The sequence below is a fragment of the Massilia glaciei genome (assembly GCF_003011895.2).
In the GTDB taxonomy this organism is placed as follows: domain Bacteria; phylum Pseudomonadota; class Gammaproteobacteria; order Burkholderiales; family Burkholderiaceae_D; genus Telluria_A; species Telluria_A glaciei.
In genome coordinates, this window is sequence record NZ_PXWF02000241.1 from 1 (window position 1) to 45,477 (window position 45,477).

Annotated in this window: 40 protein-coding genes; 31 read left to right on the forward strand and 9 right to left on the reverse strand. The window is 64.6% G+C overall.

Translation table 11 applies throughout. The features are described from left to right. Positions 1 to 205: 205 nt before the first annotated feature. The 4 genes from C7C56_RS15460 (at position 206) to C7C56_RS15475 (ending at position 2,692) form a co-directional block, all read left to right on the forward strand. Positions 206 to 1,114 carry an ABC transporter ATP-binding protein gene (locus tag C7C56_RS15460; RefSeq protein ID WP_106758269.1) on the forward strand — a complete coding sequence of 303 codons (909 nt, stop codon included), beginning with the start codon at positions 206 to 208 and terminating at the stop codon, positions 1,112 to 1,114. Continuing rightward, the gene (locus C7C56_RS15465) at positions 1,111 to 1,887 is read left to right on the forward strand and encodes an ABC transporter permease (RefSeq protein WP_106758270.1); all 777 of its coding nucleotides are present in this window, start codon (positions 1,111 to 1,113) and stop codon (positions 1,885 to 1,887) included. The genes C7C56_RS15460 and C7C56_RS15465 overlap by 4 nt, the downstream gene beginning before the upstream one ends. A 149-nt stretch (positions 1,888 to 2,036) precedes the next feature. Next, positions 2,037 to 2,303: an antitoxin gene (locus C7C56_RS15470; RefSeq protein WP_106758303.1), complete on the forward strand. Its 267-nt coding sequence runs from the start codon at positions 2,037 to 2,039 to the stop codon at positions 2,301 to 2,303. A gap of 8 nt (positions 2,304 to 2,311) precedes the next feature. Then, positions 2,312 to 2,692, forward strand: coding sequence for a type II toxin-antitoxin system VapC family toxin (locus tag C7C56_RS15475; protein WP_106758271.1), 381 nt, complete (start codon positions 2,312 to 2,314; stop codon positions 2,690 to 2,692). A 330-nt stretch (positions 2,693 to 3,022) separates the two neighbouring features. On the opposite strand, the gene C7C56_RS28915 is transcribed toward C7C56_RS15475, so the two are convergent. After that, a complete protein-coding gene (locus tag C7C56_RS28915; RefSeq protein ID WP_181373194.1) occupies positions 3,023 to 3,574 on the reverse strand; it encodes a hypothetical protein in 552 nt (183 codons plus the stop codon). Here C7C56_RS28915 and C7C56_RS15480 point away from each other — a divergent pair. From C7C56_RS15480 to C7C56_RS15495, 4 genes are all read left to right on the forward strand, one after another. Then, complete coding sequence (locus C7C56_RS15480; protein ID WP_181373195.1) at positions 3,557 to 8,887, forward strand: alpha-2-macroglobulin family protein; 5,331 nt, start codon at positions 3,557 to 3,559, stop codon at positions 8,885 to 8,887. The genes C7C56_RS28915 and C7C56_RS15480 overlap by 18 nt on opposite strands. Positions 8,888 to 9,014: 127 nt before the next feature. Further along, the gene (gene pbpC / locus C7C56_RS15485) at positions 9,015 to 11,153 is read left to right on the forward strand and encodes a penicillin-binding protein 1C (protein WP_106758273.1); all 2,139 of its coding nucleotides are present in this window, start codon (positions 9,015 to 9,017) and stop codon (positions 11,151 to 11,153) included. Between the two features lie 150 nt (positions 11,154 to 11,303). After that, on the forward strand, positions 11,304 to 11,555 hold the full coding sequence (locus tag C7C56_RS15490; RefSeq protein WP_106758274.1) for a type II toxin-antitoxin system Phd/YefM family antitoxin: 252 nt from the start codon (positions 11,304 to 11,306) through the stop codon (positions 11,553 to 11,555). Between the two features lie 320 nt (positions 11,556 to 11,875). Beyond that, the gene (locus C7C56_RS15495; protein ID WP_109246575.1) at positions 11,876 to 13,459 is read left to right on the forward strand and encodes a glycoside hydrolase family protein; all 1,584 of its coding nucleotides are present in this window, start codon (positions 11,876 to 11,878) and stop codon (positions 13,457 to 13,459) included. 46 nt (positions 13,460 to 13,505) lie between these two features. On the opposite strand, the gene C7C56_RS15500 is transcribed toward C7C56_RS15495, so the two are convergent. The 3 genes from C7C56_RS15500 to C7C56_RS15510 form a co-directional block, all read right to left on the reverse strand. After that, a complete protein-coding gene (locus tag C7C56_RS15500; protein ID WP_146204502.1) occupies positions 13,506 to 14,273 on the reverse strand; it encodes a hypothetical protein in 768 nt (255 codons plus the stop codon). Between the two features lie 97 nt (positions 14,274 to 14,370). Beyond that, on the reverse strand, positions 14,371 to 15,081 hold the full coding sequence (locus C7C56_RS15505) for a hypothetical protein (protein WP_109246576.1): 711 nt from the start codon (positions 15,079 to 15,081) through the stop codon (positions 14,371 to 14,373). A gap of 465 nt (positions 15,082 to 15,546) precedes the next feature. Continuing rightward, positions 15,547 to 16,257, reverse strand: coding sequence for a hypothetical protein (locus tag C7C56_RS15510; RefSeq protein WP_146204503.1), 711 nt, complete (start codon positions 16,255 to 16,257; stop codon positions 15,547 to 15,549). A gap of 418 nt (positions 16,258 to 16,675) precedes the next feature. Here C7C56_RS15510 and nosZ point away from each other — a divergent pair, with 418 nt between their 5' ends. From nosZ to C7C56_RS15555, 9 genes are all read left to right on the forward strand, one after another. Further along, positions 16,676 to 18,610: a TAT-dependent nitrous-oxide reductase gene (nosZ, locus tag C7C56_RS15515; RefSeq protein WP_106758279.1), complete on the forward strand. Its 1,935-nt coding sequence runs from the start codon at positions 16,676 to 16,678 to the stop codon at positions 18,608 to 18,610. A 68-nt stretch (positions 18,611 to 18,678) separates the two neighbouring features. After that, positions 18,679 to 20,895 carry a 4Fe-4S binding protein gene (locus tag C7C56_RS15520; protein WP_106758280.1) on the forward strand — a complete coding sequence of 739 codons (2,217 nt, stop codon included), beginning with the start codon at positions 18,679 to 18,681 and terminating at the stop codon, positions 20,893 to 20,895. Next, positions 20,892 to 22,160, forward strand: coding sequence for a nitrous oxide reductase family maturation protein NosD (locus tag C7C56_RS15525; RefSeq protein WP_106758281.1), 1,269 nt, complete (start codon positions 20,892 to 20,894; stop codon positions 22,158 to 22,160). The genes C7C56_RS15520 and C7C56_RS15525 overlap by 4 nt, the downstream gene beginning before the upstream one ends. Continuing rightward, complete coding sequence (locus C7C56_RS15530) at positions 22,141 to 23,073, forward strand: ABC transporter ATP-binding protein (RefSeq protein ID WP_106758282.1); 933 nt, start codon at positions 22,141 to 22,143, stop codon at positions 23,071 to 23,073. Before C7C56_RS15525 ends, C7C56_RS15530 begins: the two co-directional genes overlap by 20 nt. Next, complete coding sequence (locus tag C7C56_RS15535; RefSeq protein ID WP_219933167.1) at positions 23,057 to 23,893, forward strand: ABC transporter permease; 837 nt, start codon at positions 23,057 to 23,059, stop codon at positions 23,891 to 23,893. The genes C7C56_RS15530 and C7C56_RS15535 overlap by 17 nt, the downstream gene beginning before the upstream one ends. Continuing rightward, the gene (locus tag C7C56_RS15540) at positions 23,878 to 24,387 is read left to right on the forward strand and encodes a nitrous oxide reductase accessory protein NosL (RefSeq protein ID WP_106758283.1); all 510 of its coding nucleotides are present in this window, start codon (positions 23,878 to 23,880) and stop codon (positions 24,385 to 24,387) included. Before C7C56_RS15535 ends, C7C56_RS15540 begins: the two co-directional genes overlap by 16 nt. A gap of 28 nt (positions 24,388 to 24,415) precedes the next feature. Continuing rightward, positions 24,416 to 24,832 carry a c-type cytochrome gene (locus C7C56_RS15545; protein ID WP_106758284.1) on the forward strand — a complete coding sequence of 139 codons (417 nt, stop codon included), beginning with the start codon at positions 24,416 to 24,418 and terminating at the stop codon, positions 24,830 to 24,832. A gap of 235 nt (positions 24,833 to 25,067) precedes the next feature. Continuing rightward, positions 25,068 to 26,096, forward strand: a complete 1,029-nt coding sequence (locus tag C7C56_RS15550) for an FAD:protein FMN transferase (RefSeq protein ID WP_106758285.1) — start codon at positions 25,068 to 25,070, stop codon at positions 26,094 to 26,096. A gap of 242 nt (positions 26,097 to 26,338) precedes the next feature. Then, positions 26,339 to 26,743: a YbaN family protein gene (locus tag C7C56_RS15555; protein WP_106758286.1), complete on the forward strand. Its 405-nt coding sequence runs from the start codon at positions 26,339 to 26,341 to the stop codon at positions 26,741 to 26,743. Between the two features lie 12 nt (positions 26,744 to 26,755). Here the strand turns inward: C7C56_RS15555 and C7C56_RS15560 are convergent, their stop codons facing one another. After that, positions 26,756 to 27,298: a hypothetical protein gene (locus tag C7C56_RS15560; protein WP_106758305.1), complete on the reverse strand. Its 543-nt coding sequence runs from the start codon at positions 27,296 to 27,298 to the stop codon at positions 26,756 to 26,758. A gap of 519 nt (positions 27,299 to 27,817) precedes the next feature. Here C7C56_RS15560 and C7C56_RS15565 point away from each other — a divergent pair. Continuing rightward, positions 27,818 to 28,135: a flagellar basal body protein gene (locus C7C56_RS15565; RefSeq protein ID WP_106758287.1), complete on the forward strand. Its 318-nt coding sequence runs from the start codon at positions 27,818 to 27,820 to the stop codon at positions 28,133 to 28,135. 124 nt (positions 28,136 to 28,259) lie between these two features. On the opposite strand, the gene C7C56_RS15570 is transcribed toward C7C56_RS15565, so the two are convergent. Together C7C56_RS15570 and C7C56_RS15575 are read right to left on the reverse strand one after the other, a co-directional pair. After that, positions 28,260 to 28,556, reverse strand: coding sequence for a type II toxin-antitoxin system RelE/ParE family toxin (locus C7C56_RS15570; protein WP_106758306.1), 297 nt, complete (start codon positions 28,554 to 28,556; stop codon positions 28,260 to 28,262). A gap of 2 nt (positions 28,557 to 28,558) precedes the next feature. Next, entirely contained in the window at positions 28,559 to 28,822 is a 264-nt protein-coding gene (locus C7C56_RS15575) for a CopG family ribbon-helix-helix protein (protein ID WP_229458800.1), read from the reverse strand. Between the two features lie 472 nt (positions 28,823 to 29,294). On the opposite strand from C7C56_RS15575, the gene C7C56_RS15580 reads away from it, so the two are divergent. From C7C56_RS15580 to C7C56_RS15625, 10 genes are all read left to right on the forward strand, one after another. Continuing rightward, positions 29,295 to 30,413, forward strand: a complete 1,119-nt coding sequence (locus C7C56_RS15580; RefSeq protein ID WP_106758289.1) for an acyl-CoA dehydrogenase family protein — start codon at positions 29,295 to 29,297, stop codon at positions 30,411 to 30,413. 10 nt (positions 30,414 to 30,423) lie between these two features. After that, positions 30,424 to 31,287: a phosphate/phosphite/phosphonate ABC transporter substrate-binding protein gene (locus C7C56_RS15585; protein ID WP_229458801.1), complete on the forward strand. Its 864-nt coding sequence runs from the start codon at positions 30,424 to 30,426 to the stop codon at positions 31,285 to 31,287. Next, positions 31,265 to 32,476: a ferritin-like domain-containing protein gene (locus C7C56_RS15590; protein ID WP_106758290.1), complete on the forward strand. Its 1,212-nt coding sequence runs from the start codon at positions 31,265 to 31,267 to the stop codon at positions 32,474 to 32,476. The genes C7C56_RS15585 and C7C56_RS15590 overlap by 23 nt, the downstream gene beginning before the upstream one ends. A gap of 147 nt (positions 32,477 to 32,623) precedes the next feature. Beyond that, a complete protein-coding gene (locus tag C7C56_RS15595; protein ID WP_106758291.1) occupies positions 32,624 to 33,250 on the forward strand; it encodes a hypothetical protein in 627 nt (208 codons plus the stop codon). A gap of 246 nt (positions 33,251 to 33,496) precedes the next feature. After that, positions 33,497 to 33,847 carry a hypothetical protein gene (locus C7C56_RS15600; RefSeq protein WP_106758292.1) on the forward strand — a complete coding sequence of 117 codons (351 nt, stop codon included), beginning with the start codon at positions 33,497 to 33,499 and terminating at the stop codon, positions 33,845 to 33,847. Between the two features lie 9 nt (positions 33,848 to 33,856). Next, complete coding sequence (locus C7C56_RS15605) at positions 33,857 to 34,933, forward strand: hypothetical protein (RefSeq protein WP_146204504.1); 1,077 nt, start codon at positions 33,857 to 33,859, stop codon at positions 34,931 to 34,933. Between the two features lie 31 nt (positions 34,934 to 34,964). After that, on the forward strand, positions 34,965 to 35,363 hold the full coding sequence (locus C7C56_RS15610) for a VOC family protein (RefSeq protein WP_106758294.1): 399 nt from the start codon (positions 34,965 to 34,967) through the stop codon (positions 35,361 to 35,363). Positions 35,364 to 35,444: 81 nt separating this feature from the next. Next, positions 35,445 to 35,678 carry a hypothetical protein gene (locus C7C56_RS15615; protein WP_146204505.1) on the forward strand — a complete coding sequence of 78 codons (234 nt, stop codon included), beginning with the start codon at positions 35,445 to 35,447 and terminating at the stop codon, positions 35,676 to 35,678. A gap of 87 nt (positions 35,679 to 35,765) precedes the next feature. Next, the gene (locus C7C56_RS15620; RefSeq protein WP_106758296.1) at positions 35,766 to 37,298 is read left to right on the forward strand and encodes a malonate--CoA ligase; all 1,533 of its coding nucleotides are present in this window, start codon (positions 35,766 to 35,768) and stop codon (positions 37,296 to 37,298) included. A 174-nt stretch (positions 37,299 to 37,472) separates the two neighbouring features. Further along, the gene (locus C7C56_RS15625) at positions 37,473 to 39,539 is read left to right on the forward strand and encodes an amidohydrolase family protein (RefSeq protein WP_106758297.1); all 2,067 of its coding nucleotides are present in this window, start codon (positions 37,473 to 37,475) and stop codon (positions 39,537 to 39,539) included. Between the two features lie 33 nt (positions 39,540 to 39,572). On the opposite strand, the gene C7C56_RS15630 is transcribed toward C7C56_RS15625, so the two are convergent. Next, a complete protein-coding gene (locus tag C7C56_RS15630; RefSeq protein ID WP_106758298.1) occupies positions 39,573 to 41,378 on the reverse strand; it encodes a SagB/ThcOx family dehydrogenase in 1,806 nt (601 codons plus the stop codon). Positions 41,379 to 41,578: 200 nt separating this feature from the next. On the opposite strand from C7C56_RS15630, the gene corA reads away from it, so the two are divergent. From corA to C7C56_RS15645, 3 genes are all read left to right on the forward strand, one after another. Next, a complete protein-coding gene (gene corA, locus C7C56_RS15635; protein WP_106758299.1) occupies positions 41,579 to 42,559 on the forward strand; it encodes a magnesium/cobalt transporter CorA in 981 nt (326 codons plus the stop codon). Between the two features lie 93 nt (positions 42,560 to 42,652). Next, entirely contained in the window at positions 42,653 to 44,206 is a 1,554-nt protein-coding gene (locus tag C7C56_RS15640; RefSeq protein ID WP_106758300.1) for an FAD-dependent oxidoreductase, read from the forward strand. Between the two features lie 148 nt (positions 44,207 to 44,354). Further along, entirely contained in the window at positions 44,355 to 44,951 is a 597-nt protein-coding gene (locus tag C7C56_RS15645; protein ID WP_106758301.1) for a glycoside hydrolase family 25 protein, read from the forward strand. A gap of 2 nt (positions 44,952 to 44,953) precedes the next feature. On the opposite strand, the gene C7C56_RS15650 is transcribed toward C7C56_RS15645, so the two are convergent. Next, on the reverse strand, positions 44,954 to 45,477 hold a 524-nt coding region (locus C7C56_RS15650), incomplete at its 5' end, for a DUF1203 domain-containing protein (RefSeq protein WP_307719052.1).

Sequence of the window (45,477 nt, forward strand, 5' to 3'; positions counted from 1 at the left end):
AAATATTGGCGGACGTAACAACATTGAGAGGTCGTTGGCTCGCGAAGGGGGGCGACAGATTTCCCCGGTTCCCGACTGCTGCTTAGACGCTGAGGACGGCATCTTTGCGCGTTCAGATCTGACAAATGTCATGCGACATCGCTGACGAAACCCACTTACGCCGCTTTGGTCGCACAAGCATACTGGTTTCACGGAGGAAACCATAATGCGCGATTCACAAAATATCAAAGAGACACTGGCCAGACTTGAAAACGTCAGCAAGTGTTACGGCAAGCTGAGAGCGCTCGATAGCCTGAGCTTATCGGTGAACGCCGGCGAAATGCTGGCCTTGCTGGGCCCCAATGGTGCAGGTAAAACGACGGCGGTTTCATTGCTGCTCAATCTGATTGAGGCCGACTCTGGAAGGGTCAGCCTGTTTGACCAGAATCCGAAGGAACTATCTGCCCGACAACGCATCGGCGTCATGCTGCAAAGCGCCGAACTGCCGGAAACCTTGCGTGTTTCGGAGTTGATTGCATTGACGCAGAGTTATTACCAAAAGAAACGTGCGGTCGCCGAAATCTGCGAGATGGCCGGCGTCGCCGATTTGCTTCCGCGTTTCTACGGCAAGCTGTCCGGTGGCCAACAACGCCGCGTGCAGTTCGCGTTGGCGATCTGCGCCAAAGTGGACATTCTGTTTCTCGATGAACCAACAGTGGGTCTGGATATCGAAGCGCGCGAAGCGATGTGGCAATGCCTGCGCAAACTGGTAGCGGAAGGCTGCGCGATTGTCCTGACCACGCACTATTTGGAAGAAGCCGAGGCCTTGGCGGACCGCGTCATGGTGATCGCGCATGGTTCGGTCATTGCCGAGGGCAGCGTTGAATCGATTCGTTCACGCGTTTCCCTGCGCCGCATTCGGTGCGTTAGCCAAATCGAAATCGAAAAAATCAAACAATGGCCTGGCATCGAAAGCGCAAGCCACGACGGCCAATACCTGATGATTCAAACGCAGGATGCCGAATTGGTGACACGCCGTTTATTGAATGAGGACGAAACCCTACAGCAGCTTGAAATCAAACGTGCCGGTTTGGCCGAAGCGTTTTTGGAATTGACCAGGGAGCAAGTCAAATGAACACGCCAACGTTGAGTTCGAACCTTTCATACAGCGTGTGGTCGGTATATGCGACCGAAGCACGTCTTGAATTCATTCGCATGTTGCGCATGCCGATGTTCGCCTTGCCGGCATTGTTATTTCCGGCGATGTTCTATTCGCTGTTCGGCTTGCTGATGGCGAGAGGCAAGGGGGGCGTCAGCGCCTATATGCTGGCGACGTATTGCATCTTTGGTGTGATGGGTCCGGGCCTGTTCGGTTTCGGCGTCAGCGTGGCGGTGGAAAAAGACCGCGGCTGGCTGACATGGCGTCGCGCGGTTCCGGCCCTTCCTGGCGCCTACTTCGTATCGAAGATGATCATGGCGATGATCTTCGCCTTCATTATTTTCCTGGAATTGGCCGTATTGGCAGCCACCTTGGGTGGTGTGCATCTTGAAGCCAGCCAATGGTCGCAGCTGATGTTGGTCAGCTTGTTGAGCTCTCTCCCGTTTTGCGCGCTGGGCCTGGTCATCGGGATACTGGTCAATGCCCAAGCGGCGCCAGCTGTCGTGAACTTCATCTATCTGCCGATGGCGTTTCTATCCGGGCTGTGGCTGCCGATCAGCTTGCTGCCGCAGTTTCTCGGTAAGCTTGCGCCGATCTGGCCGTCGTATCATGCCGCGCAAATTGCGTTGAAAGTGATTGGCGCCGATCTGGGAGCTCCGTTGTGGCATCACATCGCCTATTTGGTCATGTTCACCCTTGCCATGGCATGGTTGGCGGTGATGTTTTGGTCACGCATGAAAGTGAAATAAGGTACGGCTGAGGTTTCTTCATTTCAGAACGCGATCAAGGGCTATACGTTTTTGTTCAAGAGCTGGTATCGGTTATACAGAAACGAATAGCCGTCCCGTGTTTGCGTAGTATATACTTTAATATATACTCGCGTGGTATGGAGGACAAGATGCACAAGATCGCAAAAATATTCATGAACGGGAGCAGTCAGGCGGTGCGTCTTCCCGCCGAGTTTCGCTTCGACGCAAAGGAAGTGTTCATCCGGCGCGACCCGGTGACTGGCGATGTGATCCTGTCGCGCAGGCCGAATGACTGGACCGCCTTTCTCGAGGCGGTCAAAGGCGCCGACGTGCCCCCAGATTTCCTGGGCTGTAGTGAGCGGGCGCAAGGCGCCGTTGAGCGCGACCCTTTCGACGCCTGGAAGGAGACCGATTGATGCGGTACATGCTCGACACCAACACGGTCAGCGATCTGCTCAAGGGGGGCGCGACTGTCGCGCGTCTTCAGATGTCGCCTGTGGCGGACGTTTGTATTTCTGCGGTTACCGAGGGGGAGCTGCTGTTCTGGCTGGCGAAACGGCCTGGAGCGACGCGGCTGCATGCTGCTGTCCGTGAATTCTTGCGGCACGTCGAAAGCGTTCCGTGGGACAGCGACGCCGCTGCCTCCTATGGAACCTTGCGGGCGAGCATGACAAGCAGCGGAAAGGTTCTCGGCGCGCTTGACATGATGATAGCCGCTCATGCCTTGGCAATCGGTCTGACGCTCGTGACGCACGACCAGGCATTTTCGATGGTCCCCGGCTTACTCTTGGACGATTGGAACTGAAGGGTCCAAGCCGGAAAACGACGCCCGATGCCACGCGATAATTGTCGCTCACCACGCGTGCGTTTCGCGTGGCGCCGTGACGGGTCCCCTGATCTCCGGCGAACCAATGATCAATTGCCAAACGCCTATGCATGTGGGAGAATTTTGCACGAATTTCAACATTGGATATCCGACCTCATGACCCGGTACACGGTGCCGATCGATGAGATGAACCCATGTTCCGGCGTCTATGTGGAGCGCACGCTCCAAAAACAAGGAAATTACATGCAATTTGCGCGCGGTGTTGTGGCGACAGCCATCGTTTTTTCTGGACTTGTTTTTGCGCAGCCCTCAGCCGATCCGCGCGCCGTGGTGGAGTCTTTCAATCCCAAAGGGTCCATCAAAGATGTGCGCCAAGTCGCCGCCCGCTTCTCCGAACCGATGGTCGCATTTGGCGACCCGCGATTGGAACCGCCGTTCGACATCGGCTGCGCGGCGAAAGGAAATGGACGTTGGGCCGACGCCCGTAACTGGCTCTACGATTTCGAGTCCGATCTGCCAGCCGGGATCAAGTGCAATTTCAGCACCCGTCCCAAGCTCAAAGCCTTGTCCGGCAAAGACGTCAGTCCTGCCGCTTTCGACTTCAGTACCGGCGGTCCTTCGGTCCGCGAGACTTGGCCGCGAGAGGGCAACGAGGACGTAGACGAGGACCAGGTCTTTCTGCTCGGCCTTGATGCGGTGGCCGATATGGCCAGCGTGCGCGAGCATGCCTATTGCAGGACCAATGGACTCGGCGAGCGGGTGCCTCTGCAAATTATCGAGGGCAAAGAGCGCGAACAGATCCTTGCTGAACAAAAGGGCAAAGCCGGTGATTTTTTCCTGGTATTGAACAAACGCGGGCATGAGGGACTGCTGAAGGTCAAGGACAAGCGTCTCGACCAAGCCCCGCTCGCGCTGGTGGCGCGCTGCGGCCGCAAGCTTGCCGCCGGCAGCGAGGTGAATATCGTCTGGGGTGCCGGCATCCGCACCGCCACTGGTGTCGCCACCGACGCCGACCAAACCCTGCCCTTCAAGGTGCGCAAGGATTTTTCGGTCAAGTCCACCTGTGAGCGCGTCAACCCGAAAGCCGGTTGCATCCCCGTGGTGCCGATCTCGCTCAATTTTACGGCACCGGTCGACGCCAAATTGGCCGCCGCGATCGAATTGCGCGGCGCCGACGGCAAGGTGGTCCGCCCGACGCTCGATCCGCTGGAAAAAACCGTTCAATCGCTGACATTTAAAGGGCCGTTCGCATCGCGCAGCGAAGTGACCATCACGCTGCCTCCCGGATTTCAAGACGATGCGAAACGGCCATTGGCGAATGCGTCGTCGTTTCCTTTAAAAATACGCATCGACGACGATCTGCCGCTCATCAAATTCCCATCTCATTTTGGTATCCTGGAAGCCAATGCGCAGCCGGTTCTGCCGGTCAGCGTGCGCAACGTGGAGGCCACACTGAAGGGCCTGCAGGCCAAAGTCGCCGGCGGGGCGCGGTCCAGCGGCGATGGCAAGATTGCGCGCATCGACACCAGCAGCGACACCAGCATCGCCAACTGGCTCAACAAGGTGTTGACCCCGCCGCACCAAACGCGAAGCGACGAGCAGGAACAGGATCGGCCGCGCCGCGAGGGCGAGATCCCACTCCTGTTCGGCAAAAAGGATGGCGACTACACGGCCACACCGGTGACGCTGCCGCGCGCCGAGGGGCCGCGCACGCTCGAGCTGATGGGCATACCGTTGCCATCGCCAGGTTTCTACGTCGTGGAATTCGCCAGCAAACGCCTGGGCCAAGCTTTGCACGGCACCGAGAAACCGTATTACGCCTATTCCAGCGCGTTGGTCACCAATATGGCGGTGCATTTCAAACTCGGACGTGAATCGTCGCTCGCCTGGGTGACGCAGCTCGACAATGCCAAGCCGGTCAAAAACGCCGAGGTCAACGTGCTGACCTGCGACGGCGATCCCCTATGGAGCGGCAAGACGGATGGTGACGGCGTGGTGCGCATCAACGAGGAATTGCCAACCGATTATTACGCAAAGACTTGCCCCGGACTGTTGATCGTGGCCCGCAAAGAAAAGGACATGTCCTTCGCCCTGACCAGATGGAGCAACGGCATCGAACCATGGCAGTTCAATCTCGGTGGCGCAGGTTCGACAGATCCCGTCGTGGCCCATACCGTGTTTGACCGCCCCTTGTTCCGGGCCGGCGAAACGGTTTCGATGAAACACTTCGTGCGCACGCATACCGGTGCCGGTTTTGCCGGTCTCAAGCCGGAGCAGTTGGCCGGCAAGGCGACGCTGACCCACAATGGCAGCGACCAGGAGTACGAAGTGCCGATCACTTGGCGGGGCGGGGCGGGTGTGTCCAGTTGGGCCATTCCCAAGGAGGCGAAGCTGGGTAGCTATTCGGTCACGCTGGCTCTTGCCACGGGCGCGCGGCAATCGGGCAGCTTCCGTGTCGAGCAATTCCGCGTGCCGCTCATGAAGGCCGTGCTCAAGCCGCCCTCCAAGCCGCAGATCAGGGCAGCGCGCGTCGACGTCGATGCGCAATTGAGCTATTTGTCGGGCGGCGCCGCGGCCGGGGCGCCCGTCAAATTCCGCAGCAGGCTGGTGGCCTATCCGCTGCAGTTCCGCGACTACGACGATTTCACTTTCGGCGGCAAGGCGCCGAAAGTGGGGATCGAAGCGGTCGCGCCGTATTCCTACGATCCGGAGGAGGGCGAAAGCGGCGATGACGAATCCGGCGATGTGACCGCGCTCGTCGCAGGCTACCCGGTGCGCACCCGCAGCGCCACCCTGGACGCGAGCGGCGGAACGCGCGTGAGCTTCGACGGCCTGCCAAAGGCGGACGAAGCGCGCGCGCTCGAAGTGGAAATGGAGTACGTCGACCCGAACGGCCAAATCCTCACATCGGCGGCGCGGGTGCTGGTGCTGCCGTCGGCGCTGGTATTGGGCTTGCGCGTCGATGGTGGTTACGCCACCAAGGAAAAGATGTCGTTCAAGGTGCTGGCCTTGGATGCGCTGGGCCAGCCTCAGCCCAATCGCAAGATCAACGTCGATGCCTATCAGCGCAAGACGTATGCCTACCGCAAGCGCTTGCTGGGCGGCTTTTATGCCTACGAACAGACAGCCGAGGTCAAGCTCGTCGGCGAGCTTTGCAGCGGCAAGACCGACACGCGCGGCGTGTTGCAGTGCGCGGGCGAGTCGCCGGAATCGGGCGAGCTGATGTTGGTCGCCAAGGCGAAAGACGATGATGGCAACGTCGCGCAAGCGAGCAGCGAACTGTATGTCGCCGACGGCGATAACTGGTATGCCGCCTCGGCCAACGACCGGATCGACGTGTTGTCCGATAAACGCGACTACAAACCGGGCGAGACGGCGCGCTTCGAAGTGCGCATGCCTTTCCGCGAAGCGACCGCGCTGGTGACGGTCGAGCGTGAAGGCGTGCTCTATTCAAACGTGGTGTCGATCAGCGCCAAGTCGCCATATATCGAGGTTCCGATCGCAAAGAATTTTGGTCCCAACACCTATATCTCGGTCATGGTGGTGCGCGGGCGCATCGACCCTGAATCGACGCGGTATTCGTGGCTGCGGCGCCTGTTCAACCGGATCGGCGTGTTTCTCGGACTGGCAAAAAAACTGCCGGCCGATAGCGATACCCATCCGACCGCGCTGGTCGATCTGACCAAGCCGGCATTCAGGCTCGGCATCGCGCAGATCCGCGTCGGCTGGGACGCCTATGAATTGAAGGTCAAGGTCGAACCCGAAAAGCAGATCTACCGGGTGCGCGACCGCGCTTTTGTCAATATCCATGTGACCGACAGCGCCGGCAGACCGGCCGCCAATGCAGAGGTCGCGCTGGCGGCGGTGGACGAGGGCTTGCTGTCGCTGGTCTCGCCCACTTCCTGGAAACTGCTTGAAGCGATGATGCAGCGCCGTCCCGAGGAGGTGGTGACGTCGACCGCGCAGTCGCAAGTGATCGGCAAGCGCCATTTCGGCAAGAAGTCGGCCGCGCCCGGCGGCGGCGGCGGGGAGGGCGCCAACGCGCGCGAGCTGTTCGACACCCTGCTGCTGTGGAACCCGGCGCTGCGGCTCGACGCACGCGGCAACGCGCGCGTCGAAGTGCCGCTCAATGACTCGCTGACATCGTTCCGCATAGCGGCCATCGCCCACGGGGGCGACATGCAATTCGGCTCGGGCAGCGCCATCATCCGCACGACCCAGGACGTGATGCTGTTTTCGGGCCTGTCGCCGTTCGTGCGCGAAGGCGACCGCTTCGACGCCAGCGTGACGGTGCGCAACGGCGGCGACCGGCCCCTCACACTCGACGTGAGCGCCGGCATGAGCGTCGGCATGGGCGTCGAAGGCGGCGCGGCCGAAAAGCCGGTCGGCACGCAGCGCATCAGCCTCAAAGCCGGCGAGGCGAGCACGCTGTCGTTCCCGGCCACGGTGCCCTTCGATGCGCAAAAATTGAACTGGAACATAGCCGCGACCGAGGTCGTGGCGCCGGGCGCGCTCAAACCAGCCCGCGACGCGCTCAAGTTCGTGCAAAGCGTTGGCGCCGCACACCCGGTGCGCGTCTACCAACAGACGCTGGAGCAACTCGAGCCGGGCAAGGCGTGGAGCTTCCAGGTCCAGAAACCGGCGGGCGCGGTGGCCGGGCGCGGCGGCGTCGATGTGCGTCTGGTAAATTCACTGGGCGGCGAGTTGGGCGGCCTGCGCGAATGGATGACGCGCTATCCCTACACCTGCCTGGAGCAGCGCGCGTCGGTCGCGGTCGCGCTGCAAGACCCGGTCCGGTGGACCGGCGTCATGAACAGCCTGCCGTCGTTCCTCGACGGCGACGGCTTGGCGCGCTATTTCCCCATGGCCTGGCTGGCAGGCGACGATGCGCTCACGGCCTACTTGCTGACCATCGCCAACGAAGCCGGTTACGAGATCCCCGAGGCGCCGCGCAACCTCATGTTGCGCGGCTTGGAAAACTTCGTCGCCGGCCGCATCCATCGTTACGGCTCGCTGCAAACGGCCGATGTCGTCCTGCGCAAGCTGGCCGCGATCGACGCGCTGGCGCGCCACGGCCATGCCAAGCCGACCATGCTCGAGTCGCTCGAGATCGCGCCCAATCTGTGGCCGAGTTCGGGCGTGATCGACTGGATATCGGTGCTCACGCACCTGAAGGAGGTGCCGGACCGGGACCGCAAACTGGCCGAGGCGCAGCAGATCTTGCGCTCTCGCCTGATGTTCTCGGGCACCACGATGAGTTTCTCGACCGAAAAAAGCGACTACCTTTGGTGGCTGATGGTGTCGCCCGACGTCAACGCGGTGCGCGCCCTGCGCCTGATGCGCGACGATCCGGCGTTCCCGGCGGCGGACGCCGGCCGCCTCGCGCGCGGCGCCCTCGGCCGCCAGAGCAAGGGGCGCTGGAGCACCACCGTTGCCAATGCCTGGGGCGTGCTGGCGCTGCGCCATTTCAAGGACCGCTACGAAAACATACCGGTCAATGGCGGCAGCAGCGTCCAACTGGGCGACCAGGTGCGCCAATTGTCGTGGAGCGAGGCCGTTGCGGGGAGCGCCGGCGGCACCGGCGACCCGACCCTTGGCACGCCGATGGGGGCGGGACTGGCGGCCCACTTCGCGTGGCCAGCCGCGGCCGCCCCTTTGTCGCTGCAGCACGAGGGAGGGGGCAAGCCATGGGCCTTCGTCGCCTCGCGCGCCTCCTTGCCGCTTGAAAAACCTTTGTTCGCCGGTTACAGCATTAAACGCACGGTGACCCCGGTCGAGCAGAAAAAGGGCGGGACCTGGCACAGTGGCGACACCTACCGCGTGACCCTCGAGATCGACGCCCAATCGGACCGGACCTGGGTGGTGCTGAACGATCCGGTGCCGGCGGGTGCGAGCATTTTGGGAAGCGGGCTGGGCGGCGACTCGGCGCAGCTGGCGGCGGGTGGCAAGAAGCTCGGCTGGCAGCGGCCCGCGTTCGAGGAGCGCGCCTTCGACGGCTTCCGCGCCTATTACAGCTACGTGCCCAAGGGGAAATTCACGATCGAGTACACCGTGCGCCTGAACGGCGCCGGGCGTTTCGAAATGCCCGCCTCACGGGTCGAAGCCATGTACGCCCCCGAAATATTCGGCGAAATGCCGGTGGCGAAGATGGACGTGACCGCGGCGGGCAAATAGGGTGGATTGGCGCAAGTTGGCAAGGCCAAAGCTTAAGTGGCCCAAGCTTAAGTGGCCCAAGCTTGCATGGCGCAGGCCGGCATGGCGCGCACTATTCTTCCGCAAGAGGGTGTTGCGCGGTGCGCGAATGTTCGGGGCCTCCTGCGCCGTCCTGTGCGTCATCACCGCCGTGTTCGTTCTAACGGCGCGGGTGCCGCGTTACGAGCAGGTGCGCGATGCGCGCCGCAGTTCGGAGTCGGTTCTGCTCGACCGCAACAATGTGGTGATCGAACGCCTGCGCCTGGACCTCAAGCAGCGCATGCTCGAATGGATACCACTCGATGCGATGTCGCCGGTGCTGCTGCGGGCGGTGGTGGTATCCGAAGACCAGCGTTTCTGGCATCACATCGGGGTCGATCCGCTGGGGGTGGCCTCGGCGCTGGTCGACAATATCCATCGCAGCCGGGCGCGCGGCGCCAGCACGATCAGCATGCAACTGGCCAGCCTGATCGACCCGTCGACCAAGTCCGGCGCGCACAGCTGGCGTGGAAAACTGCGGCAGATGCGCAACGCCATGGCCATCGAGCTGCACTGGAGCAAACGCGAGATCCTCGAGGCCTACCTCAACATGGTGCCCTTCCGCGGCGAGCTGGTCGGCATCGACGCCGCGGCGCGCGGCCTGCTGGCCACCGGTCCCGGCGGCCTCAACAGCGCCGATGCGGCGGTGCTTGCGGTGCTCATCCGCGGCCCCGGCGCGAGCCGCCAAAACATCGGCCGGCGCGCCTGCGCGACCTTGCGCAGCATGCAGATGGCCTCGACCTGTGAGCGGGCGCAATTTACCGCGCGCAACCTGCCGCGCAAGGGCTACGCCATGCCCGGCGTGAACGATGCGCCGCATCTGGCGCGGCGCTTGCTGCGCGTGCCCGGCGAACAATTGCGCGTGACCATCGACGCCGATCTACAACGATTTGCCAGCGAAACCTTGCGCACCCACCTGGCCGAACTGGCCGGACGCCGGGTCGAAGACGGCGCCGTCGTCGTGCTCGACAATCAAAGCGGCGAGGTGCTGGCCTATGTCGGCTCGAGCGGCAAGTTTTCGAGCGCGTCGGAGGTCGACGGCGTGGCCGCCGAACGCCAGCCCGGATCGACGCTCAAGCCGTTCCTGTTCGGCCTCGCGATGGACCAGCGCTGGCTGACGGCCAGCTCCGTGCTTGACGACTCGCCGCTGGCGCTGAGCACGCCATCGGGACTGTACACGCCGCAGGACTACGACCGCCATTTCCGTGGCGCGGTGAGCGTGCGCACGGCGCTCGGTTCGTCGCTCAACGTGCCGGCGGTGCGTGCCCTGACCATGGTGGGCGTGGACCGCTTTCTGGGCACCCTGCGCGATCTGGGCCTGAGCAGCATGTCGCGCGACGCCGACCATTATGGCTTCGGCCTGGCGCTGGGCGGCGCCGAGACCAACCTGCTCGAGCTGAGCAACGCCTACCGCGTGCTCGCCAACGGCGGAAAATGGACGCCCGTGCGCTTCACCGACGGCCAGGCCCGGGACGCCGGACGGCAGGTGCTCAGTGCGCAAGCCAGTTTTATCGTGGGCGACATCCTGTCCGATCCGAGCGCGCGCGCGGTCACCTTCGGCCTCTCGAGCGCCTTGTCGACACGCTCCTGGGCCGCCGTCAAGACCGGCACCAGCAAGGGCATGCGTGACAACTGGACGATCGGCTACACGAACCGCTACACCGTCGGCGTCTGGGTCGGCAATTTCTCGGGCGAGCCCATGTGGGACGTCTCGGGCATCACCGGCGCCGCCCCGGTCTGGCGCGACATCGTCGAACATTTGCACGAACAAACCGGCGGTGGCGCGCCCGTGCCGCCGGCGGGCGTGCAGCGCCAGGACGTGGTGTTCAAGCCGGCGTTTGAAGCGGCCCGCAGCGACTGGGTCATCGCGGACGGCGTGCGGCCCGCCGACGCGAGCGTCACGCGGGAGTTGGTTGCCGCGCGCGCGCAGCTGATTGCGCCGCCAAATGGCGCGGTCATCGCTCCCGATCCCGACATCCCCGAGCGGCGCCAGTCATTGCTGCTGCAAGCGAGCAGCGCGGCCCGCACCTGCCTGCGCCTCGACGGCAAACCGGTCGCGCGCTGCGGGCAGAACATGGTGTTGCTCGCGCTGCCGCAGGCCGGGCGGCACGTGTTGACGCTCACCGATCCGGCGGGAAAGACGCTCGACACGCACGTGTTCGACGTCCGCGCTCTGGGCATGAGGTCCGCCACAGTTGTCTCAAAGTAGCGCTTTCGAGGCGGGCAGTCGTTTTTGGCCGCCACGAACGACGAACCTTCCTGGTCCGTGTGCGTCGGCTTTTTGGCGAGCGGCGCTTGGCACAAGACAGCGCATTTGCTAAATTCTTACCAAGTCTGAAATTGGGCGGCGAGGGTACAGATGAAAACATGGCAAATGCAAGAAGCGCAAGCGCGTCTATTTGAGCTTGTGAAACTGGTCGAAAGCGAAGGACCACAAGATATTACTTTGGATGGTCGATCAGTCGCGGTCGTGCTCTCACGGTCGGCGTATGAGAGCCTGTCAGGTAACAAAAAGTCGTTGGTGGAGTTCATGCGCCAGTCGTCGCTGTACGGACTTGAAGACATCGATTTCGAGCGAGATCAAAGTGTCACGCGCGGGGTCGGGTTTTGAGTTTTTTGCTCGACATTAACGTATTGTCGACAAGCGCCAAGCCACACGCTCGGCCCTTCCTTTGCAAGGACGTATAGGGCGCCATGTCCGTTGCCCAGCACTATCGGGAATCGACATGTTCGATACCTGTTGCCCTGATTTGCAGGTGCACCAATAATCATGATGCCGCCGATGCGTTTTCATCATTGCGCCGCCTCACCCAAAAGGACAGAATCCGCCCATCGAACCACACATGTGCAAACGCACGGAATGGAACCCATGGAACTACTGGCCGCGCCGATGCCGCTCCCTGATTTGGCGCCACTGGCCGCGGGAGCGCCATGAGGGGCTTATTGGCCGCGGCCTTGTTGCTCATTGCGTCCCTGGGCGCGCGTGCCGCGCCGGCGCTGGTGGTGCCGCCGTACCCGCAGGACCTCGACCTCTCGCGCGTCGAACGGCTGTACCGCTCCGAGCAATACCGGGTCGATGTCAAGCCGCACGGCGCGCCCGACAGCGCCTGGACCAGGACCTATGTATTCGAGACCCGCAACGACTGGGCGCTGCGCGATTTTTTCAATCCTGATCCGGCGCGCCGCCAGGACGTGCTGATTCCGGCCAACCGGACCGGCATGGTCGGCCCGATCCTGCCGGGCCGCCTCGACACCGGCAAGGCCGACATCCGCACCGCGTCGTTCACGCCGTTTTCGTTCGAGGGAATGGCCGTCGACGTGCGCATCACCCTGCTGGCGCCCGGCGCCAGCGCCAGGGACGTGGTGGTGCGTCCATTGCGCCGCCAGATTGCGGCGACCATCAGCGCGGACCGCCGCACGGTGGTGCTGACGCTGCAACGCGCGCAAAAGCTGTCGGTGGAGATCAATGGCCGCCTCGATCCCTTGTTTTTGTTCGCCGACGCGCCCGACGTGCCCGATACCGGCGCGACCCATTATTTCGGGCCCGGCGTGCATCGCCTGCCGGGCAACGGCACGCTCGAACTGGCCTCCAACGAGCGCGTGTACATCGCCGGCGGCGCCATCGTCGAGGGCCGCTTCAAACTCGCCAGTGGCAGCGGCAACATCACCATCCGCGGGCGCGGCCTGCTGTCGGGCGGCGAATGGCCGTTTGAACGGGTCGACCCGTCCTGGCAGTACACCGTGCCCGCCATCGGCGGCGATGGTTCGCACCATTTCACGCTTGAAGGCATCACGCTGGTCCAGAGCACCACCTGGCAGGTCGCGCTCGAAGACCGCAGCCCGCGCGGCGACGCGACCCACCACAATGTCTACCGCAACTTCAAGACCGTCAGCTGGAACGGCTGCACCGATGGCATCTGGATCACCGGCAACGACAACCTCATCGACGACGTCTTCATTTTCAACAACGACGATTTCTTCGTCACCACGGGCGGGCGCAACACGCGCGTCTCGAACTTGGTCGTGTGGGGCGGGGCGTGGGGACGCTTCATGCTGTTCCACCAGATCTTCCGCAACACCGCCCCCGTCGAGAACCTCGTCGTCGAACATGTCGACATGATCGGGCGCGAAGGCGGGGCCGCGATGTTTTTCCTCGAAGGCCAGAAGAACCCGCGGCAACGGCCGGTCAAGGCCATGCGCGACGTGCTGTTTCGCGACATCGTGTTCGAGGAGCGCCGGCGCCCGGGCAACAGCAACAACACGCCGTATAACGCGGCGCGCCTGTTCGACATCGACACCAGCCTGGTGCCGGGCGGGATCAGCAATCTGCGCTTCGAGGACATCGTGCTCGACCAGTTGCTGCCGGACGAGGGATTCATCCTTGGCACGCCGGCCTCCCCAGTGCAGGGGGTGACGTTCAAGAACGTCAGGGCAGGGGGGCGGCTGCTTCGCTCGCTTGGGCAAAGCAATATCCGCACGAACGCGTCGGTGGGCGGCGTGCGCTTCCTCGACTAGCGTGGCGCGGCGGCGCCCGGCTCAGGTGGCCTGAAACTCGCCCTTTTCAGCAGGCGATGGTGGGAATCGCCTTGATTTTGAATTTCATGGTTTTGGCGGTTTTGCCGCTGCCTCGCTTGAGGACCATCGTGGAATCCTTAGGACTGCTCGTCCCGGCGAAAAAAAGTTTGACTTGCGGCTCGCCGCTGGTCTTTGCCACTTGCTCGATCCGGATCAGCTTGAAGCCGGTCTCCGCCTCCGGCGTGGCGGTCCATCCATCGGCCGCCTTGCCGGAAGCGGTGACCTCGATATTGTCGCGCCCGTCCGCTTCCGCGGTCTGCATCCCGCCCTCGCCGAGCGTGAGCGCGACCGGCGCCCGCGTTGCCTTTTCCGTCGGCGAGGGGTAAACCATGTTCAATTTCATGGTCGCGTTCCAGCCTTTTGCGTTGTCCATTTTCACTTCGCTCGCGCCAAAACTCGATGCGTTGACATGCACCCACCTGAATTTCTTCGCGTCGTGGTCGATATCGACCCATGCCGGAATAATATTGCGCGAGCTGCGCATCTGCTCATGGCTGGGTTCGCCGAATATCGTCAGCGGCGCCATCATGCCTTGCTCGATATGCTTCAACCGCACCACTGCGTCTATCGGCACTAGAAACGAGGTGATCGCGCCGATGGGCGTGGTTTGTTCGGCAGGCCAGTGCTTGGTGGTGTCGCCCACGATCGGATAGTGCCTGACATTTTTTCGGAGCGTTTCGCCGGCCGTGCAAGCGGCTGCTTGAAATGGGGATGCGACGCTGGCCACGAGCAGGATCAGGGCAGACAATCTCATGATTGGTTTTTCCAAAGTTATACGGCGCGAAAGACGATTGAACCGGTTGGGACCCAATGGTAACGTCGGGCGGGCGGAAATGCCATCGACGGCGCGGTCAACGCGCAAATCGAAGACCGCACAACTTCACCCCGTCTGGCGCCGGCCACAGCACGACATCGTCGAGAACCAAATCGGCTCCCGTGATTTTGGCTGTGCCTTGCAGCCGCACGTCGGGAGGGACCTTGTTGCCCTTCTCTATACTGAATTCGACTGCTCCGCTGGACGCAACGTGGCGATACTCGCCCCAGTAGTCCTTGTAGGCCTCGAATGGGCGCTGCGTCACGCTGAACCTGCCGCCGGCGTCAAATACCAGTTCTTGTATCGGCTCATAGGGCATGCGCTCGACCGCACCGGCCTCGCATGGGCGTTCGGCAACCTGCCTCCAGGTGCCCTTGAGTGGATGCTGCCGCGCATCGAATGCGCGCACCTTGCCCCTGATGCGCTCTTTGCCCACGACCGCAGCGACCGTGATCAACGTACCGTCCGGTGTGCCTGCCTGAAATTCGATCAGGCCGGTCTTGCCGATCGATGCGTAGGGCGTCGTTTCAATCTCCCAGCCATCGACGCATTCGTCCGGCACGCTCTCGACAAAACCGGGTCTGTGTGCGCGCAAAACCGTGGCCTGAATCTGGCCGCCGGCTGGAACCTCCTGGGTCCTGTCCCACAGCATGAGGTGCCCGGACCCGGCGCAGGCGGCGGCCTTCTTGGGCTGGCGGACAGGCTGGTGTTGCCGCTCCCTTTTCGCTTCCTCGGCCGCGTTTTTCATGGCGGCGATTCTCGCCAAATCGGGGCGATGGCCTTCTCGAACGCTTGCGTAACAGGCATCATTGGCGCGCCTGGACCCGTTCCAACAATTGTCGTTAGCGCCCCCGGGATTCTCGTTCAGGCAGGCCGAGAGAACAAATGCCGCCCGCTGATGGCAGGGCGCATACTCGTTTGACGTTGGCGATGCGGTGGCCGGCGAGATGCCGCATGTGAGCAAAAACGCCAGGCATGGAAATCGCAATAGTGGTGTCATGTGGATTGCATCCTCGGGTGTCGAAAAAAGGAACTTCGCGGACCATTGCGCCCTCGCCACTTTGCTGATATTCCCAGCCGCGTCCCGCCATCCATCCCTTGCAAGCTGATTGTACATGTTGACCAGCGGCCATTCCACGGGAAAACGCCCCAGGCGCTAGCGCCGATGGCCGCTCCTCCGCCCTGCTGGTGAGGCCGACGCCATGTTCAATTCTCACACCGGGTCGACCGCCACCTTGATCGACTTGTAGAAAATGTCGCTTTTCGCTTCAAAAGCCGAGTCGATCCCGAAGAAGACCCAGATGTCGCCATGCGCGTCGCTGCTCACCGAAAGCGGCTCCGCGCTCTTGAGGATCTTCGACTGGTACACCTGCGGTCCGCAGTTTGGCACCGCGTTGGCGATATTGCCCAGCACTTGCGACGCCGGTCCTGGCGTGGCCTGGTTGCCGCGCTCGAGGTTGACGGTGTAGTAGCCGCCCGTGGTCAAAACGGTTTTTGGCTCCGTCGGCGCCGCGCCGGCCACCACGTAGACGCCTTCGCCCGGTGAGCCGCCCACGCCGACACAGTCTGCGGATTGGTCTGTGATGATCTCGATCTCAAAGCTTAGTTTGTATTGTTTGGACGGCGCGTAACCACCAAATTTCTTCTTGTTGTAAATGAAGAGGTCGTCGCTGCGATTGGTGCCGGCATTGTAGTAGGCGTTGCCCGACAGCGGTGCCGGAAGAGAGCGCAACTCCCAGACGACGTCGGCCGGTTCGGTCGCCGCCTCGTAGTCGGCGTAGCCACCCTGCCAGCCGTCGGCGCTGGTGCTGAACGTGGTGGCGATCTGGGGCGTCTGTTGCGGCGCATCGCTGCCGCTGCCGCAAGCGGCCAGAAGGGAGACCGACGCAAGCACGCCGGAAAAAAGTACATTGCGTAGAGTCATCGAATCACCTCTGGCGTGTGGCGGGACGTTTATATTAGGGCAGAGGTGGCGCGCAAAATAGTCGAGAATTGTCATGCAATTGTAGTTCGGCCGTCGGCGATCGCGTGCATCGCCTGTTGCGTGCCGGCCCGATTTCGATGACCAGCGGACGTCCCGCAACGTCAGAGATTCCGATCCAATCGCATGCGCACTCCTTGATCATCGGCAAAAGAAAACGGATTTTGCCGGCGGACATGATACCGTGCATGCCTCAGCGATCCATAGGCCAAAAGAACTAGCCGCACTACGCACTGCGGCGCGAGCACGCGCCATCATGCCAATAGGAAAATTCCTACCTGCTGTCTACACTCGGCCAGGTCAAAGCCCCGTGGTGCTCCACGGCAAGGCTGATTACCCACGCACACCGAGGAGAGTACAGATGGACAGCAAGAACGAATCGATCGACAGCACCGTTGAAACCGCCACGACGAGCCGCCGTGGCTTTCTGGGCAAGGGCGCAATGGTGAGCCTGGCCGGCGCGGGCGTTGTGCTCGGCCTGGCTGGATGCAAGGAAGACGGCCCCGCGGGCAAGGCCACCGCCGCGCCCGGCAAAGCCGGCGCGGCCGACGGCGGCCATGTGGCCCCCGGCCAGCTCGACACCTATTACGCTTTCATCAGCGCCGGCCACGGTGGCGAGGTGCGGGTCCTCGGCCTGCCGTCAGGGCGCACCCTCAAGCGCATCCCGGTCTTTAACACCGACTGCATGGTCGGCTGGGGCGTCACCAACGAGTCGAAGGCGATCATGGGCACCAAGGCAGATGGCAGCCTGCGGTACACCACCGGCGACACCCACCATGTGCACGGCAGCTACAACGACGGCACCTACGACAGCCGCTGGCTGTTCGTCAACGACAAGATCCACTCGCGTCTGGCGCGCATCCGCATGGACATCATGGAGTGCGACAAGATCACGGCGATTCCGAACGTGATGGGCTTCCACGGCATCTTCCCCGACAAGCGCGACCCGGTCGACGCCGCCATCAACCACACCACGCGCGTGTTCTGCGGCGCCGAATTCCACATCCCGCTGCCCAATGACGGGCGCGACCTCGACGATCCGTCCAAATGGGGTTGCCTGTTCACCTGCGTCGACGCCGCCACCATGGAGGTGCGCTGGCAGTGCCGCATCGACGGCAACATGGAGCTGCTGGCCACCTCCTACGACGGCAAGCTGGCCGCGGCCACCCAGTACAACACCGAGGGCGGCGCCGACCTCGCCGGCATGATGTCGGCCGAGCGCGACGCCTGCGTGTTCTTCGACATCGCGCGCATCGAGGCGCGCATCAAGGCCGGCAGCTTCACCACCATCGGCGGCTCCAAGGTGCCGGTGGTCGACGGGCGCAAGCTGGCCAACGCCGACCCGAAAACCGCGTTGACCTGCTACGTCCCGGTCGGCAAGAATCCGCACGGCGTCAACGCCAGTCCCGACGGCAAGTATTTCGTCTGCGCGGGCAAGCTCTCGCCGACGGCGACCGTGATCGAATTGGCCAAGGTGTTGCAGTGGTTCAACGGCGAGCTCAAGGCGCCGCGCGACAGCGTCGTCGCCGAGCCCGAACTCGGCCTCGGCCCCCTGCACACCGCCTTCGACGGCAAGGGCAACGCCTACACCTCGCTGTTTCTCGACAGCCAGGTCGTCAAGTGGGACGTGGCGCTGGCGATCGCCCAGTTCAATGGCGACAAGAGCGTCAAGCCGATCATCGACCGCGCCGACGTCCACTACCAGCCCGGCCACGGCTACGCGTCGATGGGCGAGACCAAGGATGCGGACGGCAAGTACTTCAACTCGGGCAACAAATTCTCGAAGGACCGCTTCCTGCCGGTCGGCCCGCTCCATCCCGAGGCCGAGCAGATCCTCGACATCAGCGGCGCCAAGATGGTGCTCGTGTCGGACCACACCGCGTACCCGGAACCGCACGACGGCATCATCGTCAAGCGCGAATTCGTCAAGACCAAGCAGGTCTCGCTCATGACCGACTTCCCCAACGCCGTCACGGCCGAGACCGCGGGCATCGAGCGCAAGGGCAACAAGGTGCACGTGCGCCTGATGTCCCAGGCGCCGTCGTTCAGCATGCCGGTCATCAAGGTCAAGGTGGGCGACGAGGTGACCCTGACGCTGACCAACCTCGACAAGGTGGAGGACCTGACCCACGGTTGCGCGATTCCAAACCACAACATCAACTTCATCGTTAATCCGCAGGAAACCAAGTCGGTCACCTTCAAGACCGATCAGGCCGGCGCCTACTGGATCTACTGCACCCACTTCTGCCACGCGCTGCACCTTGAAATGCGCAGCCGGCTGCTGGTCGAGGCGTAGGCGGCGCGGATGGGAGGCGCATCGGGAGCCGCACGGGGCGCAGCGCGGGTAGCCGCATGGGTAGCCGCATGAGGCGCGGCGCGCGCGCCTGGCCGGCCTGGCTGTTGCCGTTGGCATCGCTGCTGGCATTGCTGTCGATGCTGGCGGCCGGGCCGGCGCGCGCCAACGTGTACGACGCCGAGCTGTCGCAGCAACTGCTGCACGGCCCGGACCTGTGCGCGCACGCGCCGTGCCGCGACGTCATGCCGCAGGCCGGCCGTTTCTCGCTGCGCAAGGGGCGGCCGAGCTACGTCGAAGCCTTTGCCGGCGGCCCCGGCGAGGCCGAGCGCCTGGTTGGCTATGTCTTTTTGTCGACCGACGTGGTCGACATTCCCGCGTACTCAGGCAAGCCGATCGTGACCTTGATCGGCATGGATGGCGCCGGCGTCATCACGGGCGTGCGCATACTCAAGCATTCCGAACCGATATTGTTGGCCGGCATCCCGGAGTCGACGCTGCTCAAGTTCATCGCCCAGTACGTCGGCCAGCGCGGCGACGCCAAACTCGAGATCGGCCGCGGCGGCGGTGCTGGCGGCGCGGTCGGGCTCGACGCGATCAGCGGCGCGACCGTCACCGTCATCGCCGAGAACCAGGTCATTTCGCGCAGCGCCTACGAGATCGGCCGCCAGGTCGGCATCTTCAAGCGCGAGCCGCGCCCGCCGCCGCGCTACACGGCCCTCGACGAGCGCCTCAGCTGGGACCAGTTGCTCGCCGAGGGCAGCGTGGCGCGGCTGCAAGTCGCGCCCGGGGAGGTCGGCCTCGACGGCGACGGCCCCTACATCGACATGCACTTCGGCCACCTCAATGTGCCCTCGGTCGGCATCAGCGTGCTCGGCGAGCAGGTCTACAAGCGCCTGATGGCAGAACTCAAGCCCGACGAGCAGGCCATCTTCATCATCGCCAACGGCGCCGTCTCGTTCAAGGGCTCGGGCTTTGTGCGCGGCGGCATCTACGACCGCATCCAGGTGCGCCAGGATCCGCAAAGCTACACCTTCCGCGACACCGACTACCAGAACCTGTACGGGGTGCAGGCCGCGGGCGCGCCGGCGTTCACCGAATCGGCGGTGTTCATCGTCCGCTCCGAAAACTTCAACCCGGCCTGGCCGTGGCAGCTGGCCTTCCTCGCCAACAAGGCCGAGGGGCAGAGCGGGGCAAAGACCTTCGTCCACTTCGACCAGCAATACTGGCTGCCGTCGCGCTACCTGGTGGGCGGGCGCCCGCTCGTCGAGCGGCCCGAGGCCGCGTGGCGCGCGATCTGGCGCGGCAAAATGGTCGAGATCGTCCTGTTCCTGTGCGTGCTCGCCTTCACCGCCGCCATGTATTCGCAGCGCGACACGCTGGTGCGCATCTCGTCGCGCAAGCACAAGCCGTGGATCGAGCGCCCGCGCCACGTGCTGTGGCTCGTCAGCGTGGTGTTCCTGGGCTTCTACCTCAAGGCGCAGCCGAGCATCACGCAGGTGCTGACCTGGTTCCATTCGCTGCTGCACCAGTGGAAATGGGAGCTGTTCCTGTCGGACCCGTTCATCTTCCTGTTTTGGTGGTTCATCATCGCCAGCGTGCTGGTGTGGGGGCGGGGCGTGTTCTGCGGCTGGCTGTGCCCGTTCGGCTCGCTGCAGCAGCTCGCGCTCAGCGTCGGCAAGTTCGTCGGCCTCGGACGCTATCAAAAACTGCTGCCCAAGCGGATCCACGACAAGCTGCGCTGGCTCAAATACGGCGTCTTCGCGGTGCTGCTGGGCGTGTCCTTCTTTTCGATGGAGGCGGCCGAGCAACTGGCCGAGATCGAGCCGTTCAAGACCACCTTTATCGTCGGCGTTTGGAACCGGACCTGGCCGTTCTGGATCTTCGTCGGCGCCATACTGGGCTGGTCGTTCCTGAGCGAGCGTCCCTACTGCAAGTACCTGTGCCCGCTGGGCGCCGGGCTGGCGATCCCGGGCAAGTTCCGCCTGTTCGGGCTCAAGCGCAAGGCCGAGTGCACCACCTGCCACGCCTGCGCCGCCGGTTGCGGCTCGCACGCGATCGACAGCGCGGGCCGGATCGACCAGATGGAATGCATGCTCTGCCTCGACTGCATGATCCTGTACTACGACGACCATGCGTGTCCGCCGCTGGTCGGCGAGCGCAAGCGCCGCGAGAAGCACGGGCTGGCCTTGACCGCGATCGACGCCGGCGGCTACTTCATCAAGCTCGAGTCGGTCAAGGACGCGCTCGCCGAGCGCGCCGGCGACGTGGCGGGCAAGCCGCCATGAGGCATTCTCACGCCGCCGCCGTCGCCGGCCTCCTTTTGGCCTTGTCCAGCGCCGGCGCCGATGGCGCCGAGCTGCGCGTGCGGCCGGGGCAGTCGATCGCGGCCGCCATTTCCGGCGCGGCGCCCGGCGACACCTTGCTCATCGCGCGCGGCAACTACAACGAACATCTGCTGGTCGACAAGCCGCTGACCCTGCGCGGCGTGGGCCGGCCCACCATCAGCGGCCAGAACAGTGGCGACGTGATCCGCGTCACCGCCAGCGACGTCACCATCGAGGGCCTGATCATCCGCGACAGCGGCGCCGACATGGACGCGCAAAACGCGGGCGTGTACGTGGTGCCCGGCGCCGACCGCTTCACGCTGCGCGACTGCGTGCTGGCCTACACTTTGTTCGGCCTGTGGCTCGAAAAATCGCACCACTCGAAGGTGATCGGCAACACCATCACCGGCAAGCGCGACCTGCTGTCGGCCGCGCGCGGCAACGGCATCCAGGTCTACAACACCACCGATGTCGAGGTCATCGACAACAACATCAGCTACGCGCGCGACGGCATCTACGTCGACATCTCGAGTCGCGCCCTGTTCCGTGGCAACAAGATCCACCACGTGCGCTACGGCACGCACTACATGAACACCAACCACAGCACCTGGGAGGGCAACGAGTCGTACCTGAACCGGGGCGGCCTGGCGCTCATGGAGGTGCGCAACCTGGTGGTGCGAAACAACGTGGCCTGGGGCAACGAGGACCACGGCATCATGCTGCGCACGATCCAGGACTCGGTCATCGAGCACAACGTGGTGGCCGGCAACGGGCGCGGCTTCTTCGTCTACGACGCCGAGTACAACGTGCTGCGCAACAACGTGGTCATCAACAACCGGGTCGGCGTGCACCTGTCGGCCGGTTCGTCGAACAACGAGGTCGGCGCCAACGACTTCATCGGCAACGAGGAGGCGGTCAAGTTCGTCGCCTCGCGCGACGTCGCCTGGGGCGTCAAGCAGGGCAACTACTGGAGCAACTACGGCGGCTGGGACCAGGACGGCGACGGCGCCGGCGACGTCCCCTACGAAGCGAGCGACCTGGTCGACCGCCTCAACTGGCAATACCCCTTGGTCAAGCTGCTCATGAGCAGCCCGTCGATCCAGACGCTGCGCTTCGTGGCGCGCCAGTTTCCCGTGCTGCGCGCGCCGAGCGTGGTCGAGGCGCACCCGCGCATGCGTCCGAACAACCCGAATTGGAGCCGCTGGAATGACAAACACCCCCGTTGAACTCGACGCCGTCAGCAAGTCGTTCGGCCAGGTCGAGGCGGTGCGTGAGGTTTCGCTGGCGATCGGCAAGGGCGAGATGTTCGGCCTGATCGGCCACAACGGCGCCGGCAAGAGCACCTTGTTCAAGCTCATGCTCGGCTTGCTGCCGGCCAGTGCGGGCAGGGTGCGGGTCGGCGGCGTCGACGCCGCCAGCGCCCAGTTCCGCCAGGTGCGGCGCCGCATCGGCTACCTGCCCGAGACGTTCGTGAGCTACGACAACCTGAGCGGGCTCGAGGTGCTGCGCCTGTTCGCCGACCTCAAGGGCGTGCCGAGGGCGCACTGCCCCGAACTGCTCGAGCGCGTCGGCCTGGCCGGCGCCGGCGCGCGCCGCCTGCACACGTATTCGAAGGGGATGCGCCAGCGCCTCGGCTTCGCGCAGGTGCTGCTGGGCGACCCGGAGTTGATGTTCCTCGACGAGCCTACCAACGGGCTCGACCCCGAGGGCATCGCCGGCTTCTACGTGATTTTGCGCCAGGCGCGCGAGCGCGGCGCCACCATCGTGATCACCTCGCACATCCTGGCCGAGATCCAGCACCGGGTCGACCGCCTGCTGATCCTCGACGGCGGCCGGGTCGGCGCGCTCGGCACGCTGGCCGAACTGCGCGCGCGGCACGTGCTGCCGTCGACGATCGAGGTGCGGCTGCGGCCCGGCCAGGCGGCGCTGGCTGCGGGATTGCTCGCGCACCTGCCCGGCGTGGTCGTCACGGCCGACGCCGGCGCCGACACTGGGCACGCCAGCATCGCCTGTCCCGCCGCGCAGAAGGCGCCGGTGCTGGCCTTGCTGGCGCCGGCGCTGCTCGAGGTGGCGATCCACGAACCCTCGCTCGAAGACCTTTTTCTCGGCTATGGAGGCAAACATGCGCGGACCCATTGAATGGCGCCAGGTGCGCGTGATGGCCGCCAAGGAGTTCCGCGACCGCATTCGCAACCGCTGGGTGCTGGCAGTGGCGGTGATCTTCGCGCTGTTCGCGCTGGCGATCGCCTATTTCGGCGCCGCCCAGCAGGGCGCGGTGGGCTTTCGCAGCATCGACGTGACCGTGGCCAGCCTGTCGAGCCTGGTGATCTACCTGGTGCCGCTGATCGCGCTGATCCTCGGCTACGACGCCATCGTGGGCGAGCGCGAGCGCGGCTCGCTCGAGCTGATGCTGTCGATGCCGATCAGCCGCTTCGAGGTGTTGCTGGGCAAATACCTGGGCCTGGCGGCGGCCCTGAGCGGCGCCACCGTGCTCGGCTTCGGCGCCGGGCTGCTGCCGCTGGCCAACGAACTGACGGTGCGCGACGGTTTCCACTACGCCGGCTTCGTCGGCAGCGCGATCCTGCTCGGGCTCGCCTTCCTGAGCATCTCGATGCTGGTGTCGGTCGTCGCGTCCGACCGCGTGCGCGCCAGCGGCGTGGCGATCGCGCTGTGGTTTTTCTTCGTGCTCATTTTCGACCTGCTGCTGATGGGCGCGCTGGTGCTCAGCGACGGCAGCCTTGGCAGCGGCGTGTTCGCGGCGCTGTTGATGCTCAATCCGGCCGACGTGTTCAGGCTCATGAACATCTTCAGCTCGGAGCAGGCGCAGAGCATGTACGGCCTGGCGACGGTGATGCCGGAGCGCCTGACCGACCCGGCCGTGCTGCTGGCGATCATGGCCGGCTGGATCGTCATTCCCTTTTTGATCGCCCACTGGAGGTTCACATGCCAACAAAAATAATGCGCCGCATCACAACCCTGGCGGCGGGCGTGCTGCTGGCCGCGTGCGGCGAGGCCGCGCTGACGGTGGTGGCCGGGGAGCCGGGCGCCGACACCGCGTGCGCGCTCGACGGCATGGTGCTGCGGGACTTTCCGGGTCCGAAGGCGCAGATCCATTACACCGAGGGCAAGGCCGACTATTACTGCGACCTCATGGAGTTGTTCACGGTGCTGCAAACGCCCGAGCACAAGCGCAAGATCGCGGCCATCTTCGTGCAGGACGCGGGCAAGACCGATTGGGCCCAACCGGACGGACACTGGATGTTGGCGAAGGACGCGCTGTTCGTCGTGGGCAGCCGCAAGCAGGGTTCGATGGGGCCGACCTTCGGCGCGTTCTCCAACGCGCGGGATGCGGCGGCCTTTGTGCAAAAGGAGGGCGGCAAGGTGGTGCCGTTCGACCAGGTGACGGCAGAAATGCTCGACAAGGGTGGCGCGGCAGGCGACGCGGGCCACTGATTTTTTTTGACTTTTATAGGTGGATATCATGAAGAACAATACTTTGCTGGCGCTGTTGATGGCGGGCGCGCTCGGCGCGTGCGGACAGAAGGCGCCGGCGCCGGAAGCGGCGGCCGCCGACCCGGCCGCGGTGGTGGTCGTGGCGCCTGTGGTGGCGGAGCCGGCGGCCGCGCCGGTGGTGGTTGCGGCCAGCGCCGCCGACCTGGCCATCGGCGAGAAGGTGTACGGCACTAGTTGCGTGTCGTGCCATGGCGCGGCGGTGCTGGGCGCGCCCAAGCTGGGCGATAAGCCGTCGTGGACGCCGCGCATCGCGAAGGGCGCCGATGCGCTCTACAAGAGCGCGGTGGAGGGCATCAAGATGATGCCGCCGCGCGGCGGCAATGCTGCCCTGAAGGACGAGGAGCTGAAGGCGGCGGTCGACTTCATGGTCAGCAAGGCGATCTGACGCGCCGATAACTCAATATCTAGATCTACGTCATCCCCGCGAACGCGGGGACCCATGCTGAGCATGCAGTTATGCGCCCTCCAAAATTTTGGACAAACGGTTCCCAGCCTTAAGTTTGAACTCTGCGTATAGGTAAGCGCAGCATGGGGCAAACGCATGCGTTTGCGTTTTCGCGGGGAGTCATTTCTGCCAATGGCAGGAATGACGGCTGATTTAATTTAATCGGATATTTTCCATGCGACCCCTACGTATCATGCTGGCCGCGCTTTTGATGCTGGTTAGCACATCCTGCACCCAGGCGGACACCACCCACAGCACCACCGGCCGCGTGTTCGGCACGGTCGTCGAGGTGCGCATCCACGGCGGTTCGCCCGAACGCGCCGCCGAACTGAGCCGCGCCGTGCTGGCCGAATTCGACCGCCTGCACCACAAATTCCACTCTTGGCAGCCGAGCATGCTCACCGCCCTCAACGACGCCATCGCGCGCGGCGAGCCGTTCACGGCGGACGCCGAAATGGTCGGCCTGCTGCAGTCGGCGACGGTGCTCGCCGAGCGCTCGGACAACTTGTTCAACCCTGCGATCGGCCACCTGGTCCGCCTATGGGGCTTCCAAAGCAGCACCTTCGAGCGGCGCGACCCGGCGCCCGCTCAGATCGCGCGCTGGGTCGCGGCCAATCCGCGCCTGTCCGACCTGCGCTACCGGGGCACGACCATCAGCAGCACCAACGACGCCGTCATGATCGACCTGGGCGGCTACGCCAAAGGCTACGCGCTCGACCGCGCCGCGCTGATCCTGCGCGCCGGCGGGGTGAAGGCGGCGCTGGTCAACGTCGGCGGCAACGTGCTCGCCATCGGCAAACCCGGCGCGCGACCATGGATGGTCGGCATCCGGGACCCGCGTGGCGACGGCGCGCTGGCCAGCGTGGCGCTGCACGACAACGAGGCGATGGGCACCAGCGGCGACTACCAGCGCTATTTTCTCAAGGACGGCAAGCGCCACCCGCATATTATCGACCCGCGCAGCGGCCAAACGGTCGACCTGGTCGCGTCGGTGACGGTGATCGCCGCCGGCGGCACGGATGCGGGCCTGCGCTCCGACGGCAACTCCAAGCCGCTGTTCATCACCGGGCCGGCCGGTTGGGAGGCGATGGCTTCCAGGATGGGGCTCAAGGAAGTGCTGCTGATCGACGCCGACAAGCGCTTCCTGATGACGCCGGCGATGCGCGCGCGCTTGGCCGGGGCCGGGGCAGGGCGCGCCAAATAGCGTGCCGCGGACAAGTCCTGCGCGCAGAGGCCGGCGCTGTCGCCGCCCAAATAGCGCGTGCGCGTTGACGGACAAGATGGATTGCAGCGGCGCAACGGCGCAGCGCGCTACAATGCGCCTTCGATCACACCGCCATCGGCTTCGCCCATGAGATTGACCGCCCATACGCCTTGTGCGCCGCCTGCCTTGCCCGTCCTGCCGTGCGCGACCCGCGCGCTGGTGACCGATCGGGCCGGCCGCGGATGAAACTCGCGCTCAACGTCGCCGGCGTGCTTTTCGTCCTGCTCGGCCTGATCGGCGCCTTCCTGCCCCTGCTGCCGACGACGCCATTCCTGCTGCTTGCGGCCGCGTGCTTCGCGCGCGGTACGCCGCGCCTGCACAAGTGGCTGCTGACCAATCCGGTGTTCGGCAAGTACCTCGACGACTACGAGCAAGGCAGGGGCATCCCGGCCAGGGCGAAGGTGCTTGCATTGTCGATGATGTGGAGTTCGCTCGTGCTGGTGATGTGGCGCTACGACGTCTTGCTCGCGCGGTTGTTGCTCGCGGCCATGGGCTGCGCGGTCAGCGTCTATCTGCTGCGCCTGCCCACGCGCGTCGCGCGGGAGCGTCAAGACGCGGACGCGCCAGGCGGCGGGGCGCCCGACTGAAGCCCCCGGCACTCAGCCCTGCACCACGACCACTTGGGAGAATCGCAAGTTCTCGAAAACCTTGATGCGCCCCTTCAGCGGCCACCAGTCGTACAGAAAAATCTGCACCGGGCGCCACATGGCCACCCAGCCGATGATGGTCAGGCTTTCGCGGGCGATCTTGGCGGTGTGGCCGGGGACCAGGCTGGTGACGGCCTCGGCCAGCAGCAGGCAGGTGGCGACGAACACGAGGCCGACGCCCAGACTGAGGCGGCCAAGGCGCAGCATCTGCCTCAGTTCGCCCCTCACCAGGTCGATCTTGTAGGCGTAATGGTTGTGCACGGCCTCGGCCACCAGCGCGCCCGCGTCGGCTTGTGGCGGCAACTGCTCGACATGGATGGTCAGATGCAGGCGGCTGTCGTGCGGGAGCGACAGCGCCCAGTTCTCGATGAACGCCTCGCACGCGCGGTCGAGGTCCTTGTTCAGGAAGGGCGTCGGGTCGAGCGAGTTGAACAACTGCCGAATCTCGCGCACGCGCAATTCGAGTGTGTGGGTGGGGTGCTGGCTGATGTGCATGAACTTCCTGTCTCGCTTGTTGGGGTTCAGCACGCTTGGGCACGCTGTTGCAATCAAGCATACACCTACGCTACCGGTGTGGAGGCATCAAGTTCGGGTTTAGCCAGCAGCCGCGCGGCACATTCATCTCTGCGCACTCGCCAGCCGGCGGAGTTCACCGTGGTTGCATGCACTTTGATCAGGCCCCTCGTTGTAGCGAGGGATCGGCTTGACCAAAGGACGTCAGACGAAGCAGTCCGATGAGCCATAGCTATCGCAATTAACTGCTCTCATAAAGTCATCCCTGGAACCGGCATCAATAATAGACACGGTACTGATCAGCGCGGTGCCCGCAACTCCGCGAGCTTTTTAGTGGCGTATGCATGGTCGGGGTCCAGCGCCACCGACCGCTCCCAGCCAGGATTGCCAGATGCCAAACAACACCGCAACGGGGAAAACCCTTTGTCTACCGGTTTGACACCGCCCACATGTCGGCGGAATCCATGTACACTCCTTACATTCCCACATGGAAACATCAATATGCCTATCTCCGCCCTTGGCGCCGGCCTATCCGGCATGTATGCCAACCAGCGAGCGCTGGATGTGGAGGCGAACAATGTCGCCAATCTCAACACGGCCAACTTCAAGGCCCAGAGGGCCAACTTCAGTGAATCGAACCCTGCCGGGGCGGGTGTCACCCTGTCGGTCGAAGGGCGCAATCTAGCGGCGGTCGAGGGCACCGCCCTGGCTGGCTCCCTAACCAATTCCCTTATGTACACGGCCGGGTTCGACATGTCGGCCCAGGTTGTCAAGATGGCTGATCAGCGCATGCGTACGCTAATCAGCATCAGCGCCTGAGTAGCGTCGCCAGGGTGGGGTGCTGGTTGATGTGCATGAACTTCCTGTCTCGCTTGTTGAGGTTCAGCACGCTTGCGCGCACTGTTGCAATCAAGCATACACCTACGTTACCGGTATGGCGGCATCAAGTTCGGGCATAACCGGGCTCGCGCTGGCTCCTCAAGGCGAGCACGAACACCGTATCGAGTTTATCGACGTATTGGTAAAGGGCGACGTAGCCTTGCGATTTGCGTCCGATCACGAGCTCGCGCTTGCCGTTTGCTGGCGGGCGCCCGATCAGCGGGCTGTGCGCCAGTACATCGATAGCCTGAACGATTTCGTTCAGGCGCGCGGACAGCGCGCCCGACGCGTGCAGCATCAGATGCGCAACGATCCGGTCAAAGTCCTGCGTGATTTCCGGCGCCAACTCGACGCGCGCCACCGTCAACCGCGCTTCTTGTTGGCGACAGGACGCGCCACGTCCTTGCCCGAGACGCGATCTGAAAGGTATTGCCGCATGTCGGACCAAGCGATCGTCTCGCCCGAAGCGGCAATTCTCTTGAACCGCGCGTCGGCTTCTGCATCAAAGTCCTCCCGCTGCTCTTCGAGCTCGGCTTTTTCTGCGATAGCCTCGAGTATAAAACTGTGCGTCGTTTTTCCCGTGCGCTCTGCCGCTTTGGCAATGCGCTCCTTCAAGTCCTGCGGCAAGCGTATTGTCGTCGTTGAGATGGTGAGCTCCGCTGATAATGTCCTCTTCTACCACGCCTCCAATGCAGCACAAATGTGCTATCGGCCGGTTGGCGCGACTTCGGCGCAATGCGCTGGCGCGGCCGAAGTGCGGTCTTAACCGCAGCGCGCCGAGCCTGACGGCGACGCCCGACTCTGCTGGACTGCGGCAACTCTTGTGTTTAACTCAAACCGGCCCGCCGTAACGCCGATGCCACCGTGACTGCGGTGGCTCGGGTCCGACGGCCCGCGTGCCGCTGGTGCGAAGCTTAGCCACAAGGGTATGTACCGTTTCCAAGCGCTGCCACGGGCAGGTCGAGCAGAACATAGAGAGGTGCGCCCTGTCGACCGGAAGTTCCGGTTGCCTGCGTTCGTGTCCGGCCGTCCGCGCCGCCACGCCCATCTGTATTCCCCGACCGTCCGGCCGCGCCCTCAAATCACTCAAAGGGATGCCATGCCATATCTGCAAAAACTCGACGCGATCATCGCCGCCACCATCGCCCCCGCGGCGATCGCCACCGACCGCGACGCCGCGTTTCCGCGCGCCGCCATCGACGCGCTCGGCGCAGCCGGCCTGCTCGGACTCGTCAGCAGCACCGAGGTCGGCGGCATGGGGCTCGGCCCGGCCGAGGCGGCCCAGCTGATCGAACGCATCGCCAGGGCCTGCCCGTCGACCGCGATGGTCGTCTGCATGCACCTGTGCGCCACCACCGTGCTCGAAAAAACCGGCAACGAAAAGGTCCGGCGCGAGATCGCGGCCGGGCGCCACCTGAGCACCCTGGCCTGGTCCGACACCGGCACCCGCAGCCACTTCTGGGCGCCGGCCGGCAGCGCGCGCGGGGAGGGTGACGCGGTCGTCCTCGACGGCAGCAAGAGCATGGTCACCTCCGCCGGCGAGGCCGACTCGTACGTCTGGTCGACCAAGCCGATGGCGCACGACGGCGCCAGCACGCTGTGGCTGGTCGACAGCAAATGCGCCGGATTGAGCGAGGTCAAGCCGTTCGACGGCATGGGCCTGCGCGGCAACCGCTCCTCTCCGTTGACCGCCAACTCGGTGCGGGTGGGTGCCTCGGACATGCTCGGCGCCGACGGCGGCGGCTTCGACATCATGATCGGCTCCGTGCTGCCGGTGTTCTCGGTGCTGATCGCCTCGACCTCGATCGGCCTGATGGAGGCCGTGCTCGAGTCGAGCTGCGCGCACGCCGGCGGCAGCAAATTCGAACACCTGGGCAGCACGCTGTCGGAGCTGCCGACGATCCGCGCCTACCTGGCGCGCGCGCGCATCGAGGCGGACTTGGCGCGCACGCTTCGCGACGACACGCTCGCGGCGCTGGCGGCCAACCGCCCGGACGCGATGCTGCGCGTGATGCAGGTCAAGGTGGCGGCGGCCGAAGCGGCGCTGACGGTCACCGACACGGCCATGCGCGTGTGCGGCGGCGCCGCGTTCCGCAAGGACGTCGGGGTCGAGCGTTATTTCCGCGACGCGCGGGCGGCGTCGGTCATGGCGCCGACCTCGGACGTGCTGTACGACTTCATCGGCAAGGTCGTGTGCGGCATGCCGGTGTTCGGTTAAGGGGGGCGCGATGAACACACCACTGATGATGGGCGCGGTCGCCTACGCGCCGAAGGTCGTGACGATCTGGGAGGGCTTCAAGGCCTGGTTCCGCGACAACGGCGTCGAATTCGACTTCATCCTGTATTCCAACTACGAACGCCAGGTCGAGGCGCAGTTCGACGGCACCATCGCGCTGGCCTGGAACTCGCCGCTGGCCTGGGTGCGCGCCGACCGCATGGCGCGCGCCAGGGGCCAGCAGGTACGCGCGCTGGCGATGCGCGACAGTGATTGCGACCTCACCTCGGTGCTCGTCACGCGCGCCGACGCCGCCGGCGGTGCCGGCTCGCTGGCCGCGCTGGCCGGCAAGGTGATCGGCTTCGGCGCGATCGATTCGCCGCAGGCCAACCTGATCCCGCTCGACCACCTGCGCCAGAACGGCATGCTGGCGTGGACAAACTTCGAGGCGCGCCGCTTCGACGTCCTCGGCGGCAAGCACGGCGACCATATCGGCGGCGAGCGCGACGCCGCGTTGGCCCTGATGGCCGGCGAGATCGACGCCGCCTGGATGATCGACAGCAACCACATGGCGTTCTCGCGCGAGGGCGTGCTGCCGGCCGGCGCCACGCGCATCGTCGCGCGCACGGCGCCGTTCGACCATTGCAATTTCACCGTCAGTCCGGGCGCGCCCGAAGAGCAGATCGCGCGCATCGGGCCGTTGCTCATGGCGATGAGCTGGGACGACCCGGAGGTGCGGCCCCTGTTGGAACTCGAAGGCCTGCGGGCCTGGGTGCCTGGGCGCACCAGCGGCTACGACGCGCTGGTGCGCGCCACCGACGACGAACGTTTTTACACCCGGGAAGGAGCCATCCTTGCAAACGACTATCGATATTGAGGACCTGCGGTTCGACGGCGGCGCCCACATCCTGGTCAAGCACGGCCTGCAGGGCGTGGCGCCGGGCGCCGAACTGGCGGTGACGGGCAGCGGCGTCGATTGGCAGGGCGAACTGGCCACTTGGTGCCGCAACCAGGGGCACCAGTGCCGGTTCGACGGGCCGGGCGCGCAAGGCGGGCGCGCGTTGGCGCTGGTGCGGCGCGGCGACGCCCAGGCCGGACGCTGGCGCGGCGCGATGCAAAGCGGGCACGCCGATCCGGCGCGCGAGGGCGCCGTGGCGCCGCTGGCGCAGGCCCGCTGGGGCCTGGCCGCGCGCGGCGCCACCATCGAGGCGGGCGCGCCGGAGATGCACTTCCGGCTCGACCAGAAGAGCGATGTGTGGGTCGAGCGCGCGGCCGACCTGTACGCGCAGGCCGCGGCGCTCCAATGGAACCCGGCCACCGCGATCGACTGGGACGCGCAGTTCACGCTGCCCGACATGGTCGAGGATGCGGTGGTCCAGTTGCTGACCTACATGATCGAGAACGAGGTGGCGGCGCTGGTGGTGCCGGCGCGCTTTCTGGGGCAGTTGCATCCGCACTTTCGCGAGGTGCAGGCGGTGCTTGCGATCCAGGTCGCCGACGAGGCGCGCCACATCGAGGTGTTCACGCGGCGCCTGCGCCTCAAGGGCCGGGAGCCGGCGTTGTCGACCGCGGGCGGACAGAATTCGCTCAAGACGCTGCTCGACGAGCCCGATTTTTCGGTCGCCGAATTCCTGCTGTCGGTGCTGGGCGAGGGCACCTTCGTGAGCCTGCTGCATTTCCTGCACCTGCACGCGCCCGATCCGGTGACGCGCCAGATCGCGCGGCTGGCCGCGCGCGACGAGGCGCGCCACGTGGCGTTCGGCATGATGCACCTGCAGGGGCGCATCGAGCAGGAGCCGGCGTTCCGCACGCGCCTGGCCAATGCGGTGCAGACGCGCAACGACGCCCTGGCGGGCACCCCGGGCCTGAACGAAGAGGTATTCGACGCGCTGATCCTGCTCGCGGCCGGGGCCTTGACGCCGGCGGCGATCGCCAGCGGCTATCTCCGGGTGCAGGAACTGATGGTCGACATGGCCGAGGGACGCCAGGCCCGGCTAGAAAAGCTCGGATTCGACAAGCAGGCGGCGCAGCAGTTGTCGGCGCTGCACACGCGCAATTTCATGTAGCACGCGCATGCCAAAGGGGGGGGCGAATTATTTTTGGACAAGGCCAACATGTAATGCACTTTGCTTAATATTGACATGCTAAAATCCAGCGCACATCGCGTTGGCGTGTAACGCCAAACCTATAAAAATACTTAAAAGGGGCAGAAAATGTTGGTTTGGGGCACCGCAACTGATTCAGATACCATTGGCCATACACCGTCGTTCGCATGCAGCAATTGCAGCACCGATGCACCACAGCAGATCGTCCGCAGCTACAAGTGGGGCCACCTATGGTACCTCGGCGCCATCATCAAAAAGCATTACCAGTCGGTTTGTTCGACCTGCGGCACCGGCACCGATCTGTCCATCAAGAAGGTCGAAGACGACTTCAAGCCATCCTATCCTTTCAACCGCAGCCGCGGCTGGATGGTTTGGGTCGCCGCGTTCGCCGCGATCATGGTCATCGGTTTCGTTTCGGATCAAAAGACCGGCGAGAGCAAAAAGAATTATCTGGCGGCGCCAAAAGCCGGTGATATATTCATCATGGATGTCAAGTCAATCACCGGCTCGAGCGACGGCAATGACTACGCCCTGATGCGCGTGAAAACGGTGACCGACGACGCGCTCGAATTCGAACCGTCGAAGTTTGTGTACCAGCGCTCCAAGGGGGCGAAAAAAGCGCTCGACAACAATGCGTCCGAGCCCGGGTTCTTTCTTGCCGAACCAATTTCGGTGCCGCGCGCAAAGCTCACGCAAATGAACAGCAGCGGCGAAATCATCGAGATCCGGCGCTAGGAGCCTGTCGGACTTAGGATCGTCGGCTGCAAAAAGTGCTGGACGGTCCATATTTCGCCGCTTTCTCGGCCAATAGCTCGCTATTGGCACTGCGAAATTGTCAAAATCTGTCCTCGTCCAGCGTTTTTTTGCCTCGACCGTTTCGCTTCGACTCCCTAAGTCCGACAGGCTCCTAGGAATGATGGCCCAGCGGGATGTGCGCTTTACGCAGCGCGCATCCCGCATTTTTTTTCAGGGAGTTTTTGCATGAGAATGATCCTCGCGCCGCTCGTCGCTATTTTTACGTTGGCCGGTTGCGGCGGCGGCGGCACCGAGAACGTCAAAATGTTTAAGTACAGGGGCTCCGTCCAGTGCAGCGGCGGTGGAATGACATTGGAGGCCATGACGCGCCAACTCACGGACGCCAACATTCAAGTACTCTCCGCCAGTTGCGGCAGCGATGGCAAGTCCGACGCGTTCGCCGCGCTCTGCGGCGCACCCGACGACCAAATCGGCATATTCGAGATCCCTGCGGCGCAAGTGCAGGCGGCATCGGCGATTTCGTTTGCACCGCTAAGCAATTTGCCGAAGGCTTTCGTGCGCGCCTGTCCCGCCTGACGACCCATCATGCAATTGACCGCCGCAAGGGCCATGCTCGCACTCCCTCGCGCTCAGGATTCCTGGACCTACATCATGGAACATGCCGAGACCTTCATCTGGGACGAGCATGGCCTAGAAGTGGAGGAATGGAATGCGATGGCGGGCAAGGGCGCCGGATTCGAGGACGTCACGGCCACCTTCAACAATCCGGACGAAGAGGATGCGACCTTTCTGACATATAAGGGCAAGACCGTCCGGGTGCCGCTCGTGCACGACCGCGAAGATAATTTCATCTCCATCCATACGCTAAGCCAACTGGTGCGAGAAGACTCCGAACTGCGCTACTGCATCGACTCGACCCACAGCAGCGACGTGGCCTTCCTCGCGCTCAGCCCCGCGCAATGGCGCGCGCTTGAATCCGAGTTCGGACGCGAGGCCGTGGACTTCCGGTTCCTCGCGATCGGGCCGGACCTCGAGGCGTTTTTCAAGGCGGCCCATGCCGACGAGAACCTCAGGACCTACGCCGACGACGGCGACGCACCGACCCGGAACGCCGTGCTTGAACAGGGGATGAAAGAGCAGATTCAACTGCTCGCGCATGCGAACTATTCGTGTGCCGAGGTCCATTCCAAGCTGATCGAGGACAAATTCCTCCACCTGTTGATTTGCGTCGATAGCGACAAGCACCGCGATGCGCTTCGAGGCAGCAACAAGTTCAAGCGGCAGGTCGATTTGATGCGGGCGAACTGGCCCAGCCAGATAGCGCTCCGGAGCATTTCGTTTCAGTCGAAGCAGGCAATCGCGCGCGACGAAGCGCGCTTCTGGTCCAGCTTGTGGTGGGTGGAGGGCGCTTGCCCGCAATTGCGCTGGGACGGTGCGCCCGCCGATTACGACTCTCGCGCGAAGGAAGTGGCGGCGCCAAACGAGGCCGGACCATCAAAGCGCGCGAATCCCGGTCCGCGACAGCCCCCCGCGCCCGTGCCCTCGCCGCAGGCAAACGACGCGAAAAAACCGGATGGCGCTTCTTCGCCCAAACACTGGTTGCCGCTGGCCTTCATCGCCATTTTACTGGCGGCGTACTTTTTTGGCATGACCCTACAGTAGGCAAACAGACAGGCAAACAAAGGAAAACATCATGATCGACCTTCACGCCAGCGACATCCGCACCTTCGTGCCGGCCAGGGACTTCGAGGTTTCCAGGGACTTTTATGTCGCGCTCGGTTTTGTCGTCAAATGGTCCGATGCCAACATGGCGCTGCTGGAAGTCGCCAACCAGCGCTTCTATCTCCAGCGTTACTATGTCAAGGATTGGGCCGACAACAGCATGCTGCATATCTCCGTGGCCGACGTCCAAACCTGCTTTCGCGATATCACCGAGCTGCTGGCGACCGGTCGCTTTCCGGGCGCCCGCGTGTCCGAGCCGAAGCAGGAACAATATGGCGCCTTGGTCACCTATATTTGGGATCCCTCGGGCGTGCTGTTGCATTTGGCGCAATGGGACGTCGACGCCGGGGCTGCGCGCGCGACCAAATAGCGCTGTGCATTTGTACTGCAATGTGCGATTCTTCACCATCGGTACAAGCGTTCAGTGCCTTACCCACCAAAGGAGAAGCAGATGGAGAGCCAGATTGAAAGCCAGATTGAAAGCCCGGTGGAAAAAGTGGACGAGGAGCGGCGCAATATGTCTCAAGGCGGATTGCTCGACGCTGCCGTCAGTACACTCCACCAGCTGGTCAATTCGAGCGACTCGATGACGAGGTCCCTGGCCGTTCGGGCGATCTCGGATATTCAGCGGGCACGCCGCATGGTGCCGGGGCGACGCAAGCAGGACAGCACGCGCACGCGATAACGCGCGGCTTGCGCAGGCGGTACAATTTCGGGATGTTGCAACACGTCCAAGCAGTCGAAACACCACCGTTCGCCTAGAAGCAGATCCATGAATAACCATAATTTGTTCGCCGCGCTGCGCGCCGCTTTTCCGGCCAACCTGGACGAGGTGGCGATCGAAACTGACAACGCGCTCGCCTACACCTGGCGCGACCTCGAGCGCGGCACCGCCATGATGGCCAATCTGCTCGCGTCGCTCAAGCTGCCCGCGGGCGCCCGGATCGCCGTCCACGTCGACAAATCGGTCGAAGCCCTCATGCTGTATCTGGCAACGTTGCGTGCCGGCTATGTGTTCCTGCCTTTGAATCCGGCCTACCAAAGCGCCGAGCTCGACTATTTCGTCGGCAACGCGGCGCCCGCCGTGCTGGTTTGCGCCAGCAAGAATCAAGACTGGGTCGGCAACATCGCCGGGCAGGCCGGCACCAGCCACGTTTTCACCCTCAATGACGACCGCACCGGCACGCTGCTCGAGCATGCCGCGCGCTGCAGCGACCGGCACCAGGTGGCCGAGCGCGGGGAGGGCGATCTTGCCGTCATTCTTTACACCAGCGGCACGACCGGGCGTAGCAAGGGCGCCATGCTCTCGCACGGCAATATGCTCAGCAACGCCCGCGTGTTGAAGGACTATTGGGGCTGGCGGCCGGGCGACGTCCTGATGCATGTGCTGCCGACCTTTCATATCCACGGCTTGTTCGTGGCGGTGCACGGCGCGCTGCTCAATGGCAGCAAGATGATCTGGCTTGCCAGGTTCGCGCCGCGACCCGTCCTGCAAAAATTGCCCGAGGCGACCGTGTTCATGGGGGTGCCGACCATGTATGTGCGCCTGCTGGCCGACGCGGCGCTCGATCACGAGGTCGCCCGCAATGTCCGCCTGTTCGTTTCCGGTTCCGCGCCGCTGCTGATCGACAGCTTCAAGGAATGGCAGTCGCGCACCGGCCACACGATTCTGGAGCGTTACGGAATGAGCGAAACCGTCATGCTGACCTCGAACCCGTGCGCGCCGGATCCCCGGCACGGCATGCAAAGCGAGCGGCGCGGCGGCAGCGTCGGGTTTCCATTGCCCGGCGTCAGCCTGCGCCTGCACGACGGGGCTGGCATGGCGGTGCCGGCCGGCGAGATCGGCGGCATCGAGGTCAAGGGGCCGAACGTGTTCGCCGGTTATTGGCAGATGCCGGAGCAAACCAAAAAGGAATTCACCCCTGACGGCTATTTTAAAACCGGCGACGTGGGCCGGATCGATCAAGACGGTTATCTGAGCATCGTCGGGCGCAGCAAGGATGTGATCATCAGCGGTGGCTTCAATGTGTATCCGGCCGAAATCGAAACTTTCATCAACGCGCTCGAAGGCGTGGACGAAAGCGCGGTGGTCGGCGTGCCCGACGCCGACTTCGGCGAAATCGGCGTGGCACTGGTCATTGCGAAACCGGGCGCCGAGCTCGATCCGGACCAGATCCTGCGTGCCTTGAAGGGCATGCTGGCCAACTTCAAGATCCCGAAACGCTGCCATGTCGTGGTCGAACTGCCGCGCAACGCGATGGGCAAGGTGCAAAAAAACCTGCTGCGCACACAATTTCAGTATTAGGCGCACTGTGATCCCTCGATCGAGCCACTGATACGCGTCCCTGCCGGGGCGACTGGCGCCGTGCCGATCCAAGCGCAACAACTTTAATGTTGTTGCAACAAACGGTACAATCATCCCTTGAAACCCCCCGTCCCCCGGCCGCCGCCGGGGCGGCACCCACCTTCGAGACCGCCCATGCACCTGTTGAAACCGACCGCGCTGATCGGCGCCATGCTGCTCAGCTTCGCCGCCCACGCGGCGACCCAGACCACGCGCTACATCATCACGGTCGACAACGGCACCAAGGCCGGCGAGCAGGTCGTCGAACGCGACGACGACGGCCTGACCCGGGTGCGCTACATTTTCAAGGACAACGGACGCGGGCCCGAGCTCAAGGAGGAGTTCCGCCTCGCCGCCGACGGCACCCTGGACCACTACAAGGTCAGCGGCAACTCGACCTTCGGCGCCGTCGTCGACGAGCAATTCTCGCGCCGGGGCGGACAGGCCGATTGGCGTTCGACATCGGAGAAGGGCGGCAGCCAACAGGGCGCCGGGGCGTTCTACGCTCCGCTGTCGGGTTCGTTCGAACCGCTCAGTCTCTCCATCGGCGCGCTCGCCGCCCGTGCCGACGGGAAATTGCCGCTGCTGCCTTCGGGCACGCTCACGCAGCGCAAGCTCGACCAGCTCGAGGTCGGCGCGCAGGGCAAGACCCGGACCTTGCAACTGCTGGCCCAAACCGGCATCGGCCTCACGCCCGTGTTCGTGTGGGCGACGACGGACGCCAGGCCGCGCATGTTCGCCGTCGTCATTCCCGGCTACCTGACCATCATCGAGGACGGCTGGCAAGCCAACGCCGAAGCGCTGGCCGCGCGCCAAAAAGTGGCCGAGAACAAAATGCTGGGCGAGCTCGCGGCGCGCCTGCAGCATCGGCTGCCGGGCCTGACCGTGGTGCGCAACGCGCGCGTGTTCGACAGCGAGCGCGCCAGGCTGGGCGCGCCGTCCGACGTCTACGTGCTGCGCGGGAGCATCATGGCGGTGCTGCCGGCCGGCGCGCCCGGCAGCAAGGCCGACCAGGAGATCGACGCCGCCGGCCGCGTTATGCTGCCGGGCCTGTTCGACATGCACGGCCACGCGGGCCGCTGGGAGGGCGGGCTGAACCTGGCGGCCGGCGTGACCACCGTGCGCGACATGGGCAACGACAACACGCAGCTGCAACAAATGCTCGACGAGAACGCCGCCGGCAAACTGCTCGGCCCGCGCGTGGTGCCGGCCGGTTTTCTCGAGGGCAAGAGCCCGTATTCGGCCAACAATGGCTTCGTGGTCAGCGATATGGCGGGCGCGCGCAGCGCCATCGACTGGTACGCCGGGCACGGCTATCCCCAGCTCAAGATCTACAATTCCTTCCCGCCGGCGCTGGTGCGCGAGACCGTGGCCTATGCGCACAGCCGCGGCATGCGCGTGTCCGGCCACGTGCCGGCCGGGCTGCGCGCGCAGGATGTCGTCGACATGGGCTACGACGAGCTGCAGCACATCAACCAGCTCATGCTCAATTTCCTGGTCACCCCCAAGACCGACACCCGCACGCTCGAACGCTTCGTGCTTCCGGCCGACAAGGTGGCTGGCCTCGATTTCGGTTCGAAGCCGGTCAGGAACTTCATCGCCAGCCTCAAGAAAAAAGGCGTGGTGGTCGACCCGACGCTGGCCACCTTCTCCTTCCTCAAGCAAAAGGATGGCGACATGGCGGCCGAGTACGCATCGGTGGCCGAGCACATGCCGCCCGACGTCAAGCGCAGCTTCCACGTCGGCACGATGAAGATCCCCGACGAAGCGGCGGCGCGGCGCTACGCGGCCTCGTACGACAAAATGGTCGAATTCGTCGGCTTGCTGCACAAGGCCGGCGTGCCGCTCGTCGCGGGCACCGACGCGTTGGCAGGCTTCACCCTGCACAGCGAACTCGAGCTATACGTGAAGGCCGGGCTGACCCCGTCCGAGGCCTTGCAGGTCGCCACCCGCAACGGCGCGCGCTACACCCGCACCAGCCACGAGCGCGGCAGCATCGCGCCGGGCAAGTTGGCCGACCTGGTGCTGGTCGACGGCGATCCGACCGTCAATATCTCCGACGTGCGCAAGGTGGCGCTGGTGCTCACCCGCGGTTATCTGGTCTACCCGCATGAGATCGACGTGGCGCTCGGGATCAAGCCCTTCGTGTCGAATCCGCCGCTGTTGCGGCATTCGGCCGCGGGCGCTTCGCCGTCGCCGTGAGCCTGAAGTTGCGCGGCCCGATGGCGGCACTCGTCAAGGCGCGGGCAGGCCAAGCGCCGCGAAGTGCAGCACCCACTCGCGCGCGCCATCGACCCCGATAAGCCGCGCCGCCTCGTCGTCGTAGAACGCGCCGACGGGGCAGGCGGACAGACCTCTCGCAACCGCGCCCAGCAGCCAGCGTTCGCCGGCCATGCCCGCCTCCAGGAACGCATGGCGGTAGCCGCGCGCGCCGTCGGCCAGCAGGAGTGCGCGGTCGGCCGAGAGCACCAGCACCACGGCCGCCTCGCCGATCACGTCCTGCGCCAGCGCGGCCGAATGCGCCGCGCGCGCGAAGTCGCCCGCGCGCACCAGCGCCAAGGCGCGCCGGCCGGGCAGGTAGCGGTAGACGCCCGGCGCGATCCCGGCCACTCGGTTGAGCACGAGGTTGATCCGGATCGCGTCCGACAGGGCAGGCCCCTGGGCCGTGTCGGCCAACATCGACGCCAGCGTGGCGGGCGTGACCGGCGCGTCGGAAAAGCGGCGCGCGCTGCGGCGGTTGACGATGGTGTCGTGCACCTCGCGCGTGGCGAAAGTGGGGGCGGGCAGTGCGATCACATCGTTGAGGGGCGCCTCGGGCACCAGCGAGAGCGAGGTTGCGCGGTGCACCACGCCGGTCACGCCAAGCGCGCTGGTGGACGGCGGCGGGGCCGCGACAAAGCGCGCGGGCGCCGCTTGTTCATTGCCCGTGGTGCCGGGGCGCGCCGGGGCGTGCAGGCCGACCATCGCGAGCACGCCTTCCTCGACGCCGTCGATGCCGATCGCCTCGGCCGCGCGCGCCTCGTCGAAGCGCGCGAGCAAGCCGGCCCGCACGCCCTGGCCGTGCGCCGCCACGCGCAGGTTCTCCAGCAGGTGCCCCGCGTCGGCCAGGGCATAGCGGTAGGCGCGGTCGCGGTACTTGTAGCCGGTGCGCCTGAAGATGGCGCTGACGATGACCACGGCGTCGGCGTCGTCGGCTTGCGGCGCGCCGATCGATGGCGGCAGGCTGGCCAGCCGGGCCAGCCTTTCACGCCCGGCATCGTAGTGATACAAGCCGGCCGGCAAGCCCGCGACCCGGCGCGCCACCACATAAAGTTCGCTGGGAAACAGCGCGCCCGACGACGGCGAGGCGCGCAGCGCGGTGCCGCCGCGGCGCTCGGTGACGCCGGCCGACAGGTGCAGCAATTCGCCCAGGTCGGCAAGCCGCAGGCCTTGCACGCGCAGTTGTGGGGAACGCAGGGCCGGGGAACGCAGGGCCGCGCTCAGACCGGCGCGGCTAAAGACGCCGCGCGCGAGGGCGACGGCCGGCGCGTTAGGATAATGCTTAAAGGCGGGCGGCGGCGCGCCCCACGCGATGCCCGGCGCGCGCCGGAACACGCCGGCGCGCGATTCGGACGAGAACGCGTGGTATTGCTCGATGACGGTTTCGGGTCCCCGTCCGCGGGCCGCCGTTTCGTTCCAATCCAAGGCCGGCGCGCTCGGGGCCTGGCGCGTGCCGAGGAAAAACGCCGCCCCGAGGACGGCGGTCACGGCCACCGCCTTGCCGACCTTGGCCATGCCGCCGGGATCGGTGCGGCCGGCGGCGGCGGGCGTGCGGCGGCGCAAGCCGCGCCACGCGGCGGGCAGGTTGAACACGAGGTGCACGCTAACGAGCAGCAATGTCGCGTAGCCGAACAGGTAGTGCAGGTCGAACGCGGGCAGTTGCTGGTTGGCCACCCAGAACACGCCAAGGCCGGCGGTCGTGAGCAGGTAAACCATCAGCAGCAGACTGGTCTGGACGTTCAGCGCGAGGCGCGAGGGCGTGCGCCCGCGCCAAGTGACCACGCCGACTTACAGCGCGAACAAGGCCAGCGGGAGCATCACCCAGATGATTTTTGGCGGCATGACGGAGATGGTTGGCGCAAAAGCCGGTGGTCGGAATGGCCAATTCTATCCCGGTTCGCGCGCCTTCCATCGGACAAGGTGTTGCCGTCCCTTGCACGGTGGCATAATGGCCGACGTTTGCCGCATGCATTGGAGAAAGTATGAATGAAGTAGCAGCCAAAGTGAGATGCTCGGTCTACCGCAGCGGGAAGAAACTGCGCGAGGTGTCGATCGACGATATCAGCGAGGCGCTTGAGGAGGACGGCACTTTTGTCTGGCTGGGCCTGTTCGAGCCCGATGTCGAGCTCATGCGGAAGGTGCAAGACGAATTCGGCCTGCACGACCTCGCGGTCGAGGACGCGCTCAAGGCGCACCAGCGGCCCAAGCTCGAGGAATACGGCGAGATTTTGTTCATCGTGTTGCGGACCATGACGCTCGTCGACAAAACGATCAACCATGGCGAAACCCATTTGTTCGTCGGCCCGCGCTTCGTCGTCACCATCCGCCACGGCAATTCGGCCGGCTACGCGGGCGTGCGCGCGCGCACCGAGTTCATGCCCGCGCGCCTCGCGACGGGGCCCGGCTACGTGCTCTATTCGATCATCGACTTCATCGTCGACCATTACCTGCCATGCATCGACCATCTGCAGGCGCGCTTCCGCCAGGTCGAGGAGGAACTGTTCCAGCCGGATCCGCCGATCTCGAACCTCGAGGATTTCTACGACCTCAAGAACGAGTTGCTCACGCTGCACGCGGCGGCGATGCCGCTGACGGACATCTGCAACGAGCTGCTGCGCTTCCACGGCGACATCGTGCCGAAGGAAAACCGCATCTACTACCGGGACATCCTCGACCACGTCGCCCGGGTCACGCACACCGCCGACCGGATCCAGGAAATGATCAACGCGGCGATGCAGGTCTCGCTGGCGCAGATGACGATCCGCCAGAACGAGGTCGTCAAGCGTCTCGCCGGCTGGGGCGCGATCCTGGCGCTGCCGACCATGGTGTTCAGCCTGTACGGCATGAATTTCGACTTCATGCCCGAGCTCAAGTCGCGCTACGGCTACCCGGCCGTGATGATCGGCATCGTGGTCGGTTGCTACCTGCTGCACCGGCGCCTCAAGCGCGTGGGCTGGATGTAGGCGCGCCGTTGCCCGCTTGAAATCGCGCGCCACCGGGAACGTGGGCGCCGCGCGCGCCATCTAAGCTCCTTTGACCGAGTTTAGGAGCACGTCATGCAAGCACTCACCAATGGCGCTTCGACATCCATCTGGCAGGCGAGCGCAAGCTCGCCGCTGTTCCCGCAACTGGCGCGGGACATCCACGCCGATGTCTGCGTGATCGGGGCCGGCATCGCCGGCCTCACCACGGCCTATCTGCTCTCGCAGCAACAAAAGAACGTCATCCTGATCGATGCAATCGGCATCGGCGCCGGCGAGACGGGGCGCACCACCGCCCACTTTTTCCCGCCCGACGAGTGGTACGCCAACATCGAAAAATCGTTCGGCCGCAAACACGCCGCGCTGGTGGCCGGCAGTTTTTCGGCCGCGACAACGCAGGTCGAATCGATCATTCGAAACGAACAGATCGATTGTGAATTCGAACGCCTCGACGGTTACCTGTACGCGCTGCCGGCGAACGGGTTCAGGGACATCGGCCAGGAGCTCGACGCGGCCAGCCGCGCCGGCGTCACGGTGCACAAACTCGAGCGCGTGCCCGGCCTGCCTTTCGACACCGGCCCCTGCGTGCAATACCCGCGCCAGGCCCAGTTCCATCCCCTGAAGTACCTGAACGGACTGGCGACGGCCTTCGTGCGCAAAGGCGGGGCGCTCCATTGCGGCACCCGCGCGCTCGAGGTCGACGGCGACCTGACCGCGCAAAAGGTGCGCACCAACGGCGGCACGATCAGCGCCGATTCGGTCGTCGTCGCGACCAATACGCCGTTCAACAACCGCGTGGTGATGCACACCAAACAGGCCGCCTATCGCACCTACGTCATTGGCGCGCGCGTGCCCAAAGGCAGCGTGCCGCGCATCTTGTTGTGGGACACGGGCGATCCGTATTACTACATCCGCCTCGAGACGCCCGACGGCGCATCCGACCACGACATGCTCGTCATCGGCGGCGCCGACCACAAAGTGGGGCAGGACGGCCATCCGGAGCACCGCTACGACGAGATCGAACGCTGGATGCGCGAGCACTTTCCGATGGCGCAGGCGGTCGAGTACCGCTGGTCGGGCGAGGTGATGGAACCGTCGGACGGCCCCGCCTTTTTGGGCCGCAATCCGATGGACGAGCGCAATGTCTACATCATCACTGGCGATTCGGGCAATGGCATGACCCATTGCACCATTGGCGCGATGATCGTCAGCGACCTGATCATGCGGCGCGAGAATCCCTGGGCCGGGCTCTACGACCCGGCCCGCAAGGTCGTCCACGGCTTGTCCGAGTTCGTCAGCGAGCAGGCCAACACGTTCGCGCAGTACGGGGACTGGGTGACCGGCGGCGAGGTCGCCTCGGTGGCCGACATCGGGGCGGGCGAGGGCGCCATCGTCCGCGACGGCGTGCACAAAGTGGCGGTCTACCGCGACCACCGCGGCGACCTGCACTCCTGCTCGGCCAGTTGCACGCATCTGGGCTGCGTGGTGCATTTCAACTCCGCCGAGCGGTCCTGGGACTGCCCCTGCCATGGATCGCGCTTCGACATCAACGGCACCGTCTTGCACGGCCCCGCCGGCGCGCCGCTCAGGAAAGTCGTGCTGCACGCGCGCGAGACAGAATCGACTTAAGGGGAGTGCGACCGTAATCCAATTCACTTGCCCGAAAACATTGTTTGCTTTAGATTAATTTTGCACATCCAGCATGGTGGATGCGCTTAATTAGCCGAGGGGGGAGCGATGCTAAAGGGTATAGACATTTTTTTCCGGGACCGGGCCGATCGACTGGCCCCGGGTGCGCGCGGCGGGCATCGATTTTTGCTTCGTGCGCGCCGCCTATGGCGACAAGGCGGACGTCAACGCCAAAGCCAACCTGGCCGCCGCCAAGGCGGTCGGGATCACCTGCGGCGTCTACCATTTTCTGCGCACGAGCAAGGACGCCACCGCCCAGGTGGCGCTGATGGCGGCGCTGTTCGATTCGCTGGGCATCGGCGCCGGCGATTTGCCGCCGGTCGTCGATGTCGAAGACAACCCCGCCTTCGACGGCCCCTGGAACACGGCCAACAACGGCAGCTACCTTGCGATGGTCGCCGATTGGGTCGCGACGGTGCGCGCCAAAACGGGGGCGGCGCCGGTCGTCTACACGCGCGCCCGATTCTGGCGCCAGCTCGGTTCGCCCACCGGCTTCGCCGACTGCCCGCTGTGGGTGGCGAACGACCGCCCGGCGCCGCCGGACTTGCCGTCGACCTGGAATGCATTCACGTTCTGGCAGCACAGCGACAGCGGCACCATCGACGGCATGCCGGGCACGGCCAATGACATGAATTACGTCATGAGCGACGACGCGGCCGCCTTGCGCGCATTGACGCTTACGTAGGATCAGGCACGCTCGAAGCGGCAGCCGTAGCAGCCGTAGGCGGCAAACCGGGCCAGCACGAAGCGAATCTCGGCACGCCCAAAAAGCGCGCGCAGATGGGCCCCGGCGGCGTCCGGCGCGGTGATGACCGCGTCGACGATGCGTTCGCCGTCGCCATAGGCGCGCAGCACGAAGTCGCTTTTGAAATAGCCATGCTCCCCCGACGCCGGCATGCACGCCGGGTCCACCGCCGCGCCGCTCCCATGCGCGAGTATGAAGACGGGCCCGTATTCCCGGTACTGCCCGGCCCCCTCGAACGGGCAGTAGCTCGCCAACAGCAGCTTTTCACCTGGCAGCGCGCGCCGCAGCACGTCCCTGCAAGGCTCGCCGCCGAGCGCGATCCGGTGCTCGACCGGTTGCAACTGGTCGTCCCGGCCCAGCGTCCTGGCGCGCTCGACGAATGCGGCCCTGAGAGGAACGATCTTGAATGCGGCTTGTTCGACACCACTATGCATGCTGCTACCCAGGGCGATTGCATGAAGCCAAA

What these genes read in the sequence shown, in the direction of transcription:
- C7C56_RS15460 (WP_106758269.1), top strand. Translation starts at nt 206, where the DNA reads ATGCGCGATTCACAAAATATCAAAGAGACACTGGCCAGACTTGAAAAC.
- C7C56_RS15465 (WP_106758270.1), top strand. Translation starts at nt 1,111, where the DNA reads ATGAACACGCCAACGTTGAGTTCGAACCTTTCATACAGCGTGTGGTCG.
- C7C56_RS15470 (WP_106758303.1), top strand. Translation starts at nt 2,037, where the DNA reads ATGCACAAGATCGCAAAAATATTCATGAACGGGAGCAGTCAGGCGGTG.
- C7C56_RS15475 (WP_106758271.1), top strand. Translation starts at nt 2,312, where the DNA reads ATGCTCGACACCAACACGGTCAGCGATCTGCTCAAGGGGGGCGCGACT.
- C7C56_RS28915 (WP_181373194.1), bottom strand. Translation starts at nt 3,574, where the DNA reads ATGCCCGCGTTTGTTCAATACCAGGAAAAAATCACCGGCTTTGCCCTT.
- pbpC (WP_106758273.1), top strand. Translation starts at nt 9,015, where the DNA reads ATGTTCGGGGCCTCCTGCGCCGTCCTGTGCGTCATCACCGCCGTGTTC.
- C7C56_RS15490 (WP_106758274.1), top strand. Translation starts at nt 11,304, where the DNA reads ATGAAAACATGGCAAATGCAAGAAGCGCAAGCGCGTCTATTTGAGCTT.
- C7C56_RS15495 (WP_109246575.1), top strand. Translation starts at nt 11,876, where the DNA reads ATGAGGGGCTTATTGGCCGCGGCCTTGTTGCTCATTGCGTCCCTGGGC.
- C7C56_RS15500 (WP_146204502.1), bottom strand. Translation starts at nt 14,273, where the DNA reads ATGAGATTGTCTGCCCTGATCCTGCTCGTGGCCAGCGTCGCATCCCCA.
- C7C56_RS15505 (WP_109246576.1), bottom strand. Translation starts at nt 15,081, where the DNA reads ATGAAAAACGCGGCCGAGGAAGCGAAAAGGGAGCGGCAACACCAGCCT.
- C7C56_RS15510 (WP_146204503.1), bottom strand. Translation starts at nt 16,257, where the DNA reads ATGACTCTACGCAATGTACTTTTTTCCGGCGTGCTTGCGTCGGTCTCC.
- nosZ (WP_106758279.1), top strand. Translation starts at nt 16,676, where the DNA reads ATGGACAGCAAGAACGAATCGATCGACAGCACCGTTGAAACCGCCACG.
- C7C56_RS15520 (WP_106758280.1), top strand. Translation starts at nt 18,679, where the DNA reads ATGAGGCGCGGCGCGCGCGCCTGGCCGGCCTGGCTGTTGCCGTTGGCA.
- C7C56_RS15525 (WP_106758281.1), top strand. Translation starts at nt 20,892, where the DNA reads ATGAGGCATTCTCACGCCGCCGCCGTCGCCGGCCTCCTTTTGGCCTTG.
- C7C56_RS15530 (WP_106758282.1), top strand. Translation starts at nt 22,141, where the DNA reads ATGACAAACACCCCCGTTGAACTCGACGCCGTCAGCAAGTCGTTCGGC.
- C7C56_RS15535 (WP_219933167.1), top strand. Translation starts at nt 23,057, where the DNA reads ATGCGCGGACCCATTGAATGGCGCCAGGTGCGCGTGATGGCCGCCAAG.
- C7C56_RS15540 (WP_106758283.1), top strand. Translation starts at nt 23,878, where the DNA reads ATGCCAACAAAAATAATGCGCCGCATCACAACCCTGGCGGCGGGCGTG.
- C7C56_RS15545 (WP_106758284.1), top strand. Translation starts at nt 24,416, where the DNA reads ATGAAGAACAATACTTTGCTGGCGCTGTTGATGGCGGGCGCGCTCGGC.
- C7C56_RS15550 (WP_106758285.1), top strand. Translation starts at nt 25,068, where the DNA reads ATGCGACCCCTACGTATCATGCTGGCCGCGCTTTTGATGCTGGTTAGC.
- C7C56_RS15555 (WP_106758286.1), top strand. Translation starts at nt 26,339, where the DNA reads ATGAAACTCGCGCTCAACGTCGCCGGCGTGCTTTTCGTCCTGCTCGGC.
- C7C56_RS15560 (WP_106758305.1), bottom strand. Translation starts at nt 27,298, where the DNA reads ATGCACATCAGCCAGCACCCCACCCACACACTCGAATTGCGCGTGCGC.
- C7C56_RS15565 (WP_106758287.1), top strand. Translation starts at nt 27,818, where the DNA reads ATGCCTATCTCCGCCCTTGGCGCCGGCCTATCCGGCATGTATGCCAAC.
- C7C56_RS15580 (WP_106758289.1), top strand. Translation starts at nt 29,295, where the DNA reads ATGCCATATCTGCAAAAACTCGACGCGATCATCGCCGCCACCATCGCC.
- C7C56_RS15585 (WP_229458801.1), top strand. Translation starts at nt 30,424, where the DNA reads ATGAACACACCACTGATGATGGGCGCGGTCGCCTACGCGCCGAAGGTC.
- C7C56_RS15595 (WP_106758291.1), top strand. Translation starts at nt 32,624, where the DNA reads ATGTTGGTTTGGGGCACCGCAACTGATTCAGATACCATTGGCCATACA.
- C7C56_RS15600 (WP_106758292.1), top strand. Translation starts at nt 33,497, where the DNA reads ATGAGAATGATCCTCGCGCCGCTCGTCGCTATTTTTACGTTGGCCGGT.
- C7C56_RS15605 (WP_146204504.1), top strand. Translation starts at nt 33,857, where the DNA reads ATGCAATTGACCGCCGCAAGGGCCATGCTCGCACTCCCTCGCGCTCAG.
- C7C56_RS15610 (WP_106758294.1), top strand. Translation starts at nt 34,965, where the DNA reads ATGATCGACCTTCACGCCAGCGACATCCGCACCTTCGTGCCGGCCAGG.
- C7C56_RS15615 (WP_146204505.1), top strand. Translation starts at nt 35,445, where the DNA reads ATGGAGAGCCAGATTGAAAGCCAGATTGAAAGCCCGGTGGAAAAAGTG.
- C7C56_RS15620 (WP_106758296.1), top strand. Translation starts at nt 35,766, where the DNA reads ATGAATAACCATAATTTGTTCGCCGCGCTGCGCGCCGCTTTTCCGGCC.
- C7C56_RS15625 (WP_106758297.1), top strand. Translation starts at nt 37,473, where the DNA reads ATGCACCTGTTGAAACCGACCGCGCTGATCGGCGCCATGCTGCTCAGC.
- corA (WP_106758299.1), top strand. Translation starts at nt 41,579, where the DNA reads ATGAATGAAGTAGCAGCCAAAGTGAGATGCTCGGTCTACCGCAGCGGG.
- C7C56_RS15640 (WP_106758300.1), top strand. Translation starts at nt 42,653, where the DNA reads ATGCAAGCACTCACCAATGGCGCTTCGACATCCATCTGGCAGGCGAGC.